This window comes from Aeromonas sp. 1HA1, from assembly GCF_029237385.1.
GTDB lineage: Bacteria > Pseudomonadota > Gammaproteobacteria > Enterobacterales > Aeromonadaceae > Aeromonas > Aeromonas popoffii.
In genome coordinates this window covers 1-50,474 of record NZ_JAACGC010000029.1, presented here as the reverse complement: position 1 = coordinate 50,474, position 50,474 = coordinate 1, and the positions used below count along the sequence as shown (strand labels likewise).

Here is a 50,474-nt window from a genome sequence, read left to right as displayed (position 1 = left end):
AGGACTCTGAGGGTAGAATTGGTCATGGCGTATCACCTCTGTTAATTGAGATTCTTCGCGGGAATCAATCAGCAGGATACGCCACCTTCTCTATCTCCCCCATACACCAGAAATCACCATAACTCCAAGGGTCTCGGTATTCACCTTTCACGGTCTTGCGATGAGCCTGACAGGTAATGCGGTGCAAAACCGGACCTCAGACGATATCGACTTTGCCACCATCATTGATGACGCTATCAAGCTGCTCCGGGGAGAGCAGAGCCAGCTCGGTCTCGAGTTGGAAGAGCAGCGGGAAAAGCTGTTGGGGGGTCTGCAATTTCTGCTCGTCGACGAATATCAGGACATTGACGAACAGCAGTACCAACTGATCGCTGCACTGGTTGGAAAAAGCGAAGAGGATGAAGAAGCGCGCCTGCACCTGATGGCGGTGGGTGATGACGACCAGTCTATCTACGCCTTCCGCGAAGCGAACGTCAGCTTTATCCGTCGCTTCGAGCAAGATTACAACGCCCAGACGCACTACCTTACGTGGAACTACCGCTCAACAAGCCACATCATCGAAACGGCTAACCAGCTGATAGAACACAATCTGGATCGCATGAAGCGTTCGCACCCCATTGTGATCGATGAACGGCGCAAGATGGAGATACCGGGTGGCGCTTGGGAAGGGCTGGAGACTGCACGCGGCAAAGTCATCGTCCAATCCTGCACTGACGCAGCCCAACAGGCCGCTGAAATCGTCAGACACATCACACTGATTCGTGAAAAAGATCCGACATGCCCACTGGAATCTATCGCAGTGCTGGCTCGCAATGGGTTGGATAAAGAAGAGCTGGCATGGGTACGTTCAACACTCGCTGATGCTTCTATTCCCTGCAGATTTACCCTGGATCGAGAGCATGGCTTCCCGATACATCGCTGTCGCGAGATCTTGCGTTACCAGAACTGGTTACATCAACAAGGCCACGCACTCCTGACAGCGCAACAACTGGCCGGTCCACTCCCTCCCCTTGATCAGGCAAACCGCTGGGAAACCTTGCTGTACGATCTGATTACCCAATGGCAGGAGAGTCAGGGAGAGCAAGCGCTGTCAGCGCACTATTTCCTGCAGTTCCTTTACGAATACCTGAGCGAACAGCGACGTCAGATCCGCTTTGGCAAGGGCGTGCTCCTCAGCACAGTGCATGGCGTTAAAGGGGAGGAGTATCGCCATGTGTTGATCCTTGATGGCGGCTGGCAACGCTGCGCAGAAAGCAATGCGAACAACATCGAGGAAGAGCGGCGCCTCTTCTATGTTGCGATGACCCGAGCAATCCAACGGTTAGTGGTTATGTCCCGCGCTGACCAGCGGCATCCCCACCTCCCGCTCATTGCCGAACGTTGTTACAACGAGTCGATCCAGGCCACCGCCCCTGTACGGCAGCGCCGCTTTGCCATCATGGGTATGCGCCAACTGGATATTGGTTATGCAGGCCGTAGCAACGAAAACCACCCGATACACCAGCACCTGCGGCAATTACACGTCGGAGACGCTGTACGTATCGATATCGACAAGCTTCAGAAACTCCATGTTTTCCATGGTCAAACACCTGTAGCTCGCCTCTCCCAAAGTGGTCATCAGATCTGGCTGAATCAGTTTGCAACTATCCGGCACGCCAACGTCATCGCCATGATTGAGCGGAGCAAAGCACAGACAGACGACGCCTACCAGGAACAATGTCGAAGTGAGCGGTGGGAACTCCCCATTATCGAGCTGGAGTTATAACGGTCTGGGCGAAGAGTGCTCTACCACTCTCCGCCCAGGCAAGTCGCCACAACGGCATCATGTCGCGGATCAATAGTGAGTAAATTGATGTTGGCCGCTGTATTTTAAATCCACTTACAATACGCGCCCAATTTTCGTTGAATTCCTTTGATACTCAACCAATGTAATCGTCTAGTCCTGTTTCTCCTGCTACTGCTTTGGAACACGCCCCATCCCGGCTCGTACAGGGGAGCATTGCTCCTGATGCTTCTATCACGTCTCTCTATACTTCAGCGATATTGACCCGCCCCGGCAACCTGTATTTTGACCGGTCACTGTAGAGGAGATCCACATGTTCAGAGTGCTGGTACTACTGCTCTGTCTGATCGCGCCCGTCCGGGCCATCACTCTGATCCCGCTGGTCGAGGGGCTTTCCCATCCCTGGGGTCTGGTGCTGTTGCCTGGCGGGGAGTTTCTGATCAGCGAACGGACAGGCCGTTTGCTGCGCATCGATCCGCAAGGGGAGCGCCATTCGGTGCAGGGACTGCCTCCCATCGCCAACGCCGGTCAGGGGGGATTGCTCGACCTGGCCCAGGACAAGGAGGGCTGGATCTATCTGAGCTACAGCGAACCGGGTGAGGGCGGTGCAGGCACGGCAGTGGCCCGTGCCAAATTGCAAGATGACAGACTGCACCAGTGGCAACTGCTGTTTCGCCAGCAGCCGAAAATGAGCGGGAGTGCCCACTTTGGTGCCAGGCTGCTGACAGGGGACGATGGCTACCTCTATATCACGCTGGGAGATCGCTATCAGGGGCGAGATCAGGTCCAGTCCCTCGATAACCATCTGGGCAAGACCATACGCCTGCATCTTGATGGCCGGGTGCCACAGGACAACCCCTTTGTACAGCACGCCGGAGCCCTGCCCGAGATCTGGAGCCTGGGTCATCGCAACATGCAGGGGGCAGCCCTGCACCCCGTCACAGGCCAGTTCTGGGCCCACGAACACGGTCCCCAGGGCGGCGATGAGGTCAACCTGATCCTGCCTGGCCGCAACTATGGCTGGCCCAGCGTCAGTTTTGGCGAAGAGTATGGCGGCGGCAAAATTGGTTCAGGCACTGCGGCCCCCGGTATGGTGCCGCCAAAGTGGATCTGGGTTCCCTCCATCGCCCCCTCCGGCATGACGTTTTATCAAGGCACCCTGTTCAAGGAGTGGCAGGGCGACCTGCTGGTCGGTGCCTTGCGGGGTCAGGCCATGTTGCACCTGAAGATGGAGGGAGACAAGATAGTCTCGCAAGAACGCCTGCTGACCGAGCTGGGGGCACGGATCCGCACAGTCAAGGAAGGACCGGATGGCGCCATCTATCTGCTAACCGATGCCCCTGACGGACGCTTGCTAAAACTGATTCCCTAACTCACCTGAGAGGAAACAAGATGAAACACATGAAATATGGGCTGCTGCTCTGCTGCGTCCTCTTGATGGGCTGCAACACCGTCAGTGGTATCGGCAGGGATATCGAAAAAGCGGGGGAAGTGATCCAGCGCTCCGCCAATAAATAGGGCGTGGGCAGTGAGCCGCCTAACCGGCGGCCTGCTGCTCTGCCAACCAGGACACCAGCGTGAGCTTGACACCATGTTGGGCCAGCACCTCGCGGGCGCTCTCCGGCAGTTGTCCATCCGTGATCACCTGATCGATCACTTCCCATCCCACTACGTTGAAAGTCCCCACCTTGCCATATTTGGACGAGTCGCAGATGAGTATGCGGGTAGCGGCCGCCTCCACCACGGCGCGCTTGACCGGTACCTTCTGTTCGCTGGGGGTGGAGATCCCCATGGCATCCCAGGAGGACGCCGACAAAAACGCCATATCAAGGTGCAGATTGCGCAGGAAATGGGCGGTCGCCTCACCGGCGCAGGACTGATTCTCCCGAATGACCTGGCCCCCGGAGTGATAGAGGCGGCAACGACCATGCTCGATGAGGTAGGCACAGACCATAAAGTCGTTGGTCACTATCATCAGATCTTCCCGCTGCGCCAGTTCGCGGGCCAGTTCGAGGGAGGTGGTGCCGGCATCCAGATAGATGGTGCTGCCCTGCGCCACCTGGGCGGCCGCGTTGCGTGCAATGGCCAGCTTGGCCTCCTGCATCAGGCTGCGCTTGGCGGCATGGGAGGGTTCGCTCTTGATACGCAGGGAGAGACTCACCCCTCCCGAAACAGAGAGCACTCGCCCCTGCTCTTCCAGCTTCTGGATGTCGCGCCTGATGGTCATGTGGGAGACCTGTAGCCGCTCGGTCAGTTCGGTGATGCTGACGGCACCGCGCTCGGCCAACAGGTGCAGTATCTGTTGCTGTCTCTCTACGGGGATCATGGGCAATCCGTAACGGTAAAACGGGTGTTCATGTTACCCCAGTGGAGTGGGAAATTTTGATAAAAAATCCCCCCTCAGCTCACGCCTCACATAAATTCACACAAAAATGACATCCAAAGCCATCCAATTGGCTCCATACATTCATAAATAACAAAAATTAACACCGCGATAGTTAAAATTTGTGATGTCAGCCTGATTTTTGACCACAACAACCCCTTACTATCGGCTCATCCGTTGTAATCGAGGAATAGACAGATGAGCAAACCCTACCACGTAGCCGTCATCGGCCTGGGCGCCATGGGAATGGGCGCCGCCCGCTCCTGCTTACGGGCCGGACTTGCCACCTATGGCATTGATCTCTCTGAAACCGCCCGGGAGCAGTTGCAAGCAGCCGGTGCGACCGCCGTCATGGCCGATGCCCGCCCCCTGGCAGAAGCACTGGATGCCGTCCTGCTGCTGGTGGTCAACGCCGCCCAAGTGCGCCAAATCCTGTTTGGCGAGAGCGGCCTGGCCGCCCACCTCAAGCCGGGCACAGGCGTCATGATCTCCTCCACCATCGCTGCTGATGAAGCCGCAGCCCTGGCACACGAGCTGGCCGGGCTGGAGCTGCTGATGCTGGACGCCCCCGTCTCCGGCGGTGCCATCAAGGCCGATGCGGGCGAGATGACGGTGATGGCTGCCGGCTCCGACGCCGCCTTTGCACGCCTGCAGCCGGTGCTCGACGCCGTGGCCGGCAAGGTCTACCGGGTCGGCAGCGAGCCGGGTCAGGGCAGCACGGTCAAGATCATCCATCAACTGCTGGCCGGGGTGCATATCGCCGTGGCCGCCGAAGCCATGGCGCTGGCCAGCCGGGCAGGCATCTCCCTCGACCTCATGTATGACGTGGTGACCCATGCCGCAGGCAACTCCTGGATGTTCGAGAACCGCATGGCCCGAGTGCTGACCGGTGACTACCAGGCCCGCTCCGCAGTCGACATTTTCGTCAAGGATCTCAATCTGGTGGCCGACACGGCGCGGATTCTGCACTTCCCGCTGCCGCTGGCAAGCACGGCGCTCAACATGTTCCTCACCGCCAGCAACGCCGGTCACGGCAAGGAAGACGACAGCGCCGTCATCAAGATCTTCGACGGCATCAGCCTGCCGGGTATGGAGGGCACAGCATGAAACTTGGTGTCATCGCAGACGACTTCACCGGGGCCACCGACATCGCCGGTTTTCTGGTGGAAAACGGCCTCGCCACCATCCAGTTTTCCGGCATCCCGGCAGAGGCGGATCTGACGGGGGTTGACGCCGTGGTGATCAGCCTCAAGAGCCGCTCCTGCCCGACCAGCGAGGCGGTGCGCGACTCCCTAGCCGCCCTCGACTGGCTCAAAGCGCGCGGTTGCCCGCGTATTTACCAGAAGTACTGCTCCACCTTCGACAGCACGGCGGCGGGCAATATCGGCCCGGTGACCGACGCCCTGCTGACGGCGCTGGACAGCCGACTCACCCTGATCTGCCCGGCGCTGCCGGTCAACGGCCGCACCGTCTATCAGGGCAACCTGTTTGTTGGCACCCAGCCGCTCGCCGAGTCGGGTATGCGCCACCATCCCATCACCCCCATGACCGACAGCAACCTGCTGCGGCTGATGGAGGCTCAGGCCGGGGGGCGTGCAGGTCTGGTCCCGTTCACCACCATCAGTCAGGGACCCAGCGCCATTGCCGACGCCTTTGAGCAGCTGGCAGCCGACGGGGTGCGCTACGTCGTGGTCGACACCCTCACCGAGCAGCACCTGTTGGACATCGCCGCCGCTGCCCTCGACATGCCGCTGGTGACCGGCGGCTCCGGGCTCGCCATCGGCCTGGCCCGCCTGCTCGGCGACGGTAATCGGGCTGCCGCCCGCGAGGCAGGAAGGCCGCTTTGCAACCGCGCCGTGGTGTTGTCGGGATCCTGCTCCGAGATGACCAATCGCCAGGTGGCCTGCTACCAGACCATGGCACCGTCCCTGGCTCTCGATGTGGCGGCATGCCTGACACAGGCCGATTACCCGGCCGAGCTGGCCCGCTGGGTCTTGAGTCAGCCGGCAACGCCGGCCCCCATGATCCACGCTACCACCAGCCCCAACGAGCTGGCCACCATTCAGGCCCGTTTTGGCCGCGAAGCAGCGAGCGAGGCGGTGGAGCTGTGTTTTGCGCAAGTTGCCGTGCAACTGCGCGAAGCGGGGGTGGAGAGCTTCATCATTGCCGGCGGTGAAACCTCCAGCCGCATCACCCAGGCTCTGGGTATCGCCGCCTTCCACATCGGCCCTCAAATCGCCCCCGGCGTCCCCTGGGTGCGAGCCACCGATGCCCCTCTGTCACTGGCCCTCAAATCGGGCAATTTTGGTGACGAAACCTTCTTCAGCCGGGCACAGGAGTTCTTCCATGACTGAACAGGCACTGCGCGACACCATGGTGATGCTGGCTGCATCCCTTTTCGAACGAGGCTATGCCACCGGCGGGGCCGGCAACCTCTCGGCCAAGTTGCCGGACGGCACCCTGCTCGCCACCCCGACCGGCTCCTGCCTCGGCCGGCTTGATCCGGCACGCCTCGCCAGGGTGAGCATGAGCGGCGAGCACCTGGGGGGAGATCGCCCCTCCAAGGAGGTGGCCTTCCACCTCGCCATCTACCACAACAATCCGGAATGCCAGGCCGTGGTGCACCTGCACTGCACCTACCTCACCGCCCTCTCCTGTCTGGAGGGGCTGGATCCGGCCAATGTGATCCGCCCCTTCACCCCCTACTACGTGATGCGGGTCGGCCAGCTACCGCTCATCCCTTATTACAAGCCGGGGGATGCGCGCATTGCCGAAGAGTTGGGGCGCCGCGCCGCTGGCGGCAACGCCTTCCTGCTGGCCAACCACGGTCCCGTGGTCACCGGCAAGGATCTCGTCGACGCGGTCAACAACATGGAGGAGCTGGAAGAGACGGCCCGCCTCGCCCTGCTGCTGCACGGCCAGCGGATCCGCTATCTGAGCGAGCCCGAGATCAACGAATTGAGGAGTCTGAAGCCATGAGCAAGTTTGCCGCCAATCTCACCATGCTGTTTACCGAGCTGCCGTTTCTGGAACGCTTCGCGGCGGCCCGCGAGGCTGGCTTCGAGGCGGTGGAGTTCCTGTTTCCCTACGAGTGGCCGGCCGCCGAGCTCGCCCGCCAGTTGCAGCAGTACGGTCTGACCCAGGCGCTGTTCAACATGCCGCCGGGTGACTGGGCGGCCGGGGAGCGCGGCATGGCCGCCATACCGGGGCGAGAAGCCGAATTTCGTGCTCACCTGCCCACCGTGCGTGACTATGCCCTGGCCCTTGGCTGTCGCAAGGTGCACGCCATGAGCGGCATCGTCGACCCGGCACACACTCTGGCAGCCCACCGCCAAACCGTGATCGATAACATCCGTTTCGCCGCCGATTTCCTGGCCAAAGACGGTATCAGGGTACTGCTCGAGCCGCTCAACGATCGGGACGTGCCCGGCTACTTCCTCGCCCATCAGCTCGATGCTCTGGCACTGGTGCAGGAGATAGACAGACCCAACGTTGCGGTGCAACTCGATCTCTATCACGCCCAGATCATGGACGGGGATCTCACCCGCCTCATCGGCAAACTGGGCCCGGCCATCGGCCACGTCCAGATCGCCTCGGTGCCGGACCGTCACGAGCCAGACGAAGGGGAGATCGCCTACCCGCACCTGTTCAAGGTGCTCGAGCAGGCGGGCTACCACGACTGGATCGGCTGTGAATACAACCCCAGAGGCAATACCCGGCAAGGCCTGGCCTGGCTGGCACAACAATAACAACCCTAAACACGAACGAGTCTGAGGATAGCAAGATGCAGATCATTATCACCGGCGGAGGCGGTTTTCTGGGACAGAAGCTGGCTCATGCCCTATTGCACAGTTCCCTCTCTTTCAGCGAGCTGTTGCTGGTGGACATTCAGGAGCCACAAGCCCTGGCCGACCCGCGAGTACGCTGCCTGCAGGCGGATCTGACCGCTCCCGGAGTGGCCGAATCGCTGATAAGTAAACATACCGCCATCGTCTATCACCTTGCCGCCATCGTCAGCAGCCATGCGGAACAAGACTTTGATCTCGGCTGGCGAGTCAACCTGGACACCACCCGCAGTCTGCTGGAGGCGTGCCGCCAGGCCCGCCCTGGCATCCGCTTCGTGTTTACCAGCTCGCTGGCCGTCTACGGCGGCCCGCTGCCGGAGGTGGTAGACGACGGCACGGCACTGACCCCGACCTCCTCCTACGGCGCCCAGAAGGCGATGGGGGAGCTGTTGGTCAACGACTACAGCCGCAAGGGCTACGTCGACGGCCTGGCGCTGCGCCTGCCCACCATCTGTGTGCGGCCCGGCAAGCCTAACCGCGCCGCCTCATCGTTTGTCAGCAGCATCATTCGCGAACCGCTACAGGGGGAACAAACCACCTGCCCGGTGAGCCCAGCGCTTCGCCTCTGGCTCTCGAGCCCCGCCACCGTGGTCAACAACTTCCTGCTGGCTGCCACGCTGCCCAGAGGGGATGGCCGCAGCATCAACCTGCCCGGCATCAGCGTCACCGTCGGCGAGATGCTGGACGCACTCACCGAGGCGGGTGGTCAGGCGGCCCGTGACAAGGTCAGTTTTGCCCATGACCCGGCCATCGAGCGCATCGTCGCCAGCTGGCCCGGACAAATAGACAACAGCCGGGCACTGGCATCCGGCTTCATGGCAGACAGGACGTTTGCCGGGATCATCGACAGTTTCATGACCCATGACCTGCAGGAGGCATCATGAGCACCATACCAACCCCCATCATCGGACTCATCATCGCGGTCTTCGTGCTGGTCTTTCTGGTAGTGCGTACCCGGGTACACGCCCTGATCGCCATGCTGGCCGCGGCCTGCATCGCCGGGATCACTGGCGGCATGAGCATCGACAAGACCCTCACCGTCATCACCCAGGGGTTTGGTTCGACCCTTGGCAGCATCGGCATCGTCATCGGCCTCGGCGTCATGATGGGACGCCTGCTGGAGGTGTCGGGCGCTGCCGAACAGATCGCCTACAGCTTCATCAAGTGGCTCGGCAAACGCCGCGAGGAGTGGGCCCTGGCCATCACGGGCTACGTCGTCAGCATCCCCATTTTCGTGGACTCCGCCTTCGTCATCCTCTATCCGGTGGCCAAGGCGCTGGCGAAAAGCGGCAAGCGCTCCCTGCTCACCCTGGGCGTAGCGCTGGCGGGGGGGCTGGTGGTCACCCACCACACTGTGCCGCCAACCCCGGGTCCCCTCGGTGTCGCCGGTCTGTTTGGCGTGGACATCGGCGCCATGCTCTTGATGGGCATTGCCCTGGCCATCCCCTGCGTGCTCGGCATCGTCTTCTACGCCCAGTGGCTCGACAAGAAGTACCCCGAGTTCGCCGCCCAGGTCGCCAAGACGCCGGATGAACTCCAGTCCACCTACGAGCAGTACATCCAGGGGAAGGAGGGCAAGAGCCTGCCCAGTCTGACCCTGTCACTGCTACCGATCCTGGTGCCCATAGTGCTCATCTTCCTCAAGGCCATCTTCACCACCCTGGCCACCCTGGAAGGCATGGACGGCCTGGCCACCAACCCTCTGGTGCAGGGCGTCAACTTCATCGGCACCCCCATCATAGCGCTCGCCATCAGCGTGCTGCTGGCGGTCTATACACTAGTACCGCACATGGATCGCCACGCCACCGCCGCCCGCCTGGAAGAGGGGCTGCAATCGGCCGGCATCATCTTGCTGGTGACCGGTGCCGGTGGCGCCCTGGGTGCCGTGCTCCGTGACAGCGGTGCGGGCCAGCAGATGGCCGAGCAGATCGCCCAGCTACCCATTTCCCCCATCCTGATCCCCTTCATCGTGGCGACCCTGGTGCGCCTGATCCAGGGCTCGGGTACAGTGGCCATGGTGACAGCGGCTTCTATTTCTGCGCCCATACTGGCCCAGATCCCGGGGGTCAACATGCTGCTGGCAGCCCAGGCAGCCACCATGGGGTCGCTGTTCTTCGGCTACTTCAACGACAGCCTGTTCTGGGTGGTCAACCGCATGATGGGTATCTCGGATGTCAAACAACAGATGGTAGTCTGGTCCATCCCCACCACCATAGCCTGGGCCATTGGCGGCACCAGCGTGGCATTGCTCAACTTGCTGTTCGGTTCGGGCGGCACCTTGCTCGACCCCTTGCTGCCACTGGTGGTACTGGCACTGATCATCTGGGGAGTAAGGCGTCAGCCAGTTACCCCCGTTGCCAATGCGGTAGTAAACAGTAAATAACCAGACCAAAACAGGGATGGTCAGGAGGGAGGGTCAGTCTGCTAGACTGGCCCTCTTTTTATTCATCTTGCAAAGGAGTGTTGGATGTCTGCTTCTTCCTGGTGCGACAAGTCCACCGGTTTTGCGCTGCTGACCTTACTGCTGTGGGCCTCGCTGGCGGCGCTCACCTCCCGGATCGCCAGCGTGTCACCTCTGGTGCTGGTGGGATTGGTGCTCTTCTTCTGCGGCGCCGGTGCCCTGCCGTTCTGGCGCCAGTGGCGAGCTCGCCCCATCACCTGGCTGGTCACGGTTGCGGCGCTGCTGTTCTACCATCTGCTGCTGTTCATGAGCTTTCGCCACGCCCCCGTGCTGGAGGCGAACCTCATCAATTACCTGTGGCCCCTGTGCATCATACTGTTCACCCCCCTGCTGCTGCCGGGCCATCCGCTCCATGCTCGCCACCTGCTGGCCGGGGCGCTAGGGCTGGCCGGTTCCGTGCTGGTGATGGTCAACGGCGAGTTGCAGCTGCAACAGGCCTATCTGCCCGGCTACCTGCTGGCGCTCGGCGCCGCCATCATCTGGGGTGCCTACTCTGTGCTCTCCCGCCGGTTGCCACCCGCACCGGCTGTGGTGACGGCGGCGGCCTGCCTGCCCGCCGGGTTGCTGGCGCTGCTGCTTGCGCTGTGGCTGGAGGGACCGCTGCCCCTCGAACAGATCCCCACCCGCGACTGGTGGTTGATCGTGGGGCTGGCGCTCGGCCCCATAGGGGCGGCCTTCGTCACCTGGTATCTGGCGCTGCGAGACGGAGATCCCCGTCGCATCGGGGCACTGGCCTATCTGACGCCGCTGCTGAGCACCCTGTTGCTGGTGCTGCTCAATGGCGAACAGCTGACGCCCCGTCACCTGCTGGCCGGAGCCTTCATCATGGGGGGGGCCCTGCTCGGCATGCTGGGCAAGTCACCTGCCGCCCGCAAGCAGAAGGAGCCCGCCGCGCCTTCGTTGTCATGACAGCACCGCCATGAAGTGGCTGTCATAAAAACGCCATCTCTCCTGCCTCGGCCATCAGGTCTGAATATCCCGTTATGTCTCTCTTATGAGTCCCCCGCTCCCGCCCCCAACGCGGGGGCATATCTTTTTTTTTGGCACAAAATTATCTGTTGCATACAGGTTAACGAAAAAAGTGACGCCCCTTTCTAAAGATCCGCCCAAGTCTCTTGCCAATTTCACCTGAATATGGCTATCAGCGCCGATATATGCGGGCTGAGGGTGTCCATGACAAGAACCATGATTATTTGCACTCTGTCATATTTTTGAAACTTGGCGGGAACTTTCCATTGATATTTCGCACCGCGAACGTACTCTTGGCATTGTCCGATAGCCAAGAATCGGAACACAAAAAATAACATGATGTGATGAACAGAACTGCCCACCGCACATACGCCAAGACGTCGCGGCCGCAGACGAACGACCAGTAATTTTTTGCCCTACGGGGCTTTGATTGCAATGCCAATACCGAGCGGCGGGCCATCGCCTGACTGCCGGACAAAAAAGCTAAGTCCATAAAATCAGGAGCAATAAAAATGGAAAACGTGATCTTCAAGCGTGCTGCATTAAGCGCGGCGGTTGTTGCCGCCTTGGTCACCCCCAGCATGGCGTTGGCAGCTCAGGATATGATGAGCCCAACTTATGGCAAATCTTATGAAGCCTTTACCGATGATGCCAAGCTGACCGGCGGGCTGTTCTACTTCCAACGTGATCGTGTTCGTGTTGACTCTGGTGTCGTACCTGCAGAGAACACCGGAAAATATCGCTCCAACTTGAGCCATGCTACCGCTCAAGCAGCCCTTAACTTTACCTCCGGCTATGCATGGGACGTGGTGGGTTTAGACTTGGGCGGATTCACTGCCTATGACTTAGCCATTGATGAAAGTAACCCTGTCAACGCCGAGAATGAATTCTCTTTCTGGGGACGAGCTTGGGGAACCAGCAACACCGAATCTGAAAATGGTGCGAGCCTGACAAACGCAGCTCTTAAGTTGAAGCTGATTGAAGGTGTGACCGCAAAAGCTGGCTATACCCAATTGTATGTTCCTGGCCAAATTAGCGTTAACTGGTCTTATCAACCTGGTACTTACCGGGGCGGACAAATTGAAGGTAACCTTGGTGGTCTCTATCTGACCTACGCTATCGCCGATGAATACAAGGCTCCCTGGTTCAAAGAAACTCAGGGCTTTTACAAAAGTAAAGCGTGGAGCGGGCCTTGGGGTAATACCTTCGATAAAGAAAACGAAATCGACTACATCCATGCAGTTGCTGCTCGTTACACCTTTGAGACTGGCACGGCCATTACCGGCTCCTTCGGCCAGTCTGCCGATTATATGGATAGCTACCACGCCAAACTGGCTCACAAGTTTGACGTATTGGGAGGCCTCTCAACCAGCTACCAGTTCTATGGCTCCGAGACTGAGACTTACAAAAATGCCTCTGGTAGTCCTGTAGAGACTTATGATGGCTTGGCATGGCAACAAGCCCTGACCGCCGCCTGGAGCTACGCTCAGTACGGTTTCCGTCTGGAAGGTCTGTGGACCAAAGCGGAAGGGGCTGAAGGCAACTACCTGCCCCGTCTGACCCGCGGCTACGGCAACTCCCAGGGGGCTAACGAAATTTGGTGGGATTCCCGCTCCGACTGGAACGCCAACAACGAAAAAGCACTGTTCTTCGGGGTAACGCGTTCTCTGGATGACCTGGTTGGTGCGCCGGGCTGGTCTGTCGGTGTATCCGGTGCTTACGGCTGGGATATGGAGAAAGGTGATGGCACTAAAGTTGCCGAAGGAGATACAGAGTGGGCAGCTAACTTCGATGTCAGCTACACAGTCCAAGATGGCAAGCTGAAAGGCACCCTGTTCAAACTGCACTACACCGACTATAACAACGATCTGCCATCCACTTGGAAAGGTTGGACTGACTATCCAAACGTGTTTACCTCCGAGCGTGACGTCAAATTCCACATCATCATGCCACTTACCATCATGTAATCAGGCAAATGACGATGTCAGCAAACCGGGCTACTTGGCCCGGTTTTCTTTTTTCCGGGTGGCAGGCTAACATGCGAGCCGGATAAGGTTTTTATCCGCGCTATCCTGCCCGCACGCTTCTGTCAGCAGTTACAAGGACGCCATCATGCACCGTTTTGTTCTGATCACCGGTTGTTCCAGTGGTATTGGCCTCGCTGCCGCGCAGGCGCTGGGTCAGCACGGTTTTACCGTGATCGCCTCCGCCCGCAAGGCCAACGATGTGGCACAGCTGCAACAGCAGGGTCTGCTGGCTGTACAACTGGACCTGGCGGACACCGCCAGCATAGAGCGAGGGGCGGCAGAGGCGCTGGCCCTGGCAGGGGGCCGTCTCTATGGCCTGTTCAACAATGGCGCCTATGGTCAGCCCGGTGCGCTGGAAGACTTGCCCACCGAGGCGCTACGTGCCCAGTTCGACACCAACCTGTTTGGCTGGCACCACCTGATCCGCCAGATACTGCCGGCCATGCTGGCCGCAGGAGAGGGTCGCATAGTGCAAAATAGCTCGGTGCTGGGGCTGGTGGCCATGAAATATCGCGGCGCCTACAACGCCAGCAAGTTTGCACTGGAAGGGTATACAGACACCCTACGTCTGGAGCTCGAAGGCAGCGGCGTGCACATCAGCCTGATCGAACCGGGCCCCATCGATACCCGCTTTCGCGCCAATGCCCACGCCGCCTTCGTGCGCCATATCGATCCGGCCCAGAGCCGCCATCAGGGCGCCTACCGCCAGACCCTGACCCGGCTGGAAAAAGAGGGGGCTACCAGCGGTTTCACGCTGCCAAGCGAAGCCTGCATCCCGCCGCTGCAGCACGCGCTGCAGAGCAAGCGGCCAAAGCATCGTTACCCGGTTACCTTCCCGACCCGGCTGTTTGCGGTATTGCGCCGCCTGCTGCCAAGCCGCTGGCTCGACAGGATCCTGGCCAAGTCGGCCTGATCCGGTTAGCGGCCATGGGCATCAAGCAACCCAGGTTGGGTTAGCGGCGTAACCCGACCCGCCGATCTTGTTTACCGGCTTTTCAATAATGCTGGCCATCGCTGTAGTAGTGGCTTTTGACGATGGGCAGCACCTGCACCACCACATAGGTCTGCTCCCCCAGCACCGCCTTCAGGTGGCGGGTGATGAGCGCCGCGGCGGCATCTTGCAGCTCCTGCGGTCGTTCGAACCAGACCAGCTCCACAAACGGAAAACCGGCTTCGACCGCCCCGCTGCGTACCCAGGTACTCTCGACCCGCTCCAGGGTGACAAACTCGGGCTTGCCGCCGGTCAGGGCGCACAGATCCGCCAGCAAAGGCGTGCTTATCTGCTGCAGGGTATCGACGGAAACGGCCCGAAAACGAAGATGGGGCATGGGAAACCTCTTGGCTGTGACGAATGAGGACTTATCATAGGGCTTAATGTTATGAAGAGAAGCCATCCCGCCAACATAAGGTGCCTCATGAAATTTCACCGCACGCTGATTGCCTTCCTGCTCTGCCTGCTGCTGCCGCTGACCGCCTTTGCCGACCCCGCCTTCTATCGGGTGAGCAAGGGTGACCAGCAACACTGGCTGCTGGGCTCCATTCATGCGGGCAAACCCTCGCTCTATCCGCTGCCCGATCCCGTCGAACGCGCCTGGCAACAAAGCCGTGCCCTGGTGATGGAGGTCGATCTCACCCACATCAGCCAGACGCAGTGGCAGGAGATGGGCGCCATCACCCGGCTGGTGGATGGCAAAACCCTCAAGGATCACGTGCCGCTCGATCTGTATCAACGCACCCTCATAGCCGCCGGCCAGAATGGCCTGACCGAGCACATGATCGCCCCGCTGCGCCCCTGGTTTGCGGCCATCACTCTGACCCAGGCGGCGCTGGAACGTACCGATTTCAGCAGCGCGCTCGGGGTGGATCAACACTTTGCCAAACGCGCCACCGAGAGCGGCAAGCCCATCATCGGCCTCGAGACCCTGCTCGAACAGCTCGGCTACCTCGCCAGTGTCGGTGACAACCAGACCCTGATGCTGGAAAGCACCCTGGATGAGCTGCCCCAGCTCGAAACCGGCTTTCGCGACGTGATGAAGGCGTGGCAGCAGGGGGATCAGGCAGCCCTGGTCAACCTGCTCAAAGCCGAGATGGCGCCACCCAAGCTGCAAGCCTGGCTGGAGCAGACCTTGCTGGCAGAGCGCAACCACAACTGGCTGAAGAAGTGGCTTACCCTGCCGAACGAGAGCTTTATTGTGGTAGGCGCCCTGCACCTTTATGGTGACCAGGGGCTGATCGCCCTGCTGGAGCAGCAGGGATGGCGCATCACTCCACTCACAGCACCGGGCCCACGCACGGCAACCGATTGATGCCCCATCGCAGCGCTGGCTCTGCCCAGCGGGTTAGCCGAGTGCGAGATGGCTCACAGATCCGGCCGCCGATTAAATAACCACCAAGGGACTTGATCGAGATCATCTCATCACTCCCAAAGAGGTATCTATCATGCTTGTCATCAATGGGATGACAGGAGTGCATGAGATGGAATTTTGGATGAACCTGATGTTCGGCAACAGCGTGGGGCTCATGTCCATGTTGGTGATTATCGGTACCTTCCTGCTGATCAGTTCCTACGCGGCCTATTTCATCTACAAGGTGATAAATGCCAAGCCGCCGAAAGAGGAGCAGTAACACATCTCGTCAGGCGATCCCGCGATCGCCTGTTAACGCTTGCCCGGCACGACTGACAGTGGTCGTCCAGGCTGGTTAGCTGCGCCCCCATTTTCTGACCCCGACTCCCCCGCTATAATGCCCGCTCATTCCAATGCGGGGAGCCTGCCGTGTCTCATGACGACGAACTCTCACTGTTTCTGCAGGAAGTGGCCGACGTGCGGCCCATTCGTAGTGACAACACCCTCTCTCTCACGGGCACATCCGCCCCGACCGAGGCGCAACTGGCCCGCCGCCAGGCCGCGACCGCCGAGCAACTGACCCCGGATCACCTCAGCATGGAGGCGGTCGAGATGCTCGATCCCCACGCCATCGTCGGCTTCAAGCGAGACGGTGTGCAGGAGGGGGTCTACAAGAAGCTGCGGCTCGGCAAATACGAGCTGCAGGCAAGCCTGGATCTGCATCAGAAGACACTCAACGAAGCGCGCCAGAGCCTGGTGCAGTTCATTGCGGATTGCGAGGTGCGGGACATCCGCTGCCTGCTGATCCTGCACGGCAAGGGGGAGCGCAGCACGCCGCGCGCGGTGCTGAAAAGCCATGTCAGCACCTGGTTGCCACAACTGCCGGCCGTGATGGCCATGCACAGCGCCGAGCGCCGCCACGGCGGCAGCGGCGCCCTCTATGTGCTGCTGCGAAAAAGCGAGCGCCAGAAGGCGGAGAACCGCGAGCGACACCAGAAGCGCCTCGGCTAGTCAGTACCAGTCATCTGGTCAGGCCCCTTCGGCCAGGGTGGTAAAACGCGCGATGGCAGTGTTAGCATCTAACGGCCCCGATCATGCCAGGTACGGGGTGCATACCATCAGGGACGATAACAAGGACAATCCCATGTCATATCAAAAACTTGAACAACATCAGCAACAGCTGCACCGGCTCTCCCACCTCAGTGCCATCTGCGGCTGGGATCAGGCTGCCATGATGCCGGAGGGCGGCAACGAGGCACGCGCCGAGGCCATGGCCGAACTCGGCGTGCTGATCCATCAAAAGCGCACCGCTCCCGAGCTCGGCGACTGGATCGCCAAGGCCGAGAGCGAGTACTTGAATGAGCTCCAACGCGCGAACCTCGCCGAGATAAAACGCCACTGGCAGGATGCGAGCCTGCTACCCACGGATCTGGTAGAAGCCTTGTCGCTGGCTGGTAGCAAGTGCGAGCACGCCTGGCGCAGCCAGCGCAAAAAGAACGACTGGGCAGGCTTCGCCCCCAATCTCAAGGAGGTGGTGGCCCTGTCGCGGGAAGTGGCGCAACTTCGCGCCGAAGCACTCGGGGTGCGCCCCTACGACGCCATGCTGGCGCTGTATGAACCCGGCATGACGAGTGCGCGGCTGGATCAGATCTTCGGTGATCTCACCAGCTGGCTGCCGGGCCTGATCCAGACGGTGAGCGAACAGCAGAAAAGCGAATCCTTGCTGATCCCGCAAGGCCCCTTCCCCATCGCAAGCCAGCAGGCGCTCGGTCAGGAGGTGATGGGGCTGCTCGGCTTTGATTTCGCCCACGGCCGGCTCGATGTGAGCAGCCACCCGTTCTGCGGCGGCGTGCCAACCGACGTGCGCATCACCACCCGCTACAACGAGCAGGAGTTTGTCTCCAGCCTGATGGGAATCGTGCACGAGACGGGTCACGCGCGCTACGAGCAGGGGCTGCCGCGCCAGCTGCTGGGCCAGCCGGTGGCCGAGGCGCGCTCCATGGGCATTCACGAAAGCCAGAGCCTGTTCTGCGAGATGCAGCTTGGCCACGATGCGGCCTTCCTGGCTCTGCTGGTGCCGCGCATCCGTGCGCACTTTGGCGAGCAAGCGGCATTTGCGCCGGCGAACCTGGCGAAGCTCTACAACCGGGTCGAGCCCGGCTTTATCCGCGTCGATGCGGACGAGGTGACGTACCCGGCGCACGTGATCCTGCGCTACGAGCTGGAGCGCGACCTCATCGAGGGGCGCATCGAGGTGGCCGATCTGCCCGAGCTGTGGGATGCCAAGATGCAGCAGTGGCTCGGCCTCTCCACCAGGGGCAACGACCAGAATGGCTGCATGCAAGACATTCACTGGACGGACGGCTCGTTCGGCTACTTCCCAAGCTACACGCTCGGCGCCATGTATGCGGCGCAGTTGCGCTTCGCACTGGAGCGGGAGCTGGGCAACATGAGCAGCGTGATCGAGGCGGGTCGCCTGCCGGAGATACTCGCGTGGCTTGGCCGCCACATCTGGTCACAGGGCAGCCAGCACAGCACGGACGAGCTCATTCGCCGCGCGACTGGCGAGGCGTTGAACCCGCGCTGGCTGCGCCAGCATCTGGAGCAGCGCTATCTGAAATAACGGATACAGCGCCAGCGAGTTGAAGAGGAGAACGGGGCAGCTTGGCTGCCCCGTTTTTCATTGACAAACAACCGGATTCAAAGTGGCTCGGGGCGCTCCCGGCGACATCTTTATTTCAATCACTGTCCGTTTCTGGCTAGTCACCGCCTTTTCTCCTCTTTACTCTCTCATTCATGCACCCAGTACAGAGCGCCCGGACCATGAACTCGCAACCCGCCAGTGACAACCATCAGGATGAGGGGATCCCGAGCCTCAGCCGCGAACAGTGCCACGCCGCGCGGCTCGCCCGCGATGCGCGCTTCGATGGCCGCTTCTTTACCGGCGTGCTCTCCACCGGCATCTACTGCCGGCCGGTCTGCCCCGCACAGCCGCCGCACGAACACAACGTGCGCTACTTCCAAAGCGCCGCCGCCGCCGAGCAACATGGCCTGCGCCCCTGTCTGCGCTGCCGCCCCGAGCTGGCCCCCGCTGCCCGTGGCGATCTGCCGCCCGAACTCGCCCGTTTGCTGGCGCGGATCGATCGCGGCGAGCTGGCGGACGGCACGCTCGCCGAACTGGCCGCTGAGGCCGGGATCAGCGAACGCACCCTGCGCCGCCAGTTCGAGCAGCACCTCGGCGCGTCACCAAAACAGGTGGAACAGACGCGCCGCCTGTTGCTCGCAAAAAGGCTGCTGACCGAAACCGCTCTGCCCATCACGGATATAGCGTTTGCGGCGGGCTTTGCGAGCATTCGCCGTTTCAACGACGCCTGGCTCAACGCCTACGGGCTGACCCCGCGCACCCTGCGCCAACAAGAGGCACACGATGACGCACCAGACCACATGTACTCGGATCCGCGCGGCGCAACGCTCACGCTGCAACTGCCCTATCGCCCCCCGTATGACGTGGCGGCCATGTTGGCATTCTACCGGCTGCGAGCGATCCCGGGGCTGGAGCGGGTAGATGGTGAGGTCTATGAGCGGCGCTACCGGGTCGGCGATCTGGTCGCGCTGGTGCGCATCGCGCAGGGCAAGGGGCACAGCCTGCAGCTCACGGTCCATGATCTGCCGCTCGCTGCGCTGCCTGATCTGCTCTATCGGGTGCGCCGGATGTGGGATCTCGATGCCGACATGCAGCGGATCGGCGATCTGCTCGGTCAGGATCCACTGCTCGCCCGTTTGCAGGGGCGCTGGCCCGGCGTACGGCTGCCGGGTGGCTGGGACGAGTACGAGGTGATGCTGCGCGCCATCGTTGGCCAGCAGGTGTCGGTCAAGGGGGCCATCACCCTGCTCGGGCGACTGGTGGCCCGCACCGAGGCGCAATTCGGGATGGCGCAGCTGCCGACGCACGCCCAGTTGTGCGAGCTCGATCTCGACGGCATCGGCATGCCGGGCAGCCGCATTCGTACCCTGCGGGGCGTGGCAGAGGCACTGGCCAGCGGCGAGCTGACCCTCACGACAGCCAGTGATGAGCAGTTGCTGGCGCTACCGGGCATAGGCCCCTGGACGGTCTCTTACTGGCGGCTGCGCTGCGGGATGGATACCGATGCCTTCCCCGCCTCCGATCTGGTGCTGCAAAAAGCGCTGGGGGGCGGCGCCAAGCTGCCGGTGAAGGAGGTGTTGGCGCAAAGCGCAGCATGGCAACCGTGGCGCAGCTATGCGGCCAGCTGGCTGTGGCACGCCATGAGTGAAGCGCCCAATTTGCTGCTCCATGCCACCGGTAACGAAAAACAGCCAGATAACCAACAACAGGAGATAACCCCATGATCCGCTACGATATCCTGCCGACCCGCTGTGGCGATCTGCTGGTCGCCATCAATGAATCTGGTCTGGTGCACGTGGACTTTGTGGCGGGCCTGCGGGCACTGCCCGATATGAGTGGCTGGCAGCAAGATCACGGGGCGCTGGCCCCCTTCCTCACCGAGTTTGACGCCTACTTTGCCGGTCGCTTGCAGCGCTTCTCCCTGCCCCTTGCTGCCCACGGCACCGCCTTTCAGCAAGCGGTGTGGCAAGCATTGTGTGACATTCCCTACGGCGAGACCCGCAGCTATAGCGATATTGCCCGCGCCATCGGCAAACCGAATGCGGTACGGGCTGTGGGCGCGGCGAACGGCCGCAATCCGCTCTCGATCATCGTTCCCTGCCACCGGGTGATTGGCCAAAACGGCAGCCTGACCGGCTATGCGGGGGGATTGGAGATTAAAAAAGCGCTGCTGGCGCTGGAGTCAGATCGCCCCATTGTGACAATACCTTTAGAGGGATAACCACATGGACAGGTAAAGGACTCGATCACAGTGAAACCTTTTTACAATAAAGGAGTTAGTTGAATTGGCTAAAGCCCAGAAAGATCGAAATCAACTTCGTAGAGCTTTCTTTTTGCACAGACGAACTGACCATTCTCAATGGAGCGAACATTTGACAGACTCCATGCCCAATAGCCTGATTCCCAACCACTTGAACAGGCGGCAACGACCTCATTAGGCTGCCACTCATGAATCTCCTCAATATCAACGATCGCAACGGCCTTACCATAGGGGTCAATTGGCATGTCGAGGGATAAAAATACTGAATTTTCAACAATCAAAAGATCGCGAATAGGGAGATATTGAGGGCGCCATGAGCGCACCTCCAACGTTTTCTTTCCTGAGGCAATATTTGCCCCATGCGGACTCACTATCGAAAGTGCGAGCATCAATACGTCCTTGTATTTTCCTGTCATGATAAGAGCCAGCGTAAGGATGGGTAACATCTCTCAAGCCATTCAATGAGTTATATTGCCATTTGACAATATACTTGTCAGTCACCGTTTCAGGCTGCCCATCACATGCATTTCGCAGCGGTTGCAGTCAAAACGCAGGCGGAAGGTGTCTTTACCCATCTTGAGCGCCAGCGGCTCGGCCTTGAGACCGGGCACCTCTTTCGGGCAGAGGTTCTGGCTATAGCGGATGCAGTGCTTGGTGATCATCAGCATCACTTCCCCCTCCTCCTTATTCGCCTCATAGGCGGGAGCCATGCGCTCGACCCCGTGCTCGCGGAAGAACTGCTCGGCGGCACTGTTCAGCACATTGCCAAGGTAGGAGAGGCGGTGCTGCGGATAACTGACATCCCGCAGGGCAATGCGTCGCTCGGGGCGCTGGTAGCTGGCCACGCGCGCGGCCTCCAGCGCAGCGATGCCATCCCGGCGCAAACCGTTGAGCTGTGATGCCGCGATGAATAGCGGCCTCGTTACCACCAACTCAATCTTGCGCGCCACAAACAAGGTGTTACCAAGTTTGCCAAGCTGATCCCGCGCCTGTTGCAGCGCCCGCTCCGGATTGTCGGCAGGCTGCTTGTCGCAGGGAAGCCGGACGGTGGCGCTGATGCCCTGCTCGTCGGTGAGATCGAGCCGGATCCCTTCGTCGCACTCACCGAGTTGCATATCGATCCGGATGCGGCGATCCGCGCTCGCCTTCTCCAGCATCTTGCTGAACGCCTGATCATGGTTACGGTAGAGCTCGGTGCCTACCTTCAGCCCCGGCATACGCTCGGAGAGAAGTAACTGCTTGCCCTCGACTTTGTTGAGGCGCATCCCCACCAGCTCGTTGTTCGGCTTGAAGAAGCCCAGACCGTCGCCGTTGTTGAGGGTCACCTGCTTGCCGTCAATCTCTATGCCATCCCTGGTGACTCTGGTGACGCGCCCCAGCGGCTCGCCCACGTATTTCGGGCTCTTGGTGGAGTCGATCCCCGGCTTTCGGCCATTGAGGAAGTAGTCGGTGCTGCCGCGATTGAAGCTCTTTTTCGGATCCGGCTCGAAGCTGTAGCTGCAACGCCCCGCCGAGGCGGCCACCAGATCGGAGCGGCTGTCGAGAATGGCGTCGAGCTTTTTACGATACCAGGCGGTGACGTTCTTGACGTAGTCGAGCCCCTTGAGGCGCCCCTCTATCTTGAACGAGCGGATCCCCGCGGCGATCAGCGCCTCCAGATTGTCGGTCTGATCCATATCCTTGAGTGACAGCAGGTGACTGTCAGCCACCAACACTTCACCGTCCGGCTTTTGCAGCGAGCAGGGCAGACGGCAGAGCTGGGCACATTCACCGCGGTTGGCGCTGCGGCCGGTACGGGCGTGGCTGATATTGCACTGACCGCTGTAGGAGACGCAGAGCGCGCCGTGGATAAAGAACTCCAGCTGCACGTTGGTCGCCACGCTGATCTCGCGGATCTGCGCAAGGGACAGTTCACGTGCCAGCACCACCTGAGAGAAGCCCACATCCTGCAGAAACTGCACCTTTTCCGGCGTGCGGTTGTCGGTCTGAGTACTGGCATGGAGCGCAATGGGCGGCAGATCCAGCGCCAGCAGCCCCATATCCTGCACAATGAGCGCATCGGCCCCCGCTTGGTAGATCTGGTGGGTCAGCCGCCGGGCCTGCTCCAGCTCGTGATCGTGCAGCAGGGTGTTGAAGGCGACAAAGACCTGGGCACCAAAACGATGGGCGTGGCGCGCCAGCGCTTCGATATCTTCGAGGGCGTTGCCCGCCGCACTGCGGGCACCAAAGGCAGGGCCGCCCATGTAAACGGCATCGGCGCCATGGTTGATGGCTTCGATGCCGTAGGCGAGGTTCTTGGCCGGAGCCAGCAGTTCGAGGCGGTTCAGTACGTGGCTATGGGTCTGTGGGTGCATGGTCTCTGAGTCTATCGGCAGACAGAAAATGCCGGTCACTCTAGGTCAGTCACCCTTTGCTTGCCTTGATCCCGCTTAAGATCACTGCGAAATACAGGATTCAGCGTCCCGTGCTCGCAGTCCCTGCCGCGGAGCCGGATATTCATTCAGCAGCCCTGCCCTGTCATCGCGCGAGCCACTGACAAGTGAACCTCAGAGCACCACCTTCAAGGCCAGCCCCAGCAGCACCAGGCCGCTCACCTTGTCGATGGCGGAGGACTTGGCCTTGAGCCAGGCCAGCACGGGCCCGCGAGAGAGCACCAGCGCCACCAGCACGTACCAGATAGCATCTATGCCACCTGCGGTGAGCATCATGATCCCCCCCTCGTTCCAACCGGTGTCGGCCCGTACGAACTGGCTGAAGAGGGCGATAAAGAAGATGGCGAGCTGGGGGTTGAGAAAGGCGACCATAAAGCCTTCAAAGGCGCCCTGACGACCACGCAGCTGGTGTACCACCTCCTCGACCGACTCACTGGCGGGCTTGGCAAGCAGCGCCTTGATGCCGAGCCAGGCGAGAAACGCGGCGCCACCGTAGCGGATCAGATCAAACAGCAGCGGGGTCTTGGTGATCAGCACGGAGAGCCCCAGCGCGGTAATCAGTGCATAGATCCCGACCCCGAAACCATGACCCAAGGCAGTCGCCACCCCGTGGCCCTGCCCTCCCTGCACCGTGTTACGGATGATCAGCGCCAGGCTCGGCCCCGGGCTGATGGCCCCCATCACGCAGATTGCGGCCAGTGCCAGCCAACTCGTCAATTCCATATCTTTCCCTATCTGTAAACCGAATATCAGCAGCGGAGCTCAGGGTAAGGGGCGGCCAGTTATGCCAGAAGTGAAAGTTATGAATAGATCCCATAGCCATTGGCTATAGGTTGGCGCAACCGACTGCGGTTAGCTGATGCCAGCCAACAGCTTGCGACCCTCGGCGACAGTGCTTTGCAGGTGTTCGCGCAAGAAGGGGTAGGCCAGATCGCGAAACCACTTGTGAGCCGGATCCTGATGATGGCGCTGGTGCCACAGCAAATGATACTGCTGGGGGCGGGTGCCAAACGGCAGATCACAGAATGTAAGATCGTGCTCACGTGAAAGTTGCCAGGCGATATGAGCCGGGGTGGTCATCAGACAGTCGGTGCGCAGCAGTACCTCGACTGCGGCCTGAAAGAAGGGCACCCTGGCAAACCAGCGCCGGGTAAGCCCCTGCGGCGCCAGCACCTGCTCCACCGGGCTGTCCTTGTCGCCGCCGCCGCTCACCTGCAGATGGGGCCAGGCGAGGTAGTGATCCAGACTCAGCACCTTGCCCGCCAACGGATGGTGACTCCCCATCAGCACCACCAGCCGGTCTTCTCCTTGATGCAGGCCACGGATCTGCTCCGGCACCAGATCCGTGATGGTGGAGACCAGATCCAGCTCTGACTGCCACAGCTGCGGCAACTGGCGCTTGTCCCACAAGCTGTACTCCAGCGCCGCCAGCGGCGCCTCTTTGGCCAGCGCGGCGCAGATATCGGGCAGGATGTGCTGGGCCACGTAATCGGACGAGGCAAGCCGAAACACCCGCTCGCAGCGACCGGGGTCGAAACCCGGTGCTTCGTAGAGCCGATCCAGCGCACCGAGGGAATCCGCCAAGGCTGCCGCCAGCGTCTCGGCCCGTGGCGTCAGCAGCCAACGCTGCCCCTCCCGCACCAGCAAGTCATCGCCAAACTCGTTACGCAGCTGGCTTAGCTGCTTGCTGATGGAGGGCTGGCTAAGGTGCAGCAGCTCAGCTGCCCGGCTGATGTTGCGGGTCTCCAGCAGTACCTTGAGGGTGGGCAGCAGATTGAGGTTGGCTTTGTGCAAGGGGCGGCCCCATAGGATGGTGGAAAACCCTATTTTAGGGCAGGCGAGTCCTCGACTTTAAGCAAAATCTCCCGCTATTTTCGGCGGTTTTACGCCTCTTCCCTGCCAGATAACCATGGCCACAAGATGACAGTGGTTGGTCCGTGCGGCATAATTGCGCGATTTTCCGCCCGCGGGCGATCCACTTTGAGAAGCGGTAACAAGATGAAATACGCCAATATCACCGGTTGGGGCAAATGTCTGCCTCCCTCAGTGCTGACCAACGATGACCTCAGCACCATCATGGATACGTCGGATGAATGGATCTATCCGCGTACCGGTATCAAGGCCCGCCGGATCTCCCATGTCAGCACCTCGGATCTCGCCACCTTGGCCAGTCGCCGCGCCCTGGCCTGTGCAGGCCTGGCAGCCAGCGATCTCGATGGCATCATCTTGGCAACGGCGACACCTGATACGCTCGCGCCCAATGCAGCCTCTGCAGTGCAGCAGAAACTGGGCGCCGTCAATGCGGCCGTGTTCGACCTCAATGCGGCCTGTACCGGGTTTGTCTACGCCCTCTCGGTCGGCACCTCATTAGTGCAAACCGGCATGATGAAGAAGGTGCTGGTGATCGGTGCCGAACGCCTGACTTACCTGCTGGACTGGACCCGCCGCGATACCGCAGTGCTGTTTGGTGATGGTGCGGGGGCAGTGGTGATCGAGGCGAGCGAGCAGGAGTGTGGCCTGATTGCCAACAAACTCGGCTGTGACAGCGAAGCGAGGGAGATACTGCACGTCCCGAACTTTGGTACCGATCGGGTGCGTTTTGCCGATATCGACGGTCTGTTTACCTTCAACTTTGAAGGCCAGGAGATTTTCAAGCGCGCGGTGCGTGGCATGGGTGAAGCGACCAGTTGCGCACTCACCCAAGCCGGAATTACACCTGAGCAAATCGATCTCATCGTGCCGCACCAGGCCAACATCCGCATCATCGAAACCTTGGCCAAGCGCATGAATGCCCCGATGGACAAGGTGATGGTCAACATAGAGAACTACGGCAATACCTCCGCTGCCACAGTCCCCATCGCCCTGTGCGAAGCGCTGGAGCAGGGCCGCGTCAAGCCGAACTCCTATCTGCTGACCGCCGCATTCGGTGCCGGTCTGACCTGGGGCGCAGCCATCATCAAGTGGGGCGATCGCGTCACCCCCATCAACTCCTGTGATGCCGAACTGCCCCCGTGCGACAAGAGTGCACTTGAGCTGATTGCCCATGCGGTAGAAGGTTGCCAGAAGGCCCACGCCAACGAGGACTAATCCTTATCAGGGGCCTGAGTTATCAGGCTCCTTTTTATCTGTGCTTGCCTCCCCGCTATCCACACGCTTCGTTATCCGCCACGTCACAGCGATCTCGTTTCGCCAAAGCCCCCGTCGGCTGCCTCCATATTCCAGCTTTATCAGTAGTCCCCGCTGAATTGGGGCGACTTGCAACCAAGTTATTTTTTTGCGCTAACCTTATTGAGCCATTTGTAATTAATGGGTTCGGGCGTGGTTCATCCTCTCTGACACCAGTGGGATAACAGCTTGCTCCCGCCTCGACTCACGTGCAGGGATGAGTTTGCGTATGACAGATCACAAGACGGCAGAGACAATTGCATTCTGGGACCCCGTGAGTTGGGCATGCTGCCTAGGCATAGGCCTGCTCAGCATCCTGCTGCTAGTTCTCGCTGGCAGCCCTCTGTCTTATCTGCTGGCCAACGGCGTGCTGGCCCTGGGCGCAGCCCTCTGGTGCTCCCATCACTATCACAACAAGCCGGAGACAAGCCATCACGACGAGGAGGCTGCTCATACCTGGTCTGCCGCCCAGCTCAGCCATTCCATTATTGGGCTCGAGCAAGTATGCGAGAAAGCGGTCCCCATCTGGTCACAGCAAATTGAGAGCTCTCGTCAGCAGACCGAAGGGGCCATGATCGATCTGACCCAGCGCTTCTCCGGGCTCACCACCAAGCTGGAAGAGGCGGTAGCCGCCTCTCACAATGCCGCCGGAAATCTGGGCGGGACAAAATCGGCGGGCATGGCCGCCGTACTGGCCGAGAGCCAGGCTCAGCTCAACCAGGTGCTCGCCATCATGCATTCCGCACAAGCCAATCGCGATGCCATGCTGGCGGAAATCAAGACGCTTACCGCCTACACCATAGAGCTCAATACCATGGCGCTCGATGTGGCCAAAATTGCTTCCCAGACCAACTTGCTGGCGCTCAATGCTGCAATAGAGGCGGCTCGGGCTGGCGAGGCCGGTCGCGGCTTCGCCGTGGTGGCCGATGAAGTGCGCACCCTGTCGCGCCTCTCCAGCGAAACGGCCCAGAAGATGACGGACAAGGTCGACACCATCAATAGCGGCATTGGCCGAGCCTTCCAGATAGCAGAAAGCGCAGCCGCGCGGGATCAAGCAGCCGTCAGTGACTCGGAGCACGCTATCGAGCAGGTGCTGGAGCGCTTTCGCATGGCCACCACCAGCCTGGCGGAGTCGGCAGCCCTGCTGCAGAGCGAAAGCTCGGGGATCCACCGCGAGATCTCCGATGTCATCGTTTCGCTACAGTTCCAAGATAGGGTCAGTCAAATCCTCAACCATGTACGCCAGAACATGGACAGCCTCAATGACCATCTGATTTCCTCACGTAATAGAACACACCAGTCCGGCCCCATCCAGATAGATGCGGAGAGCTGGCTGGCAGACATGGAACTCTCCTACGCCACAGATGAACAACGCAACATTCATCATGGCCGCCGTCAGCAACCCATGATGAATTCATCCCGCAGCGCAGACGTTACTTTTTTCTAGGAGACAGATATGTCCAAAACAGTCCTGATCGTGGATGACTCGGCAACCATTCGCCAAGTCGTCGGCATGACGCTCAAGGGAGCCGGTTACGAGGTGATGGAAGCCTGCGATGGCAAGGATGCCCTCAGGAAACTCGACGGCAAGAAGATCAATCTCATCATCAGCGACGTCAACATGCCGAACATGGATGGCATCAGCTTCGTCAAGGAGGCCAAGAAACTGGCAAGCTACAAGTTCACCCCCGTCATCATGCTGACCACCGAATCCCAGGACAGCAAGAAGCAGGAGGGACAGGCGGCAGGGGCCAAAGCCTGGGTGGTCAAGCCATTTCAACCCGATCAGATGCTGGCGGCCGTCGCCAAGCTCATCATGCCCTGAGTCAGGAGCCACCAATGCCGCTGCACATAGAGACGGGTGAACACAAGACGCTGGTCAAAGTCTCGGGGGATATGACCATCTATACAGCCGCCGATCTCAAGCTGGCGCTCACCCCCCTGCTTTACCGCCAGCAGGCGCTGGAGCTAGATCTGTCCCAAGTATCCGAGATGGATAGTGCCGGCTTGCAGCTATTGCTGGCTGCCAAGAAAACGGCGCAACAGGGCGGTTATCCACTGCACCTGATCATGCACAGCCATGCGGTGCTCGACGCGCTGGAGCTGTGTCAACTGACAGCCTTCTTTGGCGATCCAACCCTCATGCCCCACGCTGATCACGCCTAGGCAGTCCCAGTGACAAGGAGTCATTCGTGAGCATCAATCTTGATCAGGCCCTGCAAACCTACATCGCCGAGGCACGCGAACTGCTGGAAGAGATGGAGTCCGCCCTGCTGACGTTGGAAAACGACCCGGACAACAGCGAGCTGATCGGTGCTATCTTTCGGGCGGCACATACCATCAAGGGATCCGCCGGCCTGTTTGGCTTGCAGCCCATCGTCAGTTTCACCCACATAGTTGAAGACTTGCTCGATCAGGTGCGCAATCAGCAACTGGCGATCACCACGACGCTTATCAAGGATCTGCTGGAGAGCCGGGATCATATCGAGCGGCTGGTCTATCTGGTCGCAGAGCAAGGCGCGTCCCTGGGGGGTGACGAACAGGCTATGGACTCTCAGTTGCGGCTAAATTTGGCACGCCATCAGGCGACCCGCCCGACCGGGTTGACGGACTGCACCCCATCAGCAGACGCAGAGCCGCTCAGCAAGGAAGAGGGTCATGTCAGCACCACCTCGTTGTGGCACATCTCGCTGCGCTTTGGCCCGGATGTGCTGCGCAATGGCATGGATCCCACCTCGTTTCTGCGCTACCTCGGCACCATGGGCACCCTCTGCGCCATCGAAACCCTTCACGACGCCCTTCCCGACTGGGAACATTTCGATCCCGAGAACTGCTACCTCGGTTATGAACTCAATGTCGACACCCAGGCCGACAAGGGAGCCCTGAGCGACGTGTTCGAATTCGTACGCGATGACTGCCGCATCACCATACTGCCCCCTCACAGCAAAATTGCCGAGTACATAGCGCTCATCAATGACCTGCCAGAAGACAACGATATGCTGGGGCAATTGTTGGTCAAAACGGGAGCACTGACCGCCAGCGAGCTAGCGCTCGGCCTGCAAACCCAGCATGACAGACCGCAGACAGACAGCAGCAAGCTGGGGGAGATCCTGATTGCCCAGGGCGCAGTCAACGAAGTGGTCGTAGAGGCCGCGCTCAAGAAACAACACCAGAACAAGGAGAATAAAACCAAAGAGGGGCGCTACGTCCGAGTACATGCCGACAAGCTGGATGATCTGATCAATCTGGTTGGCGAGCTGGTGGTCGCCAGCTCGGGCGCCAGTCTGTTAGCCCAACGCTCACGGGACAGCCAGTTGCAGGAGGCCAACTCAACCATCGCCATGCTGGTCGAGGAGATCCGGGATGGCGCCCTGCGCCTGCGCATGGTACCCATTGGGGACACCTTCAACCGCTTCCAGCGCGTCGTGCGCGACGTAAGCCAAGAGCTGAACAAGAACATTGCGCTAGTCATCACAGGCGGTGACACCGAACTCGACAAATCCGTGGTGGAAAAGATAGGTGATCCCCTGATGCATCTGGTTCGCAATTCCATGGATCACGGCATCGAATCGGCGGGGCAGCGCCTCGCCGCCGGCAAACCGGCGAGGGGCACTTTGACCCTCAATGCCTATCACGACTCCGGCAGCATCATCATCGAGATCAAGGACGATGGCGCCGGACTCAACAAAGCAAGAATTCTGCAAAAGGCGCAAGAACGGGGCCTGGTCGCCGCCAATGCGGCCTTGACAGATCAGGAGATCTACCTGCTCATCTTCGAGCCCGGTTTTTCCACCGCAGAGACAATCACCAACCTCTCGGGTCGAGGGGTTGGCATGGACGTGGTCAAACGCAACATCACGGCCCTGCGCGGCAGCGTCGAGCTGGACAGCAAGCCAGGACAGGGCACCCGAGTGCAGATCAGGTTGCCATTGACCCTGGCCATCATCGACGGCTTTTTGGTCAGGGTTAGCACCACACATTACGTCATACCCCTCGACATGGTAATCGAGTGCGTTGAGCTGACCCAGAGTGCGCTGGCCGATACTCAGGGACGCAACTACCTCAACCTGCGCGGCGAGGTGCTGCCATTCGTACGACTCCAACAATACTTCGATATCGAAGGTGCGAGAGGGCGCAGGGAAAACATAGTGGTCGTCAGTCACGGCGGCAAAAAATCCGGGCTGGTAGTCGATGAACTGCTGGGGGAGTTTCAGACCGTGATCAAGCCGCTCGGCAAGCTGTTTCAACGCCTGCAAGGGATCAGCGGATCCACCATTCTGGGCGGTGGCGAGGTTGCCCTGATCCTGGATATTCCCTCCCTCATTCAACATGCCATCGATCAGGAACTGAGCCAGCTGAGCCAGTACGCCCTTCCTCGCCAGCAAACTCAACCAAGAGTCAATTAACGCCAGGAGCCCATTATGTTCAGAAACTCCACCATTAAAATGCGACTCACCATCCTGCTCTGCCTACTATGCCTGCTGCTACTAGGCGTTGGCGGGCTAGGACTCTACAACATGCAGAGCAGCAACCAGGGCCTGCAACGGGTTTATAACGACCGTGTGGTGCCGCTCAAACAGCTGAAAACCATCTCAGACAACTACGCCGTCGCCGTCATCGACAACGTCAACAAGGCCAATGTGGGCCTCATCAGCGCCGAAGAGGCATTGCAACAGGTCCAGCGGGCCCAGCAGCAGATCAAGCAAGAGTGGCAGCATTATCAGTCCACCAAGCTGACCGCAGCCGAGCAGAAACTATCGGCTGAGGCGGGCACCCTGTTCAACGCGGCGGATCGCGATATCACCAGACTGGAGCAGTTTCTAGCGACCCAGCACGGAGTCATCGCCGGTACCCTCAATGATTTTGACGGCAAGCTTTACAGCTCTATCGATCCCATCGGCAACAAGATAACGGAGCTGGTCACTCTGCAACTCGATGTGGCCAAAGCCGAATATGAGCAGGCTCAATCCTGGTACGACGCCATGCTGCTCACCATGATGGTAGTGGTCACGGCAGGGATAATGGCGGCGGCCTGGCTTGGTATAGTGCTCATCCGCAGCATCATTGCCCCCATCAATCAGGCGCTACAGGTGGCCAACCATCTGGCGGAGGGGAACCTCGACGTCACCATCACCATAGGAGCCAACGATGAAGCGGGTCAACTCTTGATGGCCATGCAGAATATGGTCAACAAGCTGACAGCACTCATCAACGACATAGAAACCCTGGTCACCGCCGCCGTCGAGCAAGGGGATTTCAGCTACAAGATAGCGCTGGACAATCGGCAGGGTTATACCAAACGCTTGTCCGAGCTGCTGAACCGCTTGTCCAACGTCACAGATACCAGCCTCAAGGATGTCATGCGCATCGCCACCGCCCTGTCGCGGGGGGATCTCACCCAAAAGATTGATCAGCCCTACCCGGGGATTTTTGGTCAGACCAAAGATGGTCTCAACAGTACCATAGACGCCTTGACAGCCATAATCGAAGAGGTACGCAACGCCGCTGACAACCTCACCAATGCCTCCAGCCAAGTCAGCACCACGGCCCAGTCCCTGAGTCAGGCCACCAGTGAACAGGCAGCGAGCGTGGAAGAAACCAGCGCCTCCATCGAGCAGATGAGTGCCAGCATCAACCAGAACACCGACAACGCCAAGGTGACCGACAACATGGCGAGCAGCGCCGTCCTCGAAGCGACCGAAGGGGGTCACTCGGTACAGCAAACCGTGGCGGCGATGCAACAGATAGCCCGCAAAGTCAGCATTATCGATGACATCGCCTACCAGACCAACCTGCTGGCGCTCAATGCCGCCATAGAGGCGGCTCGCGCCGGTGAACATGGCAAGGGCTTTGCGGTAGTGGCCGCCGAGGTACGCAAATTGGCTGAACGCAGCCAGATTGCGGCTCAGGAGATAGGGGAACTATCCTCCAGCAGCGTCGATACCGCAGAGAAAGCGGGCAGTCTGCTCGACAAGATAGTGCCTTCCATTCGCAAGACATCCGACCTGGTCCAGGAGATCAATGCTGCGTCCGGCGAGCAGGCCAGCGCGGCTAACCAGATCAGCATGGCCATGAACCAGCTCAATCAGGTGACCCAGCAGAACGCGGCCAGCAGCGAGGAACTGGCCGCCACCGCCGAGGAGATGAGCTCCCAGGCCAACGAGCTGCAGCAGACCATGGACTTCTTCTCGCTGGATAACCTGGTCAGGCCCTCAAAACTCAGCGAGGGTACGCACAGGGGAGCATCCCCCAGAGGCTCGTTTGTCATGCCCGCCCACCACCCGCTGCACGGCAACACGGTACCTCAACCCCAGGTTGATGAAGCCGATTTTGTCCGCTTTTAACCGGAGAGACTCATGAGCATGTCAACCGAAGTGGTCCCACAGCCAGTCACACTGGCTCATGACAATCAGGGCGATGCCCAGTATCTGACCTTCCTGATCAAGGGTGAGATGTTTGCCATCAACATTCTCGGGGTCAAAGAAATCATCGAATACGGCAACATCACTCCCATCCCCATGATGCCCAGCTTCATCCGCGGCGTGATCAACCTCAGGGGGGCAGTGGTCTCGGTGGTGGACCTCAACGCTCGCTTTGGCAATGCCCCCTCCAGCATCACCCGCCGTAGTTGCATCGTCATCATCGAAGGGATGCACCCGGATGATCCCGAGCACGGCAATCAGGACATTGGGGTCGTGGTGGATTCGGTCTCGGAAGTGCTGACCATTCCCTGCAACGAGATAGAGCCACCGCCCAGTTTTGGCGCCCGCATCCGGGCCGATTTCATCAGCGGTATGGGCAAGGTGAATGGCAAGTTCGTCATCCTCATCAATACCGAGAAGGTGCTCTCCATCGACGAGATGACACAACTAAGTGAACTGACCCAGCAGCAGGAACGGCTGCTGGAATAGAAACAGCCAACGCCATAACCCAAACATCAACAACAACGAGAGTGTCGCTCACACCACACAGCAATGACATGTCGCACAAGGATCAGGCCCATGACTCAATCATTCTTTGGCAATCTCTTCGGCAACGGTAGCGCTCATACCTTGCAACAAGCACAACTGACCCAGTTGATCGGGGCTACTCGCACTATTTCGCAGGGGATCGCGCAGGGTGAACAGCCGTTCCTGCTGGAACTGGGCACACTGGATGGCCCGCTGCGGGAACTCTGTCAGGAGTTCAACCAGGTAATCACGCTGCTGGGCCAGCGGCTCAACAGCGGGCTGGCGGCCATCAGCGCCAACCAAGCCCTGTATGACGAGAACCTGCGGGTGCGCAAGGCTCTGGATGGTGCCTCGACCAATGTGATGATCGCCGATACCAACCTCGACATCGTCTACATGAATGAAGCCGTGCTCGCCATGCTGGGGCAGGCGGAGTCCGACATCCGCAAGGATCTGCCCAACTTCGATACCAGACAGCTGATGGGCAAGAATATAGACACCTTTCACAAGGATCCGTCCCACCAGCGCAGCATGCTGGCCAAGCTGGACAAAACCTACCGCACGCAGATCTCGGTCGGTGGCCGCATCTTCTCCCTGATCGCCAACCCTGTCTTCAACGATAGCGGAGAGCGGCTCGGTTCAGTGGTGGAGTGGGCAGATCGCACCAAGGAGATCGCCATCGAAAATGAGGTGAAAGCGGCCAACGCGGCGGCCAAACTCGCCGCCGCCGAAAGCCTGCGAGTCAAGAGAGCACTGGATGGCGCCAGTACCAACGTGATGATTGCCGACACAGATTTGAACATCATCTACATGAACGAATCGGTCAAGGAGATGCTTAGCCTGGCCGAGTCCGACATCAGGAAGGATCTCTTTAGCTTCAATTCGTCCACCCTGATGGGGGCCAACATCGACAGTTTTCACAAGAATCCTGGCCATCAGCGCAGCATGCTGGCCAAGCTGAGCAATACCTACAAGACCCAGATCCTGCTCGGTGGCCGCACCTTCTCGCTCATTGCCAACCCAGTGTTCAGCGATGATGGCGAGCGGCTGGGCTCCGTGGTCGAGTGGTCTGATCGCACCAAGGAGGTCGCGATCGAGCGGGAGATGTCGGAGATTGTGCAGGCGGTGATCAACGGGGAGCTGCACAAACGCATGGATCTGGTGGGCAAGAGTGGTTTCTTCCAGACCCTGGGGGAAGGCATCAACCGCATCGCAGAGGTGATAGACACCAGTCTCAACGACGTGATCCGGGTGGTGCAATGCCTGGCTCGGGGAGACCTGACCCAAACGATCGTGGCCGACTACCCCGGGGTATTTGGCACGACCAAGGACTCCCTCAACCAAACCATCATCTCGCTGACCAACATAGTGACCGAGGTGCGGAGCTCGTCCGATAACCTCTCCAGTGCCTCGGAACAAGTCAGCGCCACCGCCCAATCTATCAGTCAGTCGAGCAGTGAGCAGGCATCCAGCATGGAGGAGACCAGCGCCTCCATCGAGCAGATGAGTGCCAGCATCAACCAGAACACAGACAACGCTCAGGTCACGGATGGCATGGCCAGCAAGGCGGCCAAGGAGGCCGTGGAAGGCGGTGAAGCAGTCAAGCTCACGGTCGATGCCATGAAACAGATCGCCAAACGAATCGGCATCATTGATGACATCGCCTACCAGACCAATCTATTGGCCCTCAACGCCGCCATCGAAGCCGCCCGTGCGGGGGATCACGGCAAGGGCTTTGCGGTGGTCGCCGCCGAGGTCCGCAAACTGGCGGAGCGCAGCCAAGTGGCGGCTCAGGAGATAGGCGAGCTGGCCTCCAGCAGCGTCGACATGGCGGAAAAAGCGGGCCGCCTGCTCGATCAGATGGTGCCCTCCATCAACAAGACTTCGGATCTGGTACAGGAGATCAGCGCGGCCTCCGCCGAACAATCCACCGGCGTTAGCCAGATCAACATCGCCATGAACCAGCTAAGCCAGGTGACCCAGCAGAATGCATCCTGCAGCGAGCAGCTGGCGGCCACAGCAGAGGAGATGAGCAGCCAGGCCGAGCAACTGCAACTGGCCATGGAGTTCTTTACCCTGGAGCAACACAAGGGCGGCACGGGTCACAAAACCACAACCCCCCGGGCTGCAACCCGAGGACGTTTCATCACCGACGGCAATGGACAAGATGGCTTCAATGGTTCCCCTCGCCCCCACAACGACGCTGATTTTGTTCGGTTCTAAGCAAGGTAGCGGGTGAGCATGGCTCACCCGCTACGCCCCGATCACCACAGGGAGTCAGGTCGTGTATCAGACCCAGTTGCATGATGATGAATTTACACAGTTTCAACGCTGGCTCCACCAAACGGCGGGCATCGATCTGTCACCGGCGAAGAAGGCGCTGGTCGCCAGCCGGCTGTCAAAACGGCTCTGTCACTACGAACTGGAGAGCTACGGCGACTATTTCAGCCTGATCATGAATAACCGGGGGGCTGAGCTGCAAATCGCACTGGACCTGCTCACCACCAACGAGACCTACTTTTTCCGGGAACCAAAGCACTTCGAGTTTCTCAGCGAAAAGGTGCTGGCACGGCTGCCAAAAGAGCGGGCGGTGCGCATCTGGAGCGCGGCCAGCTCATCCGGCGAAGAGCCTTACAGTCTGGCCATGACGCTGGCTGACACCTTGAGCCAGGGCAACTGGGAGGTGATAGCCTCGGATATTTCGACCCGGGTGCTGGAGCAGGCCAGATCGGGGCAATATCCCATCGAGAGGGCCCATAATATTCCGCTCTCCTTCCTGATGAAGTACTGCCTGAAGGGCGTCGGTTTTCAGGAGGGTACCTTCATCATCGACCGTAAGCTCAGGGACAAGGTGCAATTTCATCACATCAACCTGAATCAGGAGCTGCCTGACATTGGTATGTTCGACATCATTCTGATCCGCAATGTGATGATCTATTTCAATCGGGAAACCAAGGGGCAGGTGCTACAGCGCCTGGTACCACGCTTGAAGAAGGGAGGCTATCTCATCGTCAGCCATGCAGAGAGCCTGAACGGCCTGCCCCACGGTTTGCAACTGGTATCACCCTCCATCTATCTGAAACCCTGAGGGTTTCAAAATGAAAGAGATAGTGCTGCAACCGGGAGAGTTCTTTTTTGGTCAGGATAACACCATCATCCGCACCCATCTTGGCTCCTGCGTGGCCATTACCATGTGGCATCCGGAACGGAAACGGGGTGGCATGTGCCACTACATGCTGCCAAGCCGTGGTCACAACGATGACGTGCTGGATGGCCGCTATGCAGATGAGGCAATCCAGTTGTTTATCAATGAAATAAGCAAGTACCCCGCCCCCATTCACGAATACGAGGTCAAGTTGTTCGGCGGCGGAAACATGTTTATCGAACAGCAGACACTCAACACCATGAATGTGGCAATTAAAAACATCAAGGCGGCCTGGCAACTGACTCAGCACCTGGGACTGTCGATCAAGGCCCACCATCTCGGACATGCAGGACACAGAAGCCTGATTTTTGAACTGACCAACGGCAATGTCTGGGTACGCCACCACCGGCTGCCTCATCGTTAAGGGAACTGGGCTATGAAACAGATCAAGGTCATGCTGGTGGATGACTCCGCCGTGGTCAGGCAGGTATTACAGGCCATTCTGGAACAGGAACCGGATATCAAGGTGATTGCCACCGCGTCTGACCCGCTGTTTGCACTGGAGAAACTGAAAAAAGAGTGGCCCGACGTGATAGTGCTGGATGTGGAGATGCCGCGCATGGATGGCATCACCTTCCTCACCAAGATCATGGCCGAGCACCCGACCCCTGTGGTGATCTGCTCTTCCCTGACCGAGAAGGGGGCGGAAACCACGCTGCAGGCCATGGCTGCCGGCGCAGTGGACATCATCACCAAACCCACTGTCGGGCTCAAAAATTTTCTGCAGGAGTCGGCGCAAGCGCTGGCCATGGCAGTGCGTGCCGCCGCCCAGGCCAATGTCAAACGACTGGGCAAGGCGCCTTTGGCCACTGTCGCCGCCAAACTCAATGCCGACGCCATCATGCCCGCAGCCAGCCCGCATGCCATGGCCCAGACCACGGAGCGGATCGTGGCAATCGGCACCTCTACCGGCGGCACCCAGGCACTGGAAGCCGTGCTGACGACGCTGCCTCGCGTCTGTCCCGGCATCGTCATAGTGCAACACATGCCGGAGAAATTTACCGCCTCCTTCGCCGAGCGACTCAACAACCTGTGCCAGATAGAAGTACGGGAAGCAAAGAGCAATGACAGGGTCATTCCGGGTCTGGCGCTCATAGCGCCGGGGGGCAAGCACATGCTGCTCAAGCGCAGCGGGGCCTACTATCACGTCGATGTGATCGATGGCCCTCTCATCAACCGTCACCGCCCTTCGGTGGACGTGCTGTTTCGCTCTGTGGCCAAATTTGCCGGTGGCAATGCCACCGGCATCATCATGACGGGAATGGGGGATGATGGTGCTCGCGGGCTAAGAGAAATGCTGGAGGCGGGCGCCAACACCTTTGCCCAGGATGAGACCTCCTGCGTGGTATTCGGCATGCCCAAGGAGGCCATCAAGCTCGGGGCTGTCCGCCACATACTGCCGCTGCAGGACATTCACCACGCGATAGTGGGCCGCTAGCTGCACTTGCACATCAGCCAGTACATAGAAGTAGCCGGCCCAGCTGCATACCTGATGCTGGCCAAAATACTCGGCCATCTCGGTCTGAAGTGGCCGAGATAGTCGGTCATGGCCGTGATCACGGCATGATGAATCTGAACGCTACCCTTACCGTCGAAAAAGATGGGATCTTGCCATCAAGCAGTTGATTGAGGGCGAGAAACTGGCCGCGCAACACAGCGATATCGAGAGCCTGCATATGAAGAACCCACCGTCCACCTTATCATTTTAACAAAATAGTGAGAGTAAGATGCGGTAGCCGCAATCTCCATCCGTGAACCAGTCAACCATCACAGTGACAAGATGAGGTCATATTTTCAGTATAAAATGCTGAAGTTCGGTGCAGAACCCACCTGCCTCATCAGTACCTGCCGGCACGGGTCTCTCGCCATATTCATGCTGGGAATCGATATAGAAGTCGTTGATAAGGATGAAAAATGAGCGAAATATATCAAAAAATGACCGGCTAGCACTTTTTTGTCGCCAGATATCACCAGAAGGGGTTCACAAAGCTGCCGGATCTGATAGTATGCGCCTCGCACTTGGGGAGGGGTTCCCGAGCGGCCAAAGGGATCAGACTGTAAATCTGACGGCTCTGCCTTCGAAGGTTCGAATCCTTCTCCCTCCACCATTCAAGTGCAAAAGTAGTGACAATCAGGAAATACCCCGTGGAGGGGTTCCCGAGCGGCCAAAGGGATCAGACTGTAAATCTGACGGCTCTGCCTTCGAAGGTTCGAATCCTTCTCCCTCCACCATTTTCCCGATTGAAATGGCTGAATAACCTATGCTTTACCCCTGTGGAGGGGTTCCCGAGCGGCCAAAGGGATCAGACTGTAAATCTGACGGCTCTGCCTTCGAAGGTTCGAATCCTTCTCCCTCCACCATCCTTTAGAAGACCCGGCCTAGCGCCGGGTTTTTGCTTTGTAAAAATGACTCCATTTGGCACTGTCAGATCTGACAATTGCATAACCTGAGCTTTTTGGAAACAGTAGTGCTCACACAGTTCGGAGCCATGGATAACCATGTTTGAAATTTGGGATGAGGCAGGACAGGCAAGCGACTTGACGCTACCACAATTGCAGCAACGGCTGACCAGTTATCGAGGCGAAGTCATGGTGCGCTACACCAATCGCATAGGACTGCCGACGACCCTGTTCCTGACTGTCGATCAGGGGTTGGCCTATCAGCGCTTCAAAGCGGACAGGCCCCTGCTCGACTGGGCCTGGCTGGCACAAGCCGTGCACGCGACCGACCCGGGCAGGGAACCCATGCTCTCCTATCTAGACGCCGTCTCCCGCTGATATCCCCTTTCAAGACCGGGCAAACAACCCGGTCAGCTCATCGACTATCTGCTGTAACAGAGCCCTGAAATCCGCCAACTCGGCTTCACACTGCCCGGCTCCCTCCCTGCGGATCTTCTCCTCCAGATGCCATGCTTGCTGCACCAGATCGCGCACCATCATCATGGATGATGGTGCCAGCCTGACGATGCACCCATCGCGGCGGATGCTGGCCGGTCTGGTGGAATACATGCAGCGACTCGGTATGAAGGGGGTCGAGACACTGCAACATATCGAATCGGCCGTGACTACCAGCAGGGCTACGCCTACGCCATGCCCTCCCCCCTCTCTCGCTGGGCCTGATCGGACCCTGACATTCCTCACGGCTCGCGCCGGCAACCATTGCCTGTCAAATTGCATGATGGCGTGGGGGCGAGTACAATCTCGCACCCCGTATATCAGGTGCATCCCATGCAATCTTGCATAATGATGTACACCATCGGGTAGTTGTGTCGCGAGCGCCGTCTCGTACCACGGCTCAACCAATCCGGCGCCATCAGGTGGCGCCGTCCTGATTTGCAATCAGATACTAAGAGTCCAACATGTTCAGACCAGAATTGCTCTCCCCCGCCGGAACCCTCAAGAATATGCGTTACGCCTATGCCTATGGCGCCGACGCCGTCTATGCGGGCCAGCCGCGTTACAGCCTGCGGGTACGCAACAACGAATTCGATCACGAGAATCTACAGCTCGGCATTAACGAAGCCCATGCGCTGGGCAAGCAGTTCTATGTGGTGGCCAACATCCAGCCCCACAACTCCAAGCTCAAGACCTTCATCCGCGACATGCGTCCCGTGGTGGAAATGAATCCGGATGCGCTGATCATGTCAGACCCGGGCCTCATCATGATGATGCGCGAAGCCTTCCCGGAGATGCCCATCCACCTCTCCGTTCAGGCCAACGCAGTCAACTGGGCCACGGTGAAGTTCTGGCATCAGATGGGCCTGACCCGTGCCATCCTCTCCCGCGAGCTGTCCCTGGACGAGATCGAAGAGATCCGCATGCAAGTACCGGAGATGGAGCTGGAAGTCTTCGTCCACGGCGCCCTGTGCATGGCCTACTCCGGCCGCTGCCTGCTCTCCGGTTATATCAACAAGCGCGACCCCAATCAGGGCACCTGCACCAACTCCTGCCGCTGGGAGTACAAGGTGCACGAGGGCAAGGAAGATGACGTGGGCCAGATAGTCCACCGTCAGGAGCCCATCGCAGTTCGCCCGGACAACACTCTGGGGCTCGGCAAGCCGAGCGACGCACTGGTGCTGCTGGAAGAGTCCAACCGTCCGGGTGAATACATGACGGCGTTCGAGGATGAGCACGGCACCTACATCATGAACTCCAAGGACTTGCGCGCCGTCGAGCACGTCGAGCGCCTGACCAAAATGGGCGTGCATTCGCTGAAAATTGAAGGCCGCACCAAGTCCTTCTACTACTGCGCCCGCACCGCTCAGGTCTATCGCAAGGCCATCGACGATGCGGTCGCCGGTCGTCCGTTCGATCCTACCCTGATGGGCACCCTCGAGAACCTGGCTCACCGTGGCTATACCGAAGGCTTCCTGCGCCGTCACAACCACAGCGAGTACCAGAACTACGACTACGGCTACTCCGTCTCCGACACCCAGCAGTTCGTCGGCGAGATCACGGGTCGCCAGGGCGACATGGTGGAAGTGGAAGTGAAGAACAAGTTCCTAGTGGGCAACAGCCTGGAACTGATGACACCGCAGGGCAACGTCAGCTTCAACCTGGAGCAGATGCAGAACCGCAAGGGCGAGCTCATTGACACAGCGCCGGGCAACGGTCACGTGGTCTATGTGCCTGTTCCTAAAGAGATCGACATCAACTACGGCATACTGCTGCGCAACCTCGGCGATCGCCAGGACACCCGTCAGCCGCACTCGGCGGCCTGATATGTCCCTGCTCATCACCGACAAGTGCATCAACTGTGACATGTGCGATCCCGAGTGTCCGAACCAGGCCATCAGCTTGGGGGAGGAGATCTACGAGATAGACCCCAGTCGCTGTACCGAGTGCGTCGGTCACTATGAGAAGCCGACCTGCATCAGCGTCTGCCCCATCGATTGCATCATCTGGGATCCCGCCCACGTGGAAACCGAAGATCAGTTGCTGGAGAAGTTTGTGCGGATGCACAGGCAGTAAAACTCCTGCAGACAGTTGTAAAGAAGCCCCGCATGCGGGGCTTCTTTACGTTTGGTGCTTGCCGTGCCTAGACGTATTCCATAAAGACCCGGGAGGTGAGCTTGGTGATGAGTTCGTAGGGAATGGTGCCAATCTCGTCGGCAACCCGCTCCACCGGCAGCCCCTCACCCCAGAGCACGGCTTCGTCACCGGCCTTGTCAGTAGCGCCCGGCCCCAGATCCACTGTGGTCATGTCCATGGAGACGCGGCCCACCAGCGGCACTATGCGGCCATTGACCAGCACAGAGGTACCGTTGGGCGCCATGCGCGGATAACCATCGCCGTAACCGATGGCAATCACACCGAGCCGGGTATCACGCTCAGAAACCCAGTTGGCACCGTAACCTACCGGCTCACCCGCCTTGTGATCTCGCACCGCGATGAGCTGGGTCTTGAGGGTCATCACAGGTTGCAGGTCGTAATCCGCCGCCACCGAATGGGGGAAGGGGGATACGCCATAGAGGATGACACCGGGACGGATCCAGTCACAGTGGGAGTCCGGCCAGGCCAGGATCCCCGCCGAGTTGGCCATGGCCCGCTCACCCAGCAGCGGCGCCGTCAGACGGCTGAAGAGATCAATCTGCTCGCGGGTGGTGGATTGATCGAGCTCATCGGAGCGGCTGAAGTGGGTCATGATGTTGAACGGTTGCACCACATTCTTGCACTTGGCGAGACGTGCGATAAAGGCGGGCATCTCATCGCTGCGCACCCCGAGGCGGTGCATGCCGGTGTCGAGCTTGAGCCAGGCCACCACGGGGGCAGGCAGTTCGACCTGCTCCAGCGCTTCGAGCTGCTCCCAGGTGTGGACCGCTGTCTGCAGGTTGTTGGCCGCCAGCACCGGCAGATCATCGGCCGAGAAGAAGCCTTCCAGCAGCACTATCGGTTTGACCACGGCGCAGGAGCGCAACATCAGTGCCTCTTCGATGCGAGCCACGGCATACGCGTCGGCATCCACCAGGGTGCGGGCGACCGGCAGCAGGCCATGGCCATAGGCGTTGGCCTTGACCACTGCGATGATCTTGCAATCGGGGGCATGCCGTTTGACCACGGCGAGGTTGTGGCGCAGGGCCGCTGTATTGATTTGGGCAATTGCCGCTTTCATCTGTTTTCCCTTACGAGGGCATGATGGCACGTGAATGCGCCAGGCACCGTGTGGTGTCAGCCCTTAATTGTCATCGTCTAAGGCCGGACCGGCATAATTGTCGAACCGGGAAAACTGTTTCAGGAACCGGAGACGGCACCCACACAAGCGCCATCCCCCGGATTAGTAGTCATCATCAAACGCAGGACCGGCATAATTATCGAACCGGGAGAACTGACCCTGGAAGGTGAGGCGCACTCGCCCGATGGGGCCGTTACGCTGCTTGCCGATGATGATCTCGGCAATCCCCTTGTCAGGACTGTCATCGTGATACACCTCATCACGGTAGATAAACATGATCAAATCCGCGTCCTGCTCGATGGAGCCGGATTCACGCAGATCCGAGTTGACCGGACGCTTGTCAGCGCGCTGTTCCAGGCTTCGGTTGAGCTGAGAGAGCGCCACCACGGGGCACTGCAGCTCTTTTGCCAAGGCCTTGAGGGATCGGGAGATTTCACCTATCTCCAGGGTCCGGTTATCGGAGAGTGCGGGCACCCGCATCAGCTGCAGGTAGTCGATCATGATCATGGATAGGCCGCCGTGCTCACGGGCAATGCGGCGCGCACGGGAGCGCACGTCGGTCGGGGTGAGGCCGGAGGCGTCATCGATATACATCTTGCCCTTCTCGAGCAGCAGCCCCATGGTGGAGGAGAGGCGCGCCCAGTCTTCGTCGTCGAGCTGACCGGTTCGCACCTTGGTCTGGTCGATACGCCCGACCGAGGCGAGCATACGCATGATGATCTGCTCGGAGGGCATCTCCAGCGAGAAGATGAGTACCGGCTTCTCGGCGGTGAGCGCTGCATGCTCGCACAGGTTCATGGCAAACGTGGTCTTGCCCATGGAGGGACGGGCCGCCACGATGATTAGATCCGAGCGCTGCAAACCTGCCGTCATTTTGTCGAGATCCCCATAACCGCTCGATACCCCGGTCACGCCGTTGTGCGGGGTCTTGAACAGCTCTTCAATCTTGTCGACCGTCTGCTCGAGGATCAGCTTGAGCGGCTGCGGCCCCTCGTTGGCGCTGGTGCGCTGCTCGGCGATCTGGAACACCTTGCTCTCGGCCAGATCGAGCAGATCGCCCGAAGTGCGTCCCTGCGGCTCATAGCCTGCTTCGACTATCTCGTTGGCGACCGAGATCATCTCCCGCACGACCGCACGCTCACGCACGATTTCGGCGTAGGCGTTGATGTTGGCGGCACTTGGGGTGTTCTTGGCGATCTCCACCAGATAGGCGAAGCCACCGGACTCTTCCAGCTGCTCCGAGCGTTCCAGCTCCTCTTGCAGCGTGATGAGATCGATGGGGTTACCCACATTGGAGAGGCGGGTCATGGCCTGGAAGATCAGCCGGTGCGGACGGCTGTAGAAATCCTTGTCGATCACCCGTTCGGCGACCCGATCCCAGGCGTCGTTATCCAGCATCAGGCCGCCCAGTACGGACTGCTCGGCCTCAAAAGAGTGGGGAGGAACTTTCAGCTGTTGTGTCTTGGCGTCTTTTTTCGCCGTCACTTGCTCTGCCATACACATAAAAACCGCAGCGGGAAGGGGACGGGAATTTTACAAAAGAAACCCCGCCATCGCGAGTGCTAATGCACGCTATTCACCTCTGTCTGGTGCAACCCTCCTCCTGATGGTAGCTGGCACCACTTGCCGATGAACTATGCCAGGGGCTCACCCCCGCCTCATACCATGATAAAGGGCCAGACCAGGATCTGGTCATGGGGCTTGGCTCTCGCCTTGTTGCGCAACTTGCGCTCCTTGCGGCTCGGTCGTCGACTTTTCATTGCGCTTCTCCTCTGATGCCCCCGATCGGGACAATCTGTTCATGAATAATTCATGACAAGCATGTTAATCATAGTCGCAAGCTGCAATACAACGCGGGACAGGCAGCCTGCCATGCGCCTCGCTGAGCTTGCCAAAGCAGAGCATGCCCCACCCACTGATGAGAGTGAAAAGAGTCAAAATGAAAAAAATGCTGACCCTGTTTGCCGTGATCCTGGCCATTGGCCTGGGGGCACCCATGGCCGAAGCCAAAAAGTTTGGCGGCGGTAAATCCTTTGGCAAGAACTACAAGACAGCTCCGGCCCAGCCGGCGGCCAAGCCCGTCGACAGCAAGAACCCGACGGTCGGGGCTCAGGCCGCACCGAAGAAGGGTGGCATGATGGGCGGCCTGCTCGGCGGCCTGCTGGCCGGTGGTCTGTTCGCCTACCTGCTGGGTAGCGGTGCATTCGAAGGTCTGCAAGGCATGGACATGCTGCTGATCGCCGCCCTGGCGCTGGGCGCCGTCTTCTTGTTCCGTGCCATGCGCAGAAGCAAGGCGGTCTCGCCCCAGCCACAGGCAGCCTACGCCGGCTATCAGCCGCCATCGGCCGCCCCCCAGCAGTTCGAGCAGAGCAACAGTGCGCCGCAAGCGACCGGCTTTGCCGACAGCGACGTGCCCTTCCGTCTGCCGCCAGGTTTTGACATGAACGGTTTCCTGTCAGGTGCCCGTGATCACTACCGCACCCTGCAAGAATCCTGGAATAAAAACGATCTGGAAAAGGTACGCGAGTACGTGAGCCCCGAGCTGTTCGAACAGCTCAAAGCTGAACGTGCCGAGCTGACCGGTGAGCAGCATACCGAAGTCATGTATGTGGATACCCAGCTGGTGCGTGCCGACTACGGCAGCGACTGGGCCCAGGTCAGCGTGCGCTTCAGCGGCCGCTACATGGATCGCCAGGAGCAGGTCGAGGAGGACATCAAGGAGGTGTGGCACCTCGAGCGCAACCTGGCCAAGGACAATGCACCTTGGCACATAGTCGGCATCGAGCAGCTGTAAGCACTCCCTTGTCTACGATGACAACAGAGGCGGCCCTGGGCCGCCTCTGTTATTTTTGAGTCCCCATCTCCCCTCTCCGCCTCCCTCCCCCGGGCCCCTGCCATTGACACCCATGGTGGCTATGAGAATGATGGCTGATTGTGTAGTATGACCGACCTTTTTTGTTCAATTTCCGTTCACTGAGGCGTGGTCCATGGCTCTCTCTTTTCTGCGTCGCAGCAACATGCCTCGTCTGCTGGCCAGCCTGCTGTGCTGCGTCTCGTTGATCTTCATCTCCCTCGCCACCCTCTACTGGCAAGCCTGGTCTCTGACTCGCCAGCAAGCCCAGAATGCCACCGAGCGCGCCATGGTGCAGATCGACAGCGCCCTGCACCACTCGATCCTGGCGGCAAGGGCCGCCCTGCCACTGGCGACCAGGCCCTGTGTCGAGGTTGCCCGCGAGCTGCGGGTGCTGGTCGCCACCTCCCCCTATGTGCGCTCGGTCAACCTCTCCCGCCACGGCCGCCTCTACTGCTCCTCCATCTTCGACGAGATAGACCTGAGCAATGAGCTGCAAGACGGCCCGCAAGAGCGGTTCAAGCTCACCGCCGTCACCAGGCTCGGGAACAAGCCCTCGCTGCTGTTCTATCACCTGAATGAAGGAGATCATTCGGTGCTGGTCGCCATCAACCCTTATCACCTGAGCAACCCCTTGCAGTGGAGGCTCGCCGGAGCCCATAGCTGGGTGCAGATCGGCGACCAGTGGCTCGACGTCAAGGGCAAGATCCACGACGGCCAGCCCCCAAGATTGCGGGGATTCAACTATCGGCTCAACTCGGCAGCATTCGACTACAGCCTCAACCAAGGGTTCCCCTTGCATGCCGTGCTGGCCCTACCCCTGCAAACGCAGGGCTCCATCATCATCTTGATCCTGACGCTGGGAGGCCTGGCCGGCCTCGCCACCTATCGCTGGTGGAGCCATATCTCGACCCCGACCCTGGAACTCAAGCGCGCCATCATCAAGCAGGAGTTCGTCCCCTATCTGCAACCCATTGTCTTCAGCAAGAGTGGACAGCTGCATGGCTGCGAGGTGTTGATGCGCTGGCAACACCACCGCCAGGGGCTGATCCGGCCTGATCTCTTCATCCCACTGGCAGAGGAGAGCGGCCTCATCATACTCATGACCCAGACCCTGATGCAGCAGGTACGCCTGCAGTTCGCCCCCCATGCGGCGCAGCTACCTACCCGCTTTCACTTCAGCTTCAACATCTGCGCCCAACACTGTCAGGATCTGAGCCTGATCGATGACTGCCGCACCTTCCTCGCCGCCTTCGCCGACAATCCGATCACGCTGGTGCTGGAGCTGACCGAACGGGAGCTGATCCCCCCCTGCCAGCTGACCGACCAGCTGTTTGGCGAACTGCGGCAGATGGGGGTCAAGATAGGGCTGGACGACTTTGGCACCGGCCATTCCAGTCTCACCTATCTGCAGCAGTTCCACGTGGATTATCTCAAGATCGATCAGAGCTTCGTCGCCATGATAGGTACCAATGCCCTCTCCCGCCATATTCTGGACAGCACCATCAGCCTGGCCACCCGGCTGGGGCTGGAGACCATAGCCGAAGGGGTCGAGACCCAGGAGCAGGCGGACTTTCTGACCGAGCGTAACGTCCACTACCTGCAGGGCTATCTCTATGGCCGCCCGCTGACCCCGGCGCAGTTTCTGCGACTGCTGCCCGCCATCACCACCGAGTAAGCGGCCCGGCACTGCCTGATCCCCTGATACCGTCAGCCCCAGATACGGCGATATGACATTTGTCATTAGTCTGTGGTCATGGCATTACGCAATATCGCAAACGTTTGCTTATTTATTAAATGTGCAGTAGCTCAAAGGAATCGGCTCTCTTTATTTCCAATTATTGCGTTTTGCCTAGAATCGCCACACTCCTGTCATGCGGGAACGATATACAGGACAATAACAACAAGAGGATGATTACCGATGAAGAAGACGCTACTGGCCGTCACCGTCTCTATTACCCTGTTCGGGCTGACCGCCTGCAATTCAGAAAACAGCAGCAAGGAACATATTCCGCTGGATCTGACCATTGCCCACATCAATGATACCCACGCCCACCTGGACCCGACCGAAAATGCGCTGGCCATCCAGCCCACCGGCCAGGAGTTGTTCAAATTCTACGCCCAGCTGGGCGGCTATCCCCGCCTGAAGTTCAAGCTGGACGAGCTGCGCAGCCAAGCTGCCAATGAAGGCCGCAACTTCATGGTGCTCAACGGCGGCGATGCCTTCCAGGGCACCCTCTACTTCACCCAGTTCAAGGGGGAAGAGGAGTCTCGCCTGCTCTCCGACATGGGCATAGATGCCATGGTGCTGGGCAACCACGAATTTGATTTGGGCAATCAGGCCATTAAAGATTTCGCCTCACGGGTGAATTTCCCTGTATTGGCTTCCAACATGGTGAAATCCAGTAGCGCCACCCTGAAAGACAGTGAAAATATTCATGAATATGTCATTAAGGAAATAAATGGCGAGAGCGTGGGTATTTTCGGGCTGGTGCTGGAAAATATGCATGATATCTCTTCACCGGATACCGATACCCAATTCCTGCCGATGATTGAGACCGCCCAAAAAATGGTCGACACCCTCAAGTCAAAAGGCGCCAACAAAATCATCATGGTCACCCATATCGGTCTGCAAAATGACCAGGCCGTCGCCAAGGCGGTCAATGGTATCGACCTGATTGTCGGTGGTCACTCCCAGACCTTCCTCGGCGACATTAACGAGATCAACACCATAGGCTACACCGCCCACAACCAGAATCCGGACGACGACAACACCTATGCCCAGCTGGTGAGCAACCCAGACGGTGGCAAGACCTGTATCGTGCAGGCCGGTGAATGGGCCAAAGGCTATGGCCTGGTCAACGTCTCCCTGAGCAAGGAAGGCCAGATCACCAAGTGTGAGGGTCGCAACACCCTGATGACGGGCGATGATTTCACCAAGGGCGTGGCCAAGAAGAAAGAGCCCCTGAGCGGCAGCGAGCAGACCAACGTGGTCGATTTCATCACCAAGTCACCCGTCATCGAAATCGTGCCGGAAAACACCGCCATGCGCGATGTGATCGACACCGAGTACAAACCGGTCGTGGCCGCGCTCGAGGCCAAGATCATCGCCGATGTGCCGACCCCGTTGCCCCATGTGCGCGTGCCGACCACCCCGAATGGCGCGGGTCTTATCGATCCTCTGGTGGCCGAATCCCTCTACTGGAAGCTCAACAAGCTCAATACCAAGGTCGACTTCACCATCCAGAACGCCGGTGGTGTGCGCACTGATGTGAATGCGGGCCCGCTCTCCGTCGGTTACGTGATGGGCACCTTGCTGCCGTTTGGCAACAAAATCGCAGCCTTCAACCTCAAGGGCAAGGACGTGCGCGCCACCCTGGAGTACGCCGTTGACTATTCCATCGGCCACGAGACAGGGATCGGCGCCTCCAGCGGCGCTTTCCCTTACGTCGGCCACCTGAGCTACACCTATGACGGCAAACAGCCCAAGGGTTCCCGCATCACCAAGCTGGAGCTGCTGGACGCCAACGACCAGTGGCAGCCGCTGGACGACGACCAGGTGTACCGTGTCGGTGCCAACACCTATATCGCCTCCGGCAAGGATGGCTACAGTGGTCTGCTCAAGCGTGAAGAGCTGCCCAACAAGGGTGACTATGTCGACTCCGGCGTCGGTGAGAACGAGATGTTCATGGAGTACGCCGAGTCCCTGGGCACCCTTAATCCGCTGCCCTATGCGACCGTGACCTACTACAAGCCCTGATCCGGCTCACAACCTGCTACAACGGCGCCTGAGGGCGCCGTTTTTATGGCATACTCCCCGCCAATCGATGCCGAGGAGACCCTTTGATGGCGAAGTACGACAAAATATCCCCAGAGACCCAGCAGGATGCGCTGAAGATCGCCCGCGCCAATCAGAAGCCGGGACAGACCAAGGAGCAGACCCAGCTGATCGCCCAAGGGATCCAGAAAGGCATAGACGAGTACAAGAAACAGATGAAGGCACGGGCCCGGGAGGCCAGTCGCCAGAAGAAGTTGCAGAGCAAGGCAAAGCCGCAACCGCAAGCCGACCAGGTAGAGGAGAGCGAGATCGAGCTGATTGAGGTCTCCCGCCAGCATCCTCTGCCCTGGATCCTCTTGCTGCTGAGCTGGCTGGGCATTGCCGCCGCTTGGTTCTGGTTGCGTTGATCCCCTGATGGCAAGGTTTTGCCCAGGCTCTCCTTCCAAGCTTTAACCCGCGCCACGGCTTTTCGCCGGCCAGGGCTGATTTCATCCCGCCGGCTCTGTGCTATGGCTGAACCCCAACCCCACTTACCCACCGTCTGGAGAACACCAACCATGAACCCGGCTCCGCTCTATCTGCTGGCACCTCTGGTGCTGTTTATCGTGACCCTGGTGCTCTATCGCATCTCGCCGCTGCGCGCCGTTGCCGCCGGCAGCGCCCGCTGGTTTATTCTGCCGGCCTTCACCCTCTTCATCCTGCTGATCATCATCAATGGTGCGGCAGACCCGAGCCTGCGCAACCCGGCCTTTCACTGGCTGATGCCGGGGCTCGGCTTTGCCTTGAGTCTGTTTCCGGCCCTGCCCAAGGCGCTGGTGCCGCGCCTCGCCATCAAGGAGGGGGCCTTTGCCGCCCTCGGCCTGATGCTGATGAGCCTGGCCATGGTCTACTGACCGGCTGACAACGGGTGTTGGCATGACTCAAGGGGCACTCTGTGACGGGTGCCCCTTGTGCAAATAGTGGCCTGCAGGCATCTTGGTGACAGGATCGCCAGCAAGGAGGCCAAATGGACAATCCGCCCGATTTCATGGCGCAGTGGGATTATCGGGATCCCGCCGCCAGCGCCCTGCGTTTTAAGTAAGCGCCGTTAAATCGACCTACTTGCCTTTACCGTATTGCGCCACTTTTTTTGCAATCGGCTCCAGCGGGACGTTCCATGGCAGCAGGGCTTCGAGCTTTTCCAGGGTATCGGCCTCGCCAATCC

Annotated in this window: 46 protein-coding genes, 3 tRNA genes and 2 pseudogenes; 41 read left to right on the top strand and 10 right to left on the bottom strand. The window is 59.5% G+C overall.

Features of this window, described 5'->3' with window-relative positions; genetic code table 11:
* Window positions 1-160 precede the first annotated feature (160 nt).
* The 3 genes from GWQ22_RS11160 (at window position 161) to GWQ22_RS11150 (ending at window position 3,301) form a co-directional block, all read left to right on the top strand.
* A complete protein-coding gene (locus GWQ22_RS11160; protein WP_345893636.1) occupies window positions 161-1,765 on the top strand; it encodes an ATP-dependent helicase in 1,605 nt (534 codons plus the stop codon).
* Window positions 1,766-2,096: 331 nt separating this feature from the next.
* On the top strand, window positions 2,097-3,155 hold the full coding sequence (locus GWQ22_RS11155; protein WP_275930348.1) for a PQQ-dependent sugar dehydrogenase: 1,059 nt from the start codon (window positions 2,097-2,099) through the stop codon (window positions 3,153-3,155).
* 20 nt (window positions 3,156-3,175) lie between these two features.
* Window positions 3,176-3,301, top strand: a complete 126-nt coding sequence (locus GWQ22_RS11150) for an entericidin A/B family lipoprotein (protein WP_275930347.1) — start codon at window positions 3,176-3,178, stop codon at window positions 3,299-3,301.
* A 19-nt stretch (window positions 3,302-3,320) separates the two neighbouring features.
* Here GWQ22_RS11150 and GWQ22_RS11145 read toward each other — a convergent pair whose 3' ends face one another.
* Window positions 3,321-4,109 carry a DeoR/GlpR family DNA-binding transcription regulator gene (locus tag GWQ22_RS11145; protein ID WP_108537855.1) on the bottom strand — a complete coding sequence of 263 codons (789 nt, stop codon included), beginning with the start codon at window positions 4,107-4,109 and terminating at the stop codon, window positions 3,321-3,323.
* 255 nt (window positions 4,110-4,364) lie between these two features.
* On the opposite strand from GWQ22_RS11145, the gene ltnD reads away from it, so the two are divergent.
* The 9 genes from ltnD to GWQ22_RS11100 all read left to right on the top strand — a co-directional run bounded on the left by ltnD (window position 4,365) and on the right by GWQ22_RS11100 (window position 14,381).
* A complete protein-coding gene (gene ltnD / locus GWQ22_RS11140; protein ID WP_275930346.1) occupies window positions 4,365-5,273 on the top strand; it encodes an L-threonate dehydrogenase in 909 nt (302 codons plus the stop codon).
* On the top strand, window positions 5,270-6,520 hold the full coding sequence (otnK, locus tag GWQ22_RS11135; protein ID WP_275930345.1) for a 3-oxo-tetronate kinase: 1,251 nt from the start codon (window positions 5,270-5,272) through the stop codon (window positions 6,518-6,520). Before ltnD ends, otnK begins: the two co-directional genes overlap by 4 nt.
* Window positions 6,513-7,145, top strand: coding sequence for an aldolase (locus GWQ22_RS11130; RefSeq protein WP_275930344.1), 633 nt, complete (start codon window positions 6,513-6,515; stop codon window positions 7,143-7,145). The genes otnK and GWQ22_RS11130 overlap by 8 nt, the downstream gene beginning before the upstream one ends.
* Window positions 7,142-7,915, top strand: a complete 774-nt coding sequence (otnI, locus tag GWQ22_RS11125; protein ID WP_042034965.1) for a 2-oxo-tetronate isomerase — start codon at window positions 7,142-7,144, stop codon at window positions 7,913-7,915. The genes GWQ22_RS11130 and otnI overlap by 4 nt, the downstream gene beginning before the upstream one ends.
* Window positions 7,916-7,950: 35 nt before the next feature.
* On the top strand, window positions 7,951-8,895 hold the full coding sequence (gene denD / locus GWQ22_RS11120) for a D-erythronate dehydrogenase (protein ID WP_275930343.1): 945 nt from the start codon (window positions 7,951-7,953) through the stop codon (window positions 8,893-8,895).
* Complete coding sequence (locus tag GWQ22_RS11115) at window positions 8,892-10,394, top strand: gluconate:H+ symporter (RefSeq protein WP_275930342.1); 1,503 nt, start codon at window positions 8,892-8,894, stop codon at window positions 10,392-10,394. Before denD ends, GWQ22_RS11115 begins: the two co-directional genes overlap by 4 nt.
* An 84-nt stretch (window positions 10,395-10,478) precedes the next feature.
* The gene (locus tag GWQ22_RS11110; RefSeq protein WP_275930341.1) at window positions 10,479-11,381 is read left to right on the top strand and encodes a DMT family transporter; all 903 of its coding nucleotides are present in this window, start codon (window positions 10,479-10,481) and stop codon (window positions 11,379-11,381) included.
* A 572-nt stretch (window positions 11,382-11,953) separates the two neighbouring features.
* Window positions 11,954-13,408, top strand: a complete 1,455-nt coding sequence (locus GWQ22_RS11105; RefSeq protein WP_108537848.1) for an OprD family outer membrane porin — start codon at window positions 11,954-11,956, stop codon at window positions 13,406-13,408.
* 145 nt (window positions 13,409-13,553) lie between these two features.
* Complete coding sequence (locus tag GWQ22_RS11100; protein ID WP_275930340.1) at window positions 13,554-14,381, top strand: SDR family oxidoreductase; 828 nt, start codon at window positions 13,554-13,556, stop codon at window positions 14,379-14,381.
* Between the two features lie 82 nt (window positions 14,382-14,463).
* Here the strand turns inward: GWQ22_RS11100 and GWQ22_RS11095 are convergent, their stop codons facing one another.
* Window positions 14,464-14,796 carry a DUF1904 family protein gene (locus tag GWQ22_RS11095; protein WP_108537846.1) on the bottom strand — a complete coding sequence of 111 codons (333 nt, stop codon included), beginning with the start codon at window positions 14,794-14,796 and terminating at the stop codon, window positions 14,464-14,466.
* 87 nt (window positions 14,797-14,883) lie between these two features.
* On the opposite strand from GWQ22_RS11095, the gene GWQ22_RS11090 reads away from it, so the two are divergent.
* The 6 genes from GWQ22_RS11090 to GWQ22_RS11065 all read left to right on the top strand — a co-directional run bounded on the left by GWQ22_RS11090 (window position 14,884) and on the right by GWQ22_RS11065 (window position 20,678).
* Complete coding sequence (locus GWQ22_RS11090) at window positions 14,884-15,774, top strand: TraB/GumN family protein (protein WP_275930339.1); 891 nt, start codon at window positions 14,884-14,886, stop codon at window positions 15,772-15,774.
* A gap of 169 nt (window positions 15,775-15,943) precedes the next feature.
* Window positions 15,944-16,093, top strand: a complete 150-nt coding sequence (locus GWQ22_RS11085; protein WP_084204581.1) for a DUF3149 domain-containing protein — start codon at window positions 15,944-15,946, stop codon at window positions 16,091-16,093.
* Between the two features lie 149 nt (window positions 16,094-16,242).
* Window positions 16,243-16,824 (top strand): DNA endonuclease SmrA, encoded by a 582-nt coding sequence (gene smrA, locus GWQ22_RS11080; protein ID WP_275930338.1) that lies wholly within the window; start codon window positions 16,243-16,245, stop codon window positions 16,822-16,824.
* Between the two features lie 133 nt (window positions 16,825-16,957).
* Window positions 16,958-18,436, top strand: coding sequence for a carboxypeptidase M32 (locus GWQ22_RS11075; protein ID WP_275930337.1), 1,479 nt, complete (start codon window positions 16,958-16,960; stop codon window positions 18,434-18,436).
* 200 nt (window positions 18,437-18,636) lie between these two features.
* The gene (locus GWQ22_RS11070) at window positions 18,637-20,181 is read left to right on the top strand and encodes an AlkA N-terminal domain-containing protein (RefSeq protein WP_275930336.1); all 1,545 of its coding nucleotides are present in this window, start codon (window positions 18,637-18,639) and stop codon (window positions 20,179-20,181) included.
* Window positions 20,178-20,678 carry a methylated-DNA--[protein]-cysteine S-methyltransferase gene (locus GWQ22_RS11065; protein ID WP_275930335.1) on the top strand — a complete coding sequence of 167 codons (501 nt, stop codon included), beginning with the start codon at window positions 20,178-20,180 and terminating at the stop codon, window positions 20,676-20,678. Before GWQ22_RS11070 ends, GWQ22_RS11065 begins: the two co-directional genes overlap by 4 nt.
* Before the next feature lie 68 nt (window positions 20,679-20,746).
* Here GWQ22_RS11065 and GWQ22_RS11060 read toward each other — a convergent pair whose 3' ends face one another.
* From GWQ22_RS11060 to GWQ22_RS11045, 4 genes are all read right to left on the bottom strand, one after another.
* Window positions 20,747-21,163: an ASCH domain-containing protein gene (locus GWQ22_RS11060; RefSeq protein ID WP_275930334.1), complete on the bottom strand. Its 417-nt coding sequence runs from the start codon at window positions 21,161-21,163 to the stop codon at window positions 20,747-20,749.
* Window positions 21,164-21,214: 51 nt separating this feature from the next.
* Entirely contained in the window at window positions 21,215-23,071 is a 1,857-nt protein-coding gene (locus GWQ22_RS11055; protein ID WP_275930333.1) for a U32 family peptidase, read from the bottom strand.
* A 192-nt stretch (window positions 23,072-23,263) separates the two neighbouring features.
* Window positions 23,264-23,872, bottom strand: coding sequence for a LysE family translocator (locus GWQ22_RS11050; RefSeq protein WP_275930332.1), 609 nt, complete (start codon window positions 23,870-23,872; stop codon window positions 23,264-23,266).
* A 129-nt stretch (window positions 23,873-24,001) separates the two neighbouring features.
* Window positions 24,002-24,943, bottom strand: coding sequence for a LysR family transcriptional regulator (locus GWQ22_RS11045; protein WP_275930331.1), 942 nt, complete (start codon window positions 24,941-24,943; stop codon window positions 24,002-24,004).
* Between the two features lie 204 nt (window positions 24,944-25,147).
* Between GWQ22_RS11045 and GWQ22_RS11040 the strand changes: the two genes are divergently transcribed.
* From GWQ22_RS11040 to GWQ22_RS10990, 11 genes are all read left to right on the top strand, one after another.
* Entirely contained in the window at window positions 25,148-26,236 is a 1,089-nt protein-coding gene (locus GWQ22_RS11040) for a ketoacyl-ACP synthase III (protein ID WP_275930330.1), read from the top strand.
* Window positions 26,237-26,543: 307 nt separating this feature from the next.
* A complete protein-coding gene (locus tag GWQ22_RS11035) occupies window positions 26,544-27,761 on the top strand; it encodes a methyl-accepting chemotaxis protein (protein WP_275930329.1) in 1,218 nt (405 codons plus the stop codon).
* Between the two features lie 9 nt (window positions 27,762-27,770).
* Window positions 27,771-28,139, top strand: a complete 369-nt coding sequence (locus GWQ22_RS11030) for a response regulator (protein ID WP_042034984.1) — start codon at window positions 27,771-27,773, stop codon at window positions 28,137-28,139.
* A gap of 14 nt (window positions 28,140-28,153) precedes the next feature.
* Entirely contained in the window at window positions 28,154-28,480 is a 327-nt protein-coding gene (locus tag GWQ22_RS11025) for an STAS domain-containing protein (protein ID WP_108537258.1), read from the top strand.
* A 26-nt stretch (window positions 28,481-28,506) separates the two neighbouring features.
* Window positions 28,507-30,720 (top strand): chemotaxis protein CheA, encoded by a 2,214-nt coding sequence (locus GWQ22_RS11020; protein WP_275930328.1) that lies wholly within the window; start codon window positions 28,507-28,509, stop codon window positions 30,718-30,720.
* A gap of 15 nt (window positions 30,721-30,735) precedes the next feature.
* Window positions 30,736-32,658, top strand: coding sequence for a methyl-accepting chemotaxis protein (locus GWQ22_RS11015; protein ID WP_275930327.1), 1,923 nt, complete (start codon window positions 30,736-30,738; stop codon window positions 32,656-32,658).
* Between the two features lie 12 nt (window positions 32,659-32,670).
* Entirely contained in the window at window positions 32,671-33,225 is a 555-nt protein-coding gene (locus GWQ22_RS11010; RefSeq protein WP_275930326.1) for a chemotaxis protein CheW, read from the top strand.
* Between the two features lie 90 nt (window positions 33,226-33,315).
* Window positions 33,316-35,487 carry a methyl-accepting chemotaxis protein gene (locus GWQ22_RS11005; RefSeq protein WP_275930325.1) on the top strand — a complete coding sequence of 724 codons (2,172 nt, stop codon included), beginning with the start codon at window positions 33,316-33,318 and terminating at the stop codon, window positions 35,485-35,487.
* A gap of 61 nt (window positions 35,488-35,548) precedes the next feature.
* Complete coding sequence (locus tag GWQ22_RS11000; protein WP_275930324.1) at window positions 35,549-36,352, top strand: protein-glutamate O-methyltransferase CheR; 804 nt, start codon at window positions 35,549-35,551, stop codon at window positions 36,350-36,352.
* A 10-nt stretch (window positions 36,353-36,362) separates the two neighbouring features.
* Window positions 36,363-36,833 (top strand): chemoreceptor glutamine deamidase CheD, encoded by a 471-nt coding sequence (gene cheD, locus GWQ22_RS10995; protein WP_275930323.1) that lies wholly within the window; start codon window positions 36,363-36,365, stop codon window positions 36,831-36,833.
* Window positions 36,834-36,845: 12 nt separating this feature from the next.
* Window positions 36,846-37,907, top strand: a complete 1,062-nt coding sequence (locus GWQ22_RS10990) for a chemotaxis response regulator protein-glutamate methylesterase (protein WP_042034993.1) — start codon at window positions 36,846-36,848, stop codon at window positions 37,905-37,907.
* 86 nt (window positions 37,908-37,993) lie between these two features.
* Here the strand turns inward: GWQ22_RS10990 and GWQ22_RS21880 are convergent.
* Window positions 37,994-38,145: pseudogene (locus tag GWQ22_RS21880) on the bottom strand (cysteine desulfurase-like protein); the annotation flags it as partial.
* 347 nt (window positions 38,146-38,492) lie between these two features.
* Between GWQ22_RS21880 and GWQ22_RS10985 the strand changes: the two are divergent.
* The 4 genes from GWQ22_RS10985 (at window position 38,493) to GWQ22_RS10970 (ending at window position 39,247) form a co-directional block, all read left to right on the top strand.
* Window positions 38,493-38,577, top strand: a tRNA-Tyr gene (locus GWQ22_RS10985).
* A gap of 39 nt (window positions 38,578-38,616) precedes the next feature.
* Window positions 38,617-38,701, top strand: a tRNA-Tyr gene (locus GWQ22_RS10980).
* Between the two features lie 44 nt (window positions 38,702-38,745).
* Window positions 38,746-38,830: transfer RNA gene (locus GWQ22_RS10975), tRNA-Tyr, on the top strand.
* Window positions 38,831-38,968: 138 nt separating this feature from the next.
* Window positions 38,969-39,247, top strand: coding sequence for a hypothetical protein (locus tag GWQ22_RS10970; RefSeq protein ID WP_108537434.1), 279 nt, complete (start codon window positions 38,969-38,971; stop codon window positions 39,245-39,247).
* A gap of 9 nt (window positions 39,248-39,256) precedes the next feature.
* Here GWQ22_RS10970 and GWQ22_RS10965 read toward each other — a convergent pair whose 3' ends face one another.
* Entirely contained in the window at window positions 39,257-39,478 is a 222-nt protein-coding gene (locus GWQ22_RS10965) for a hypothetical protein (protein WP_345893637.1), read from the bottom strand.
* Here GWQ22_RS10965 and GWQ22_RS10960 point away from each other — a divergent pair.
* From GWQ22_RS10960 to GWQ22_RS10950, 3 genes and pseudogenes are all read left to right on the top strand, one after another.
* Window positions 39,423-39,589 (top strand): annotated as a pseudogene (locus GWQ22_RS10960) (diguanylate phosphodiesterase); the annotation flags it as partial. The gene GWQ22_RS10965 and the pseudogene GWQ22_RS10960 sit on opposite strands and share 56 nt — an antisense overlap.
* A gap of 239 nt (window positions 39,590-39,828) precedes the next feature.
* Entirely contained in the window at window positions 39,829-41,190 is a 1,362-nt protein-coding gene (yegQ, locus tag GWQ22_RS10955) for a tRNA 5-hydroxyuridine modification protein YegQ (protein ID WP_275930322.1), read from the top strand.
* 1 nt (window position 41,191) lies between these two features.
* Entirely contained in the window at window positions 41,192-41,440 is a 249-nt protein-coding gene (locus GWQ22_RS10950) for a YfhL family 4Fe-4S dicluster ferredoxin (protein ID WP_096120054.1), read from the top strand.
* 67 nt (window positions 41,441-41,507) lie between these two features.
* Here the strand turns inward: GWQ22_RS10950 and alr are convergent, their stop codons facing one another.
* Entirely contained in the window at window positions 41,508-42,581 is a 1,074-nt protein-coding gene (gene alr / locus GWQ22_RS10945) for an alanine racemase (RefSeq protein WP_275930321.1), read from the bottom strand.
* Between the two features lie 162 nt (window positions 42,582-42,743).
* Complete coding sequence (gene dnaB, locus GWQ22_RS10940) at window positions 42,744-44,138, bottom strand: replicative DNA helicase (RefSeq protein ID WP_042034999.1); 1,395 nt, start codon at window positions 44,136-44,138, stop codon at window positions 42,744-42,746.
* A gap of 442 nt (window positions 44,139-44,580) precedes the next feature.
* Here dnaB and GWQ22_RS10935 point away from each other — a divergent pair, with 442 nt between their 5' ends.
* The 5 genes from GWQ22_RS10935 to GWQ22_RS10915 all read left to right on the top strand — a co-directional run bounded on the left by GWQ22_RS10935 (window position 44,581) and on the right by GWQ22_RS10915 (window position 50,163).
* Window positions 44,581-45,435, top strand: coding sequence for a Tim44-like domain-containing protein (locus tag GWQ22_RS10935; protein WP_275930320.1), 855 nt, complete (start codon window positions 44,581-44,583; stop codon window positions 45,433-45,435).
* A gap of 193 nt (window positions 45,436-45,628) precedes the next feature.
* Entirely contained in the window at window positions 45,629-47,170 is a 1,542-nt protein-coding gene (locus GWQ22_RS10930) for an EAL domain-containing protein (RefSeq protein WP_275930319.1), read from the top strand.
* A 243-nt stretch (window positions 47,171-47,413) separates the two neighbouring features.
* Window positions 47,414-49,252 carry a 5'-nucleotidase C-terminal domain-containing protein gene (locus tag GWQ22_RS10925; RefSeq protein WP_275930318.1) on the top strand — a complete coding sequence of 613 codons (1,839 nt, stop codon included), beginning with the start codon at window positions 47,414-47,416 and terminating at the stop codon, window positions 49,250-49,252.
* An 86-nt stretch (window positions 49,253-49,338) separates the two neighbouring features.
* Window positions 49,339-49,677: a DUF2956 domain-containing protein gene (locus GWQ22_RS10920; protein WP_212513781.1), complete on the top strand. Its 339-nt coding sequence runs from the start codon at window positions 49,339-49,341 to the stop codon at window positions 49,675-49,677.
* 150 nt (window positions 49,678-49,827) lie between these two features.
* Entirely contained in the window at window positions 49,828-50,163 is a 336-nt protein-coding gene (locus GWQ22_RS10915) for a hypothetical protein (RefSeq protein WP_042035006.1), read from the top strand.
* Window positions 50,164-50,474: the final 311 nt, after the last annotated feature.

What these genes read in the sequence shown, in the direction of transcription:
- GWQ22_RS11155 (WP_275930348.1), top strand. Translation starts at nt 2,097, where the DNA reads ATGTTCAGAGTGCTGGTACTACTGCTCTGTCTGATCGCGCCCGTCCGG.
- GWQ22_RS10970 (WP_108537434.1), top strand. Translation starts at nt 38,969, where the DNA reads ATGTTTGAAATTTGGGATGAGGCAGGACAGGCAAGCGACTTGACGCTA.
- GWQ22_RS11035 (WP_275930329.1), top strand. Translation starts at nt 26,544, where the DNA reads ATGACAGATCACAAGACGGCAGAGACAATTGCATTCTGGGACCCCGTG.
- GWQ22_RS11095 (WP_108537846.1), bottom strand. Translation starts at nt 14,796, where the DNA reads ATGCCCCATCTTCGTTTTCGGGCCGTTTCCGTCGATACCCTGCAGCAG.
- ltnD (WP_275930346.1), top strand. Translation starts at nt 4,365, where the DNA reads ATGAGCAAACCCTACCACGTAGCCGTCATCGGCCTGGGCGCCATGGGA.
- GWQ22_RS11065 (WP_275930335.1), top strand. Translation starts at nt 20,178, where the DNA reads ATGATCCGCTACGATATCCTGCCGACCCGCTGTGGCGATCTGCTGGTC.
- GWQ22_RS11130 (WP_275930344.1), top strand. Translation starts at nt 6,513, where the DNA reads ATGACTGAACAGGCACTGCGCGACACCATGGTGATGCTGGCTGCATCC.
- GWQ22_RS10950 (WP_096120054.1), top strand. Translation starts at nt 41,192, where the DNA reads ATGTCCCTGCTCATCACCGACAAGTGCATCAACTGTGACATGTGCGAT.
- GWQ22_RS11050 (WP_275930332.1), bottom strand. Translation starts at nt 23,872, where the DNA reads ATGGAATTGACGAGTTGGCTGGCACTGGCCGCAATCTGCGTGATGGGG.
- GWQ22_RS11115 (WP_275930342.1), top strand. Translation starts at nt 8,892, where the DNA reads ATGAGCACCATACCAACCCCCATCATCGGACTCATCATCGCGGTCTTC.
- GWQ22_RS10965 (WP_345893637.1), bottom strand. Translation starts at nt 39,478, where the DNA reads ATGTATTCCACCAGACCGGCCAGCATCCGCCGCGATGGGTGCATCGTC.
- GWQ22_RS10990 (WP_042034993.1), top strand. Translation starts at nt 36,846, where the DNA reads ATGAAACAGATCAAGGTCATGCTGGTGGATGACTCCGCCGTGGTCAGG.
- alr (WP_275930321.1), bottom strand. Translation starts at nt 42,581, where the DNA reads ATGAAAGCGGCAATTGCCCAAATCAATACAGCGGCCCTGCGCCACAAC.
- GWQ22_RS11060 (WP_275930334.1), bottom strand. Translation starts at nt 21,163, where the DNA reads ATGTTACCCATCCTTACGCTGGCTCTTATCATGACAGGAAAATACAAG.
- GWQ22_RS11085 (WP_084204581.1), top strand. Translation starts at nt 15,944, where the DNA reads ATGGAATTTTGGATGAACCTGATGTTCGGCAACAGCGTGGGGCTCATG.
- yegQ (WP_275930322.1), top strand. Translation starts at nt 39,829, where the DNA reads ATGTTCAGACCAGAATTGCTCTCCCCCGCCGGAACCCTCAAGAATATG.
- GWQ22_RS11090 (WP_275930339.1), top strand. Translation starts at nt 14,884, where the DNA reads ATGAAATTTCACCGCACGCTGATTGCCTTCCTGCTCTGCCTGCTGCTG.
- GWQ22_RS11145 (WP_108537855.1), bottom strand. Translation starts at nt 4,109, where the DNA reads ATGATCCCCGTAGAGAGACAGCAACAGATACTGCACCTGTTGGCCGAG.
- GWQ22_RS11055 (WP_275930333.1), bottom strand. Translation starts at nt 23,071, where the DNA reads ATGCACCCACAGACCCATAGCCACGTACTGAACCGCCTCGAACTGCTG.
- cheD (WP_275930323.1), top strand. Translation starts at nt 36,363, where the DNA reads ATGAAAGAGATAGTGCTGCAACCGGGAGAGTTCTTTTTTGGTCAGGAT.
- GWQ22_RS11030 (WP_042034984.1), top strand. Translation starts at nt 27,771, where the DNA reads ATGTCCAAAACAGTCCTGATCGTGGATGACTCGGCAACCATTCGCCAA.
- GWQ22_RS11110 (WP_275930341.1), top strand. Translation starts at nt 10,479, where the DNA reads ATGTCTGCTTCTTCCTGGTGCGACAAGTCCACCGGTTTTGCGCTGCTG.
- GWQ22_RS11075 (WP_275930337.1), top strand. Translation starts at nt 16,958, where the DNA reads ATGTCATATCAAAAACTTGAACAACATCAGCAACAGCTGCACCGGCTC.
- GWQ22_RS11025 (WP_108537258.1), top strand. Translation starts at nt 28,154, where the DNA reads ATGCCGCTGCACATAGAGACGGGTGAACACAAGACGCTGGTCAAAGTC.
- dnaB (WP_042034999.1), bottom strand. Translation starts at nt 44,138, where the DNA reads ATGGCAGAGCAAGTGACGGCGAAAAAAGACGCCAAGACACAACAGCTG.
- otnI (WP_042034965.1), top strand. Translation starts at nt 7,142, where the DNA reads ATGAGCAAGTTTGCCGCCAATCTCACCATGCTGTTTACCGAGCTGCCG.
- GWQ22_RS11100 (WP_275930340.1), top strand. Translation starts at nt 13,554, where the DNA reads ATGCACCGTTTTGTTCTGATCACCGGTTGTTCCAGTGGTATTGGCCTC.
- GWQ22_RS10925 (WP_275930318.1), top strand. Translation starts at nt 47,414, where the DNA reads ATGAAGAAGACGCTACTGGCCGTCACCGTCTCTATTACCCTGTTCGGG.
- GWQ22_RS11105 (WP_108537848.1), top strand. Translation starts at nt 11,954, where the DNA reads ATGGAAAACGTGATCTTCAAGCGTGCTGCATTAAGCGCGGCGGTTGTT.
- GWQ22_RS11015 (WP_275930327.1), top strand. Translation starts at nt 30,736, where the DNA reads ATGTTCAGAAACTCCACCATTAAAATGCGACTCACCATCCTGCTCTGC.
- GWQ22_RS11150 (WP_275930347.1), top strand. Translation starts at nt 3,176, where the DNA reads ATGAAACACATGAAATATGGGCTGCTGCTCTGCTGCGTCCTCTTGATG.
- GWQ22_RS11040 (WP_275930330.1), top strand. Translation starts at nt 25,148, where the DNA reads ATGAAATACGCCAATATCACCGGTTGGGGCAAATGTCTGCCTCCCTCA.
- GWQ22_RS11070 (WP_275930336.1), top strand. Translation starts at nt 18,637, where the DNA reads ATGAACTCGCAACCCGCCAGTGACAACCATCAGGATGAGGGGATCCCG.
- GWQ22_RS11005 (WP_275930325.1), top strand. Translation starts at nt 33,316, where the DNA reads ATGACTCAATCATTCTTTGGCAATCTCTTCGGCAACGGTAGCGCTCAT.
- GWQ22_RS10935 (WP_275930320.1), top strand. Translation starts at nt 44,581, where the DNA reads ATGAAAAAAATGCTGACCCTGTTTGCCGTGATCCTGGCCATTGGCCTG.
- denD (WP_275930343.1), top strand. Translation starts at nt 7,951, where the DNA reads ATGCAGATCATTATCACCGGCGGAGGCGGTTTTCTGGGACAGAAGCTG.
- otnK (WP_275930345.1), top strand. Translation starts at nt 5,270, where the DNA reads ATGAAACTTGGTGTCATCGCAGACGACTTCACCGGGGCCACCGACATC.
- GWQ22_RS11010 (WP_275930326.1), top strand. Translation starts at nt 32,671, where the DNA reads ATGAGCATGTCAACCGAAGTGGTCCCACAGCCAGTCACACTGGCTCAT.
- GWQ22_RS10920 (WP_212513781.1), top strand. Translation starts at nt 49,339, where the DNA reads ATGGCGAAGTACGACAAAATATCCCCAGAGACCCAGCAGGATGCGCTG.
- GWQ22_RS11160 (WP_345893636.1), top strand. Translation starts at nt 161, where the DNA reads ATGAGCCTGACAGGTAATGCGGTGCAAAACCGGACCTCAGACGATATC.
- GWQ22_RS10930 (WP_275930319.1), top strand. Translation starts at nt 45,629, where the DNA reads ATGGCTCTCTCTTTTCTGCGTCGCAGCAACATGCCTCGTCTGCTGGCC.
- GWQ22_RS10915 (WP_042035006.1), top strand. Translation starts at nt 49,828, where the DNA reads ATGAACCCGGCTCCGCTCTATCTGCTGGCACCTCTGGTGCTGTTTATC.